General features: G+C 64.1%; 46 protein-coding genes and 1 tRNA gene (2 of these 47 cut by a window edge). 22 read left to right on the forward strand and 25 right to left on the reverse strand.

Translation table 11 applies throughout. The features are described from left to right. The 3 genes from dnaK to WG907_RS10120 form a co-directional block, all read left to right on the forward strand. Positions 1-1,667: the 3' portion of a molecular chaperone DnaK gene (gene dnaK, locus WG907_RS10110; RefSeq protein WP_340232651.1), read on the forward strand. Its footprint begins 232 nt before the window's first position; the window shows 1,667 of its 1,899 coding nt (coding positions 233-1,899); its start codon lies beyond the left edge, outside the window; it ends in the stop codon at positions 1,665-1,667. Positions 1,668-1,732: 65 nt separating this feature from the next. Further along, positions 1,733-2,866, forward strand: coding sequence for a molecular chaperone DnaJ (gene dnaJ / locus WG907_RS10115; protein WP_340232652.1), 1,134 nt, complete (start codon positions 1,733-1,735; stop codon positions 2,864-2,866). Positions 2,867-3,013: 147 nt separating this feature from the next. Continuing rightward, positions 3,014-3,304 (forward strand): hypothetical protein, encoded by a 291-nt coding sequence (locus WG907_RS10120; protein ID WP_340232653.1) that lies wholly within the window; start codon positions 3,014-3,016, stop codon positions 3,302-3,304. 93 nt (positions 3,305-3,397) lie between these two features. Here WG907_RS10120 and WG907_RS10125 read toward each other — a convergent pair whose 3' ends face one another. Beyond that, positions 3,398-5,200, reverse strand: coding sequence for an acyl-CoA dehydrogenase C-terminal domain-containing protein (locus tag WG907_RS10125; RefSeq protein ID WP_340232654.1), 1,803 nt, complete (start codon positions 5,198-5,200; stop codon positions 3,398-3,400). A 43-nt stretch (positions 5,201-5,243) separates the two neighbouring features. Beyond that, the gene (locus tag WG907_RS10130) at positions 5,244-5,651 is read right to left on the reverse strand and encodes a MerR family transcriptional regulator (RefSeq protein WP_340233031.1); all 408 of its coding nucleotides are present in this window, start codon (positions 5,649-5,651) and stop codon (positions 5,244-5,246) included. Positions 5,652-5,758: 107 nt separating this feature from the next. On the opposite strand from WG907_RS10130, the gene WG907_RS10135 reads away from it, so the two are divergent. The 3 genes from WG907_RS10135 (at position 5,759) to WG907_RS10145 (ending at position 9,293) form a co-directional block, all read left to right on the forward strand. After that, complete coding sequence (locus WG907_RS10135) at positions 5,759-7,378, forward strand: NAD(P)/FAD-dependent oxidoreductase (RefSeq protein WP_340232655.1); 1,620 nt, start codon at positions 5,759-5,761, stop codon at positions 7,376-7,378. Positions 7,379-7,446: 68 nt separating this feature from the next. Beyond that, complete coding sequence (locus WG907_RS10140) at positions 7,447-8,529, forward strand: L,D-transpeptidase family protein (protein ID WP_340232656.1); 1,083 nt, start codon at positions 7,447-7,449, stop codon at positions 8,527-8,529. An 80-nt stretch (positions 8,530-8,609) separates the two neighbouring features. Beyond that, the gene (locus WG907_RS10145) at positions 8,610-9,293 is read left to right on the forward strand and encodes a response regulator transcription factor (RefSeq protein WP_340232657.1); all 684 of its coding nucleotides are present in this window, start codon (positions 8,610-8,612) and stop codon (positions 9,291-9,293) included. Positions 9,294-9,373: 80 nt separating this feature from the next. Here WG907_RS10145 and WG907_RS10150 read toward each other — a convergent pair whose 3' ends face one another. Then, positions 9,374-11,905: a TonB-dependent receptor gene (locus tag WG907_RS10150; protein ID WP_340232658.1), complete on the reverse strand. Its 2,532-nt coding sequence runs from the start codon at positions 11,903-11,905 to the stop codon at positions 9,374-9,376. Between the two features lie 294 nt (positions 11,906-12,199). On the opposite strand from WG907_RS10150, the gene WG907_RS10155 reads away from it, so the two are divergent. Continuing rightward, positions 12,200-13,051 (forward strand): diguanylate cyclase domain-containing protein, encoded by an 852-nt coding sequence (locus WG907_RS10155; RefSeq protein ID WP_340232659.1) that lies wholly within the window; start codon positions 12,200-12,202, stop codon positions 13,049-13,051. Between the two features lie 47 nt (positions 13,052-13,098). On the opposite strand, the gene WG907_RS10160 is transcribed toward WG907_RS10155, so the two are convergent. The 8 genes from WG907_RS10160 to WG907_RS10195 form a co-directional block, all read right to left on the reverse strand. Then, complete coding sequence (locus tag WG907_RS10160; protein ID WP_340232660.1) at positions 13,099-13,323, reverse strand: hypothetical protein; 225 nt, start codon at positions 13,321-13,323, stop codon at positions 13,099-13,101. A 416-nt stretch (positions 13,324-13,739) separates the two neighbouring features. Beyond that, positions 13,740-13,813: transfer RNA gene (locus tag WG907_RS10165), tRNA-Gln, on the reverse strand. A 214-nt stretch (positions 13,814-14,027) separates the two neighbouring features. Continuing rightward, positions 14,028-18,314, reverse strand: a complete 4,287-nt coding sequence (rpoC, locus tag WG907_RS10170; protein WP_340232661.1) for a DNA-directed RNA polymerase subunit beta' — start codon at positions 18,312-18,314, stop codon at positions 14,028-14,030. 89 nt (positions 18,315-18,403) lie between these two features. Next, a complete protein-coding gene (gene rpoB, locus WG907_RS10175) occupies positions 18,404-22,570 on the reverse strand; it encodes a DNA-directed RNA polymerase subunit beta (protein WP_340232662.1) in 4,167 nt (1,388 codons plus the stop codon). Positions 22,571-22,876: 306 nt separating this feature from the next. Beyond that, positions 22,877-24,208, reverse strand: coding sequence for a cell wall hydrolase (locus WG907_RS10180; RefSeq protein WP_340232663.1), 1,332 nt, complete (start codon positions 24,206-24,208; stop codon positions 22,877-22,879). A gap of 27 nt (positions 24,209-24,235) precedes the next feature. Beyond that, entirely contained in the window at positions 24,236-25,165 is a 930-nt protein-coding gene (gene cysK, locus WG907_RS10185) for a cysteine synthase A (RefSeq protein ID WP_340232664.1), read from the reverse strand. Further along, complete coding sequence (locus WG907_RS10190) at positions 25,155-26,465, reverse strand: MFS transporter (RefSeq protein ID WP_340232666.1); 1,311 nt, start codon at positions 26,463-26,465, stop codon at positions 25,155-25,157. Before WG907_RS10190 ends, cysK begins: the two co-directional genes overlap by 11 nt. 138 nt (positions 26,466-26,603) lie before the next feature. Continuing rightward, the gene (locus tag WG907_RS10195; RefSeq protein WP_340232667.1) at positions 26,604-27,014 is read right to left on the reverse strand and encodes a hypothetical protein; all 411 of its coding nucleotides are present in this window, start codon (positions 27,012-27,014) and stop codon (positions 26,604-26,606) included. Positions 27,015-27,145: 131 nt separating this feature from the next. Here WG907_RS10195 and WG907_RS10200 point away from each other — a divergent pair, with 131 nt between their 5' ends. Next, complete coding sequence (locus WG907_RS10200) at positions 27,146-27,325, forward strand: hypothetical protein (protein ID WP_340232668.1); 180 nt, start codon at positions 27,146-27,148, stop codon at positions 27,323-27,325. 27 nt (positions 27,326-27,352) lie between these two features. Here the strand turns inward: WG907_RS10200 and WG907_RS10205 are convergent, their stop codons facing one another. The 4 genes from WG907_RS10205 to hflK form a co-directional block, all read right to left on the reverse strand. Further along, entirely contained in the window at positions 27,353-28,984 is a 1,632-nt protein-coding gene (locus WG907_RS10205; RefSeq protein ID WP_340232669.1) for a helicase HerA-like domain-containing protein, read from the reverse strand. 111 nt (positions 28,985-29,095) lie between these two features. Then, positions 29,096-30,607, reverse strand: coding sequence for a Do family serine endopeptidase (locus WG907_RS10210; protein WP_340232670.1), 1,512 nt, complete (start codon positions 30,605-30,607; stop codon positions 29,096-29,098). 123 nt (positions 30,608-30,730) lie between these two features. Next, entirely contained in the window at positions 30,731-31,576 is an 846-nt protein-coding gene (hflC, locus tag WG907_RS10215) for a protease modulator HflC (RefSeq protein WP_340232671.1), read from the reverse strand. After that, positions 31,573-32,718, reverse strand: a complete 1,146-nt coding sequence (gene hflK / locus WG907_RS10220; RefSeq protein ID WP_340232672.1) for an FtsH protease activity modulator HflK — start codon at positions 32,716-32,718, stop codon at positions 31,573-31,575. The genes hflC and hflK overlap by 4 nt, the downstream gene beginning before the upstream one ends. Positions 32,719-32,878: 160 nt before the next feature. Between hflK and WG907_RS10225 the strand changes: the two genes are divergently transcribed. Next, positions 32,879-33,865: an Mrp/NBP35 family ATP-binding protein gene (locus tag WG907_RS10225; protein ID WP_340232673.1), complete on the forward strand. Its 987-nt coding sequence runs from the start codon at positions 32,879-32,881 to the stop codon at positions 33,863-33,865. 34 nt (positions 33,866-33,899) lie between these two features. Here the strand turns inward: WG907_RS10225 and WG907_RS10230 are convergent, their stop codons facing one another. The 6 genes from WG907_RS10230 to WG907_RS10255 all read right to left on the reverse strand — a co-directional run bounded on the left by WG907_RS10230 (position 33,900) and on the right by WG907_RS10255 (position 40,184). After that, positions 33,900-34,253 (reverse strand): YbaN family protein, encoded by a 354-nt coding sequence (locus WG907_RS10230; protein ID WP_340232674.1) that lies wholly within the window; start codon positions 34,251-34,253, stop codon positions 33,900-33,902. A gap of 82 nt (positions 34,254-34,335) precedes the next feature. Next, the gene (locus WG907_RS10235; protein WP_340233033.1) at positions 34,336-35,640 is read right to left on the reverse strand and encodes a sensor histidine kinase; all 1,305 of its coding nucleotides are present in this window, start codon (positions 35,638-35,640) and stop codon (positions 34,336-34,338) included. Between the two features lie 186 nt (positions 35,641-35,826). Next, positions 35,827-36,492, reverse strand: a complete 666-nt coding sequence (locus tag WG907_RS10240) for a response regulator transcription factor (RefSeq protein ID WP_340232675.1) — start codon at positions 36,490-36,492, stop codon at positions 35,827-35,829. A 33-nt stretch (positions 36,493-36,525) separates the two neighbouring features. Further along, a complete protein-coding gene (locus WG907_RS10245; RefSeq protein ID WP_340232676.1) occupies positions 36,526-36,864 on the reverse strand; it encodes a hypothetical protein in 339 nt (112 codons plus the stop codon). A gap of 61 nt (positions 36,865-36,925) precedes the next feature. After that, positions 36,926-37,657 (reverse strand): SIMPL domain-containing protein, encoded by a 732-nt coding sequence (locus WG907_RS10250; RefSeq protein WP_340232677.1) that lies wholly within the window; start codon positions 37,655-37,657, stop codon positions 36,926-36,928. A gap of 154 nt (positions 37,658-37,811) precedes the next feature. Further along, positions 37,812-40,184 (reverse strand): TonB-dependent receptor, encoded by a 2,373-nt coding sequence (locus WG907_RS10255; RefSeq protein ID WP_340232678.1) that lies wholly within the window; start codon positions 40,182-40,184, stop codon positions 37,812-37,814. Between the two features lie 203 nt (positions 40,185-40,387). Between WG907_RS10255 and WG907_RS10260 the strand changes: the two genes are divergently transcribed. The 5 genes from WG907_RS10260 (at position 40,388) to WG907_RS10280 (ending at position 44,985) form a co-directional block, all read left to right on the forward strand. Continuing rightward, complete coding sequence (locus WG907_RS10260; protein ID WP_340232679.1) at positions 40,388-42,181, forward strand: ABC-F family ATP-binding cassette domain-containing protein; 1,794 nt, start codon at positions 40,388-40,390, stop codon at positions 42,179-42,181. A 70-nt stretch (positions 42,182-42,251) separates the two neighbouring features. Next, positions 42,252-43,010, forward strand: coding sequence for a class I SAM-dependent methyltransferase (locus WG907_RS10265; protein ID WP_340232680.1), 759 nt, complete (start codon positions 42,252-42,254; stop codon positions 43,008-43,010). Next, on the forward strand, positions 43,007-43,717 hold the full coding sequence (locus tag WG907_RS10270; RefSeq protein ID WP_340232681.1) for a VIT1/CCC1 transporter family protein: 711 nt from the start codon (positions 43,007-43,009) through the stop codon (positions 43,715-43,717). Before WG907_RS10265 ends, WG907_RS10270 begins: the two co-directional genes overlap by 4 nt. 45 nt (positions 43,718-43,762) lie before the next feature. Next, on the forward strand, positions 43,763-44,308 hold the full coding sequence (locus WG907_RS10275) for a glutathione peroxidase (protein ID WP_340232682.1): 546 nt from the start codon (positions 43,763-43,765) through the stop codon (positions 44,306-44,308). A gap of 5 nt (positions 44,309-44,313) precedes the next feature. Then, entirely contained in the window at positions 44,314-44,985 is a 672-nt protein-coding gene (locus WG907_RS10280; protein WP_340232683.1) for a trimeric intracellular cation channel family protein, read from the forward strand. Here WG907_RS10280 and WG907_RS10285 read toward each other — a convergent pair. Then, complete coding sequence (locus tag WG907_RS10285; RefSeq protein ID WP_340232684.1) at positions 44,972-45,529, reverse strand: GNAT family N-acetyltransferase; 558 nt, start codon at positions 45,527-45,529, stop codon at positions 44,972-44,974. The genes WG907_RS10280 and WG907_RS10285 overlap by 14 nt on opposite strands. Before the next feature lie 5 nt (positions 45,530-45,534). Further along, positions 45,535-47,412: a signal peptide peptidase SppA gene (sppA, locus tag WG907_RS10290; RefSeq protein WP_340232685.1), complete on the reverse strand. Its 1,878-nt coding sequence runs from the start codon at positions 47,410-47,412 to the stop codon at positions 45,535-45,537. A 150-nt stretch (positions 47,413-47,562) separates the two neighbouring features. Here sppA and gpmA point away from each other — a divergent pair, with 150 nt between their 5' ends. The 8 genes from gpmA (at position 47,563) to WG907_RS10330 (ending at position 55,519) form a co-directional block, all read left to right on the forward strand. After that, positions 47,563-48,249, forward strand: coding sequence for a 2,3-diphosphoglycerate-dependent phosphoglycerate mutase (gene gpmA / locus WG907_RS10295; RefSeq protein ID WP_340232686.1), 687 nt, complete (start codon positions 47,563-47,565; stop codon positions 48,247-48,249). Between the two features lie 112 nt (positions 48,250-48,361). Then, the gene (gene purE, locus WG907_RS10300; RefSeq protein ID WP_340232687.1) at positions 48,362-48,853 is read left to right on the forward strand and encodes a 5-(carboxyamino)imidazole ribonucleotide mutase; all 492 of its coding nucleotides are present in this window, start codon (positions 48,362-48,364) and stop codon (positions 48,851-48,853) included. Then, positions 48,850-49,920, forward strand: a complete 1,071-nt coding sequence (locus tag WG907_RS10305) for a 5-(carboxyamino)imidazole ribonucleotide synthase (RefSeq protein WP_340232688.1) — start codon at positions 48,850-48,852, stop codon at positions 49,918-49,920. Before purE ends, WG907_RS10305 begins: the two co-directional genes overlap by 4 nt. After that, a complete protein-coding gene (locus WG907_RS10310) occupies positions 49,917-50,444 on the forward strand; it encodes a dihydrofolate reductase (RefSeq protein WP_340232689.1) in 528 nt (175 codons plus the stop codon). Before WG907_RS10305 ends, WG907_RS10310 begins: the two co-directional genes overlap by 4 nt. Positions 50,445-50,452: 8 nt before the next feature. Continuing rightward, entirely contained in the window at positions 50,453-51,394 is a 942-nt protein-coding gene (locus WG907_RS10315) for a bifunctional riboflavin kinase/FAD synthetase (protein ID WP_340232690.1), read from the forward strand. A gap of 141 nt (positions 51,395-51,535) precedes the next feature. Next, positions 51,536-54,454: an isoleucine--tRNA ligase gene (gene ileS, locus WG907_RS10320; RefSeq protein ID WP_340232691.1), complete on the forward strand. Its 2,919-nt coding sequence runs from the start codon at positions 51,536-51,538 to the stop codon at positions 54,452-54,454. Between the two features lie 142 nt (positions 54,455-54,596). Continuing rightward, complete coding sequence (gene lspA, locus WG907_RS10325) at positions 54,597-55,109, forward strand: signal peptidase II (RefSeq protein WP_340233034.1); 513 nt, start codon at positions 54,597-54,599, stop codon at positions 55,107-55,109. Between the two features lie 2 nt (positions 55,110-55,111). Continuing rightward, positions 55,112-55,519 (forward strand): DUF3035 domain-containing protein, encoded by a 408-nt coding sequence (locus WG907_RS10330; protein WP_340232692.1) that lies wholly within the window; start codon positions 55,112-55,114, stop codon positions 55,517-55,519. Positions 55,520-55,575: 56 nt separating this feature from the next. Here WG907_RS10330 and dxs read toward each other — a convergent pair whose 3' ends face one another. Both dxs and WG907_RS10340 read right to left on the reverse strand, forming a co-directional pair. Next, positions 55,576-57,507, reverse strand: a complete 1,932-nt coding sequence (gene dxs, locus WG907_RS10335) for a 1-deoxy-D-xylulose-5-phosphate synthase (protein WP_340232693.1) — start codon at positions 57,505-57,507, stop codon at positions 55,576-55,578. 58 nt (positions 57,508-57,565) lie between these two features. Beyond that, on the reverse strand, positions 57,566-57,671 hold the final stretch of the coding sequence (locus WG907_RS10340; RefSeq protein ID WP_340232694.1) for a Fur family transcriptional regulator. The gene runs 356 nt beyond the window's last position; only the last 106 of its 462 coding nucleotides appear in the window; the start codon falls outside the window, past its right edge — the gene reads right to left on this strand; the stop codon is at positions 57,566-57,568.

Raw genomic sequence — 57,671 nt, forward strand, 5'->3', positions numbered from 1 at the left:
ACGATCCCATGACCAAGAAGGACATGGAGCTGGTGCCCTATTCGATCTCCAAGGGGCCGAACGGCGACGCATGGGTGAAGGCCGGCGGCCAGGATTACAGTCCGTCGCAGATCAGCGCGTTCATCCTTCAGAAGATGAAGGAAACCGCCGAATCCTATCTTGGCGAAACCGTCACGCAGGCGGTCATCACCGTGCCGGCCTATTTCAACGACGCCCAGCGTCAGGCGACCAAGGACGCAGGACAGATCGCCGGCCTTGAAGTGCTGCGCATCATCAACGAGCCGACCGCTGCCGCGCTCGCCTATGGCCTGGACAAGCAGGACGGCAAGACGATCGCTGTCTATGACCTCGGCGGCGGCACCTTCGACATTTCGATCCTGGAAATCGGCGACGGCGTGTTCGAGGTGAAGTCGACCAATGGCGACACCTTCCTTGGTGGCGAGGATTTCGACGCCAAGCTGGTGCAGTTCCTGGCGGACGACTTCAAGAAGGTCGAAGGCATCGACCTGACCAAGGACAAGCTGGCGCTTCAGCGACTGAAGGAAGCCGCCGAAAAGGCGAAGATCGAGCTGTCCTCGGCGCAGACGACCGAGGTCAACCTGCCCTTCATCACCGCCGACGCCAATGGCCCCAAGCATCTGGTGAAGTCGATCACCCGCGCCGATCTGGAGCGGCTGGTCGCCGACCTCATCAAGCGCACCATGGAACCGTGCAAGAAGGCGATGGCCGATGCCGGCGTTTCGGCGAGCGACATCAGCGAAGTGGTGCTGGTGGGCGGCATGACCCGCATGCCCAAGGTGCGCGAGGCCGTGAAGGAGTTCTTCGGCAAGGAGCCGCATACCGGGGTCAATCCAGACGAAGTCGTCGCCATGGGCGCGGCGATACAGGCGGGCGTGCTGCAGGGCGACGTCAAGGACGTGCTGCTGCTCGACGTGACCCCGCTGTCGCTTGGTATCGAGACGCTGGGTGGGGTGTTCACCCGCATGATTGATCGCAACACCACGATCCCTGCCAAGAAGAGCCAAGTCTATTCGACCGCCGACGATAATCAGCAGGCGGTGACGATCCGTGTGTTCCAGGGCGAGCGTGAAATGGCGGCGGACAACAAGATTCTCGGCCAGTTCGATCTGGTGGGCATCCCGCCCGCGCCGCGCGGCGTACCGCAGATCGAGGTGACGTTCGACATCGACGCCAACGGCCTCGTCAATGTCAGCGCCAAGGACAAGGGCACCGGCAAGGAACAGCAGATCCGCATTCAGGCGTCGGGCGGTCTGTCCGATGCCGACATCGACCAGATGGTCAAGGATGCCGAACGCTTCGCCGAAGAGGACAAGAAGCGGCGCGAGGGCGCCGAGGCGAAGAACAACGCCGAAAGCCTCGTCCACACGACCGAACAGCAGCTTGCCGAACATGGCGACAAGGTTGACGCCTCGTTGAAGGGCGAGATCGAAGCGGCTGTCGCGGCGACTAAGGCCGCGATCGAGAGCGAGGATGCCGAGGCTATGAAGGCCAAGGCGCAGGAACTCGCGACGATCGCGATGAAGCTTGGTCAGGCGATCTACGAGAAGGAGCAGGCCGATGCGGCGGCTCCGGGCGGGGACGCGCCCAAGGCGGATGACGATGTGGTCGACGCTGAATTTTCGGAAGTAGACGACAACAAAGCGTAAGCTGTGCTCGATACCCGTCATTGCGGCCATGGCTGCAATGACGGGCAGCGCGGGCGGGGGTCCGAATGACGACCGATATCGATTTTTACGAATTGCTCGAAGTCGAACGCACTGCCGACGGCGGCGCGATCAAGAGCGCTTATCGCAAGATGGCGATGAAATATCATCCGGACAAAACCGGGGGATGCACCGACAGCGAAGCCAAGTTCAAGGCCGTGTCGGAGGCCTATGACTGTCTCAAGGACCCGCAGAAGCGCGCAGCCTATGATCGATTCGGTCATGCCGCCTTCCGCCAGCAACAGCAGGGCGGCGGCTTCCAGGGCGGCGGCGGAGCCGGATTTTCGGATCTCGGCGATATTTTCGAGACGATCTTCGGCCAGGCCGGCTTTGGCGGCGGTGGCGGCGGACGGCAGGCGCAACGGCGCGGCGCGGACCTGCGCTACGACATGGAAATCAGCCTCGACGAGGCCTTTCATGGCAAGCAGACCGAAATCCAGATCGAAGTATCGGCGGCATGCGAGAGCTGTGAAGGCTCGGGCGCGCAGCCGGGGACCGGGGTCAAGACCTGCGGGACCTGCAAGGGTCATGGCCAGGTGCGGGCGCAGCAGGGCTTTTTCGTGGTGGAGCGGACCTGCCCATCGTGCAACGGCGCGGGGCAGGTCATTGAAAGCCCGTGCCGTGCCTGTCGGGGCGAGGGCCGTGTCGACAAGCCCAAAACGCTATCGGTCAATATTCCGGCCGGCGTCGACGACGGCACGCGCATCCGCCTGTCGGGCGAAGGCGAGGCAGGCGCGCGGGGCGCACCGGCAGGCGACCTCTATATCTTCCTGCACGTCAAGCGGCATGCGTTGTACGAGCGCGACGGCACGACCCTGTTCTGCCGATGCCCGGTGAGTTTCACAACGGCGGCGCTGGGCGGCACGATCGAAGTGCCGGGCCTCGACGGGGCGCGGCACGCGATCAAGATTCCGGTCGGCATCCAGTCGGGCAAGCAGATTCGCCAGCGTGGCGCGGGCATGCCGGTGCTGAACGGCCGGGGGCAGGGCGACCTGGTCGTCCAGATCGATGTGGAGACGCCGACGCGGCTGACGGCCAAACAAAAGGAATTGCTCGAAGCCTTCCGCGAGACCGAGACGGGCGAGGAATGTCCGCAATCGACCGGATTTTTCAGCAAGATCAAGGATCTGTGGGGGGAATGAGGGCGCAGGTTGGCACGGGCGGGACCTGCCCTCGCCGATCGGCCGGCGATAGCGCGCCACCTTCATTATGTTGCGCCCGGACATGAACCGGAACCAAAATCCTTACCCGACCGTTCTGATCGTCACAATCGAAACGAGGAGGGTTTTATGGTTGATGTTCGGAATGACGGTTATGACGACAGGCGCGTGATCGTGGAAAAGCGTGGCGGCGGCCGGACCCTGGCGATCGTGGTCATCGCCATTCTCGCGATCGTTGGCGTCCTGTTTGCCACGGGCTTCTGGAAAGCCGATGTCAAGGGCGGCGATATGCCCGAAGTCAGCGTGAAGGGCGGAGACCTGCCCAAGGTCGACGTCGATTCCAAGGAAGTGGTTGTTGGGACCAAGAAGACCACCGTCGATGTGCCGACCGTGGGCGTCAAGGACAATGGCGAGCAATAACCGCCACTTTTCATCAATCTGAAAAAGGCTCCCGGACCTGTCCGGGAGCCTTTTTCACGTCGGCTGACCGTGGGTAGCCGCCACAACCGCCTGTCAGATCGACAGAAAAGCGTCCGGCTCCAGCGCCATGAGCGTGTCGGCGCCACCCTCGATCTTGCGGCGAAGCGCGCCCGCGTCGGGCATGATCCGTTCGGCGAAAAATCGGGCAGTGACGAGCTTGGCGTTCAGAAAGACCGCATCCCCGTCGCCGGCGTCGAGCAGGCCGCTCGCGGCCTTCATCATGCGCAGCCACATCAGGCCGGTCGCGACGATCCCCAATATGTGCATGTAATGATACGCGCCGGCCCCGGCATTATCAGGGTTCTGCATCGCATTCTGCATCAGCCACAGGGTCGCTCCCTGCAACTGGCCGCTCGCCTTTTCCAGTGCTTGCGCGAAGTCGGCCAGCTTGGGATCACCCTTGGCCTCGGCCACTTCGCTGGCGATGATCTTGAGGAACGCCTGCATCGCCCGGCCGCCATTCATTGGCAGCTTGCGGCCGACAAGATCCATCGCCTGAACGCCGTTGGCGCCCTCATATATCTGGGCGATGCGGGCGTCGCGGACATATTGCTCCATGCCGTTTTCGCGGATGTATCCATGGCCGCCGAATATCTGCTGGCACGCGACGGTGACGTGGAAACCCTTGTCGGTGCCATAGCCCTTGATCACCGGGGTCAGCAGGCCGATCAGGTCGTCCGCCAATTGCCGTTCTTCCCCGGTCGCCGCATTGTGCGACAGGTCTGCCTGGAGCGCGCCCCACAGGATCAGCGCGCGCAACCCCTCCGTCAGCGCCTTGGCCTCCATCAGCATACGGCGCACATCGGGGTGGACGAATAGCGAGTCCGCCTTTTCCGCAACATCCTTGGGACCGGTGAGCGCGCGGCCCTGTCGCCGGTCATGGGCGTAATGAACCGCATTCTGGAACGCGACCTCCGCCTGACCCAGACCTTGTAGTCCGACGCCAAGGCGGGCCGCGTTCATCATGATGAACATCGCGGCGAGGCCTTTATTCTCCTCGCCCACCAGCCAGCCGGTCGCTTCGTCATAATTCATGACGCAGGTCGCATTGCCGTGAATGCCCATCTTATGTTCGATCGAGCCGCAGGAAACCGCGTTGCGCGCGCCCAGCGAGCCATCCTCGTTCACGAGGAACTTGGGCACAACGAACAGCGAAATGCCCTTGCTGCTGTCGGGCGCGCCCGGCGTCTTGGCGAGAACGAGGTGGATGATATTTTCGGCGAGGTCATGCTCGCCCGAGGAAATGAAAATCTTGGTGCCCGAGATCGCATGGCTGCCGTCGGCGTTCGGCACGGCTCTCGTTTTGATCAGGCCAAGGTCTGTGCCCGCGTGCGGTTCGGTCAGGTTCATCGTGCCGGTCCACTTGCCCGACACCATGTTGGGCACATAGGTCGCCTTTTGCGCGTCGCTGCCCTTGGCCAGCAGCGCCGCGACCGCGCCAGCGGTCAGGCCATGGTACATTTCGAACGCCTGGTTGGCGGACAGCACATATTCGTCGAAGGCAGTGGCGAGCACGGAAGGCAGGCCCTGCCCGCCAAATTCCTCCGGTGCGTGCAACGTGGTCCATCCGCCCGCGACATAGGCGTCGAACGCCGCCTTGAAGCCTTCGGGCGTGGTGACGCGGCCATCGTCATGCCGGGTGCAGCCCTGCTGATCGCCGACCATATTGAGCGGGAAGAGGACTTCAGAGGCTATCTTTCCGCCTTCGGTCAGGATCGCCTCGACCAGATCGGGGGTCGCATTGCCGAAACCGGGAAGGTTCGCATAGCGATCCAGCCCCACCACATGATCGAGCACGAATCGCGAGTCGCGGACGGGTGCGGCGTAGCTGGGCATGATCTTCTCCGGTCTTATATTTTTCGGGTCTTGAGCGGCGCGTCTATCTGTCGATCGTCGCCACGAAACTCGCCAGCTCGCTGATCGCGGCGTCGATATCGTCCTTCTGGCGCGTCAGCAGATCGATCCGCGCCCGGCATTTGTCGATGGTGACGCGCCGCTGCGCCTCATGCTCTTCGTCTGCGTCGTAAAGATCGATCATCTCGCGAATATCGGTCAGGCTGAAGCCCACGCGCTTGCCGCGTAATATCCAGGCAAGACGCGCCCGATCGCGCCGCGAATAGATGCGCGACAGGCCCTGTCGCTCGGGCGCGATCAGCCCCTCATCCTCGTAAAAGCGCAAGGCGCGCGCCGTTACCCCGAATTCCTCCGACAGATCGGTGATGCTATAGGTCTGCCGGTCGCTGATGTCGGGCATTTCGATGCCCGCGATGCTGGTGCGTTGATCCATGACGGTCATGTAGTCGGACTTTACGTTAACGTCAAGACGGCGCGGGCCGGGGGGGCCTGATCTCAACGGAGGTTTTATTCGGGCGCGCCTTCCCCTAAAGCGCCTTCATGCTCCGCCTGTCCGGCCTCAAACTTCCCCTCGACCATCCGGCCGAAGCGATCTCCGCCGCCATCTGCGCGCGCCTCGGCATCTCGCCCGATGCCCTTCTCAGTCATGAGATCGTCAAGCGCGGCAATGATGCGCGGCGCAAAAATGCGATCCTGCTGATCTACACGGTCGACGTCGCGCTGACCGAGGAGGCCGAGGTGCTGGCGCGGCTGGCGGGCGACCATGAAGTCCGGGCACGCCCCGATACCGACTACCGGTTCGTGACCCATGCGCCGGATGGCGGCTCTGCCATGCGCCCGGTCGTGGTCGGCGCGGGGCCGTGCGGATTGTTCGCGGGCCTTATTCTCGCACAGATGGGATTTCGCCCGATCATCCTCGATCGCGGCAAGCCGGTGCGCGAGCGGACGAAGGATACCTGGGGCCTGTGGCGGCGGGGCGAGTTGAACCCGGACAGCAATGTCCAGTTTGGCGAGGGCGGGGCAGGGACCTTTTCCGACGGTAAGCTCTATTGCCGGGTCAAGGACCCGCGCTTTCTGGGACGCAAGGTGCTGGAGGAATTCGTTGCCGCCGGCGCACCGGCCGACATATTGACGCAGGCGCATCCGCATATCGGCACCTTCCGCCTCGTTACCATGGTGGAGGCGATGCGGCGGCAGATCGAGGCGCTGGGCGGCGAATATCGTTGGCAAACGCGCGTGGACGAGCTGGAACTGACACGGCAGGACGACGGTTCGCAGCGGTTGTGCGGGCTGCATCTGCATGACGGCGGCTTTATCGAGGCGGACCATGTCGTCCTCGCAGTCGGGCACAGTGCGCGGCCGACCTTCGAGATGCTGCACGCGCGCGGCGTGCATATCGAGGCCAAGCCCTTTTCGATCGGCGTGCGGATCGAGCATCCGCAAAGCTGGGTCGACCGCGCCCGCTTCGGCAATTGCGCGGGCCACCCCGATCTCGGCGCGGCGGCCTATAGCCTTGCCCATCACTGCGCCAACGACCGCACGGTCTATAGTTTCTGCATGTGTCCGGGCGGGCGCGTCGTCGCCGCAACATCGGAGGAGGGGCGCGTCGTCACCAACGGCATGAGCCAATATTCGCGCGCCGAATTCAATGCCAATTCGGGCCTCGTCGTCGGCATCGACCCGGCGCGAGACTATCCTGACGGCCCGCTCGCCGGGATCGACCTCCAGCGGCACTGGGAATCGTTGGCCTATGTCGCGGGCGGTTCATCCTATTGCGCGCCGGCGCAGACAGTGGGCGATTTCCTCGCGGGCCGCCCGTCTACGGCATTGGGGCAGGTTGAGCCCTCCTACAAGCCGGGGGTCACGCCGACCGACCTCGCGCGCTGCCTGCCGTCCTTCGTGATCGAGGCGATTCGCGAGGCGATCCCGGTCTTTGGCCGGCAGATCGCGCGATACGACCATCCCGATGTCGTGATGACCGGGGTCGAGACGCGCACATCCTCCCCGATCCGCATCACGCGCGGCAAGGATTTTCAAAGCCTCAACGTCGCAGGCCTCTATCCGGCAGGCGAAGGCGCCGGCTATGCAGGGGGCATCCTTTCGGCGGCGATCGATGGCATCAAGGTGGCAGAGGCCATGGCGCTCGACATCGTGGGATAGTGCTGGGAAATTTTGCACGGGCGGCGCGAGGCTGCACCCTTTGGCGGCGCGGTTCGTTAAGCCGCTCTATGAAGACGAAAAATTCAGCGCGGCTCGCGGGCCTGATGGCCATCGCCCTACTGGCGGCATGCAAGGTCGATTATCAGCCTGGCGGCGCGGAAAAAGACGAGAAATCCTCGGCTTCAGCCGGCGGCGGGCTCTCCTTTGCAGATGTCCGCGATCAGACCGTGCGGCCACGACCCGATCGCCTGCTCCAGACGCAGGTGGTGCTGGAGCGGCTCGGCTTTTCTTCCGGCACGCTCGACGGCAAGGACGGCGCGAATTTCCGTGCAGCGCTGCGCGCGTTTCAGGACACGCATGATCTGAACGCGAACGGCAAGCTGGACGAGCCGACGGTGCGGGCGCTTGCCCGATGGACGGACGTGCCCGCCACCCGCGTCGTGCGCATTCCGGCCGACTTCGCCAGGGGGCCGTTCGTACCGAATTTCCCCAAGGACGCGCAGCTACAGGCGAAGCTGCCGGTCCTTGGCTATCGCAATCTGGTGGAGGCTCTGGCGGAGCGTTTCCATACCACGCCCGAGACGCTGGTAGCGCTTAACCGGCGCGGGACGGTCGCCAGGGCGGACGCCGTCATTCAGGTGCCGGCGGTTGCGGACATCGCGCCGCCGGCGCCGCAAAAGGATGATCGCGGCTGGAGCCGGACTTTGCAATGGCTGGCGGTATCGCCCGATCAGCCCAAGGCCGACAGAGTCGTGGTCGACAAGTCCGAAGGCGTGCTGCGCGCCTTCGATACGGACGGCAGGCTGATTGCGCAATTTCCGGCGACCATGGGCAGCGAACATGATCCGCTGCCGCTCGGCCAATGGAAGATTCAGGGGGTCAGCCGTAATCCCGATTTTCACTATAATCCCAAACTCTTCTGGGACGTATCGGACAGCAAGCAGCCGGTCCTCCTCAAACCCGGTCCCAATGGCCCGGTCGGCGTCGTGTGGATCGACCTGTCCAAGCCCCATTATGGCATTCACGGCACTGGCGAACCTCAAAGCATCGGCCGCGCCGAAAGCCATGGCTGCGTCCGCCTGACCAACTGGGACGCTGCGCGACTGGCCGGCATGGTGGAAGCCGGAACGAAAGTGCTGTTCCAGGCCTGAGCGCCCGCCTGTTGGAAGTGCATCGCGGTCATGGTACGAAGGCGCGCGCTGTTGATGGCGCAAGTCAGTGCGGGTAGCGCGTGGCCCTGAACATCCTCATCGTCGAGGGAGACGATGCCTTCGCCGCCCAACTTGCCGACCAGATGCGCGGCTTTGGACATAGCGCGAAGGTTGTAAGCGACGGGCGGCTCGCGCTCGATATCCTTGCGACCGCGCCTTTCGATGCCATCGTCCTGAGCCGTGTTCTGCCGACCGTCGACGGCCTCGTCATTCTACGGCGCTTGCGGCAGGGCAATATGCTCCTTCCCGTCATCATGATCGGCGCGCTGGGCAAGTCGCATCACAAAATCGAGGGTCTGACGGCCGGCGCCGACGATTATATGGTCCGGCCCATCGACGCCGCCGAACTCGACGCGCGGTTCCATGCGCTGTTGCGCGGGCGGCAGTGGAACGCAGGCGGATCGGCGGAGACGTTGCGGGTAGGGGATCTGGTGATCAGCCCCATGCGGCATGCCGTCTGGCGCGATGGCAGGGCGCTCGATCTGCAAAAGATCGAATTTCGCCTGCTGACCATATTGGCGCGTCATGCCGGGCAGGCCGTGAGCCGTGCGACGCTGCTGGAGCGGGTGTGGGCCTATGACGCCACAACCCCGACCAACCTCGTCGAAGTGCATATTCGCCGCCTCCGCACCAAGCTCAGGGCATTTGGCGGCGACGATCCGATCAGCACCATTCGCGGCGTCGGCTATATGCTGAGGAATTGACGCGGGGATTAAAAGAGGAAAGCCATGGCGCAGGGTGATCCCGCGCCATGGCCTTCCCTAATCAGCAGGCTTTCGCCCGTTTAGAAGTTTACCGTGCCTTCGATGCCGAAGGTGCGCGGTGCGTTGAAGTTGCCATAGTCACCCAGCACGTTGCCGATATTGCCATTGGCGAGGCTGGTCGTCGGCGTGCCCGGGAGGCTGTTCGACGGATCGCGGCGGAAGATATACTGCTTGTTGAGCAGGTTGCGCGACCACACCGCCACGGTCAGCTTCTGGCCGCCATTGCCCATCGAAATGTCGGCTAGCGACAGGCGGGCGTTGACGATGAACGAGGCATCCGCCTTGTCGGGGAACTGGTCGAAGGCCTGGGTGGCCTGCGAATAGTTGGCGTCGACATGGAATTTCAGCGCCGTGTCGCCACCGCCCACCGGCAGGGCATAATCGATCGATCCGCTTGCCGCGTTGCGCGGCGTAAACGGAATGTAGAATTGCTGCATCACCGGCGTCGATGTGACGCCGCCGACCGTGAACGAGATCGGGACCAGCGGCACCTTGGTATAGGTGTAGGCATAGGACGCGTTCAGCGTCAGCCCTTCCACCGGACGCAGCGTCAGATCGGCCTCGACGCCACGGATCTTGGTCGTGCCTTCGGCATTGACCGTGCGCAGCACGTTGACGCTGGAGCCGCCCGCGAACTGGATATAGCTGATGTCGAGCTGGCTGTCCTTGCGGTCCATGATGTAGGCCGCGAGGTTGAAGCGAGCACGGCGGTCCCAGAAGTCGGCTTTCAGTCCGACTTCATAGGATTTCACATCCTCGGGGTTGAACGCTTCATAATTTGCGGTCCGCGAGCTGGCCCCGCCGGCGCGATAGCCGGTCGCATATTTGGCATAGACATGGAGATCGTCGTTCACGTCGAACGCCAGCGTCGCCATCGGATTGAAGCGGGTCCATTTTTTCCGCAGCGGCGTGTAGCCGTTATTTGCCACCGCGGCGGCATTGGCCGGCAGGTCGTAATTCAGGTTGCGGAAGAAGTGCAGCTCGCCGCGCTTCTTGTCCTGGGTGTAGCGCGCGCCGACGGTCAGGTGGATGGCGTCCGTCGCATTCCAGGTGACCTGGCCATAGGCGGCATAGCTTTTCGACCAAACTTCCGAAGCGCGGTCGATCGAGCGGCAGCCCGGCTGCGAACCGAAACCGCCCGACCCACGGCAGGAGTCGAGGATCGTGTAGACCGGCAGGCCGCCGCTCAGATACACGCCATTGGAGCTTGGCGTCGCGGCATCGTCGCTGACATGCTCGTTGAAATAATAGAGACCCGCCACATAATCGATGGTGTCGATCGAGCCGACCGCCTGCAATTCCTGGCTGAACTGGCGCTGGCGCAGGCCGGCGAGGCTGTAGCGGCTGAACGGGCAGGGCGAGGCGGCGGTGCAGGACGCGGTCAGGTTGACGACCGGCGGACGGTGTGCGCCGCCGCTATTGTCCCACTGATCGACGTCGACGCCGCGCCATGCGGTGATCGAACGCAGTTCGAGGTCGGGGGAGACCTTCCATTTCAGGCTGTTGGTAAAGCCGTGCGTCTTGTCGACGCTTGCCTGCTGCGGCACGCCGATATCGGCGGTCTTCATGCGGCTGTCACCGTTGACGATCACGCCAGGCAGCACGGGGCGGACGGTGCCGGTCAGCGTGGTGTAAGGCGCGCCGGGCAGGGCGCAGTTAGGCGATGCCGCAGCGGGGCCGGCGACGCAGTTGTTGGGATTGTAGTTCAGCAACTGACTGTAAAAGGGCGTATTCTCGTCCTTCGCGATATCAAAGGCGAAATCATTGGTGATGTCGGGCGTCACCTGCCAGCGGGCAGCGACGCGCAGGCCCCGGCGATCATAATAGTTGAAGCCCTTCTGGCCTGCGAGCGGGTTCTTGGTGGTCGCGCCCTGATACTGCTTCACGCCGTCGATCTTGAGGCTGAAACCCTGAAATTCGGGCAGATTGATATGGGCGCTCACGGTGTTCGCACCATAGTTGCCGATGCCGCCGCTGATGCGGCCGCCAAATTCGCCGGTCGGCGCGGCTGATACGATCGACAGCGCGCCGCCTTCGGTGTTGCGGCCGAACAGCGTGCCCTGCGGACCCTTGAGCACTTCGATCCGCTCGACGTCGAACAAGGCGGCGTTCAGGCCGTGCTGGCGGCCCAGATACACGCCGTCGATATAGATGCCGACGCCCTGTTCGCGCGCGGGCTGGTTGGCGTCGAGCGGCACGATGCCGCGAATGCCGATGGTCAGCGCGGACTGGCGCGCTTCGAACGTGGCGATGCGCAGCGACGGCACCGCGCCGTCGGCGAGGTCGTACAGGCTCTGGACATGGCGATCCTTGAGCGCTTCCATATTAACGACCGCGATCGCGATCGGCGTCTGCTGAAGGTTGGTCTCGCGCTTGGTTGCGGTGACGACGATCTCGGTCAGGCCCTGGTCGCCAGCAGCGGCATCGGCGGCGGGCGCGGCGTCAGCGGCGGGCGCTGCGTCGGCGGCGAGCGCCAGCGCGGGCATGGAAACCGAGGCGAGCAGCAGCCCGCCGAGGGAGGCTCGCAGCAGCGGGATGGTCGAACGAATCATGGAGATGGCCCCTTGGAATAGCGATTGGTCTTGCTTTGCGGGGTCGCCACTAGAGCCTCATCACAACAGTTTTGTGACAATGATTGTCACGCGTTAGGCTGCGATATGACATATTAACGTCATTTAACGGCAGCGGCCGTAGAGGTGCGTTTATCCCTGCGGGAACAAAGCGCGCGCTTTTTCACTAACCTATGTGGCCGTATCGGCGTCGATGCTGGCTGCTCGTTACCGCTTCTTAACGCTCGCGCCCTAACGCATTGAAATGTGGGGGCTTGTGAGAGAAGGCGATGCCGCATGCCCGACGAATTGATTGGCCATCTCAGCCGGCGACGATTGACGGCCGAGAATGCGGTGGCCGCCACGGTGGTCTCGCTGGCGATTATGGCGTGCATATCCAACAACTGGTTCGACGCGCTTTGCATGATGATCAGGCACAACGAAGTCTATCAGATGGATGAGTTCATCGGCAGCGCGGGCCTGTTGCTCGTCGGGGCCGCCTGCATGCTCACGCGCCGCGACCGCCAGTTGCGGGCCGAGATGCGCGCAATCCGGCGCAGTGAGGCGCGAAATCACGAAATCGCCCGGCAGGATTTTCTCACAGGAATTCCCAACCGGTTTGCGCTGATGGAGCGACTGGAGGATTTGAAGGGCCGTCCCCTGGCATTTCTGCTGATGGACCTCAACGGATTCAAGGCGGTTAACGACACCTATGGTCACGCGGTCGGCGACCTGGTGTTGAAGGAGGTTGCCAAGCGTCTGGCCAAGGCAGCCGCTATACTGCCGGGCGTTCTGGTCGCCCGCCTTGGGGGGGACGAGTTCGGGTGCCTCATCACGGATCCCTGTGTAAGCGAGCCGGAGGGGCTTTCCAGAGCGCTCCTTGCCTCGCTTCGCGAGCCTATCGCTCATAGGGGAGTGGATCTCGCCATTTCCACGTCCATCGGGATCGCCACGTCCCTTAACGGCGAGCGATCGGTGGACCAGCTTTTGCAGGATGCCGATGCCGCCATGTATCACTGGAAGGCGAATGGTTCAGGTCGGTCGCATTCCATGCAGACCTCCAGGCTCTATGTCCCGGCGGAACTGCGCCACGAAACCGCTCCCTGTTTTCCCGCGCCGGTTTCGCGGGCGACGGGGGCTCAGATCTAGCATGATCAGGACTAGGAATGCCCGGTCGACGATCGCCCGCCATTTGATCAGGGCTTTTTACTGTCCGAATAGCGTTCTGCCTGCTTACCTTTATTCTCTTCAAAATGGCGCTGACCTGCGGCCTGTGCGGCTTGCGCTGTCAACCGTTCGGCCGTCTCGAGCGCAGCGTCGGGGGTGAGCGCGACGGCCACGCCGTCAGGGCCGTCGACCAAAACCTGCCCTTCTTCCGCGGCAACGTGACTGGCCTGATCGTAAAGCTTCTTGTCGGTCATGGCGCACTCCTCCCCGTAAGCAACAGCTCGTTTGCGAACCTGTTCCAGCGCTTGAACATTGGTGCGTCCGGCGCAATAATCGTCGAATGGACATTCTCAACGATCGTCAGGTCACTCGCACGTCGCTCAAAATAGGCAAGTGGATTACCCTGCGGGCCGAGGCGAGGCTCACGACATCGGGATTGCTAGGCGTAGCGGTGCTGGTCTCTGGCATCCTCTTGTCCACAAGCGTGCTCGTGGCAGTGGCGCTGCGCGAACGACCGCGAGTTGGCGACTAGCGGTCGATCGGCAAATTAGAGGAAGACCTGCCGTAGCGTAGCAACAAGCGACCGCTCCTGTCGCCCATCGGCGCAACGACCCAGCTGAAATGTTCATTGGCCAGAACCATTTCAACACTGATTTCGCTATGGAAAGTTTGGATGCCCGACAAGGACTCGAACCTTGATTGACGGAGTCAGAGTCCGCTCTCTTACCATTAGAGGATCGGGCATCAGATGCAGGCTACCCCACATCGGAAGCGCGCAAATAGGCTGGTGATGCGTACCGGTCAAGGGGGATTGGCGCAAAACCGCTACAAGATTGCGCCGAAAAAGCGAAGCCCGCCGGACCGAAAATGGTGCGGCGGGCTTCCTCGACGATCCTGCGGATCGAAGGGCATGGGAGCCACTCCCTAGATAGGGAGCGACGCCCGGCCTTTCAAATCCTTATCCCTCGTCGCTCTTAAGCAGATAATCGCCCGCGTCCGCGTCGGTGCCGTGGGTTTCCCCGCCGACAGCGCCCAGCGGATCGTCGCCGATCGCCGCTTCCGGCCCTTGCGCCAGTTCCGCCTTATGTTCGGCGGCAGCGGTCTTGGGCGCGATCAGGTCGATCTGGCTCGACGCCCGCAGGGCCGCCCGCATCGCCGCATCGCGCGAGGATGCCGCCACGCGCAGGCGGTTCATGCCGGCCCCGGTGCCTGCCGGAATGAGCCGGCCGACGATGACGTTTTCCTTGAGGCCCACGAGCGTGTCCTTCTTCCCCTGAACCGCCGCCTCGGTGAGGACGCGGGTGGTTTCCTGGAAGGACGCCGCCGAGATGAACGAGCGCGTCTGGAGCGAGGCCTTGGTGATGCCGAGCAGCACCGGCTTGCCGGCGGCAGGCGAGAAGCCGGCCGCGAGCTTGCTGTTGATCTCGTCCATTTCCTCGCGGTCGATCTGTTCGCCCACCAGCAAGGTGGTGTCACCGGACTCGATGATCTCGACCTTTTGCAGCATCTGACGAACGATCGTCTCGATATGCTTGTCGTTGATCTTCACGCCCTGCAGTCGATAGACTTCTTGGATTTCGGCGACCAGATATTCGGCGAGGGGCTCGATTCCGAGCACTTCGAGAATATCATGCGGATCGGGCGAACCGCCGATCAGATTGTCGCCGCGCTTGACGTAATCGCCTTCCTGAACGTCGATCGCCTTGCTCTTGGGGATCAGATATTCGACCGGCTCGCCGCCATCCTCGGGATTGATGGCGATCTTGCGCTTTGCCTTATAGTCCTTGAGGAACTGGACGCGGCCAGACACCTTGGCGATGATCGCATTGTCCTTGGGCTTGCGCGCTTCGAACAGCTCCGCCACGCGCGGCAGACCGCCCGTAATGTCGCGGGTCTTGGCGGCTTCACGGCTGACTCGCGCCAGCACGTCGCCGGCCTGCACCGTCTGGCCATCCTCGACCGACAGCATCGCACCGATGGCGAGCATGTAGCGCGCCGCTTCACCCGAACCATCGTCCAGCAGGGTGAGGCGGGGACGCAGATCCTCCTTCGACCGGGTCGAGCCGCGATGCTCGATGACGACCTTCTGCGAAATGCCCGTCGCTTCGTCGGTCTGTTCGGTCAGCGTCTTGCTGTCGATCAGGTCGACATATTTGACGATGCCCGGACGCTCGGTGATCACCGGCATGGTGAACGGATCCCATTCGGCGATCCGGTCGCCCAGCTTCACCTTGGCGTTGTTCTCGAACAGGATCGTGGCGCCATAGGGCAGGCGATGAACGGCGCGCTCGCGCCCTTCATTGTCGATGATCGCCAGTTCGCCGTTGCGGGCGAGGCTGAGGCGACGGCCCCGGCTGTCGGTGATCGTGGGCATGTCGCGCAGCTCCAGGGTGCCGTCGGCGACGGCCTCCAGGTTCGACGTTTCGTTGAGCTGTGCCGCGCCACCGATGTGGAAGGTCCGCATGGTCAGCTGCGTGCCCGGCTCGCCGATCGACTGCGCCGCGATGACGCCGACCGCTTCGCCGATATTCACCGGCGTACCACGGGCAAGGTCACGCCCGTAGCATTTGGCGCAAACGCCCATCTTGCTCTCGCAGATCAGCGGCGAACGGATCTTGACCGCCTGCGTGCCGATCGCCTCGATCGATGCGATCATCGGTTCGTCCAGCAGCGTGCCGATCGGGATCAGGACGCTGTTGTCCTTGCTGTCGACGATGTCCTCCGCGGTCGTGCGGCCGAGGATGCGCTCGCCCAGCGAGGCGATGACGGAACCGCCCTGAACGATCGCCTTCATCTCCAGTGCGCGGTCGGTGCCGCAATCCTCTTCGACGATGGTGCAATCCTGCGATACGTCGACCAGACGGCGGGTCAGGTAACCCGAGTTCGCCGTCTTGAGCGCGGTGTCGGCCAGACCCTTGCGCGCGCCGTGAGTGGAGTTGAAGTATTCAAGGACGGTCAGCCCTTCCTTGAAGTTCGAGATGATCGGCGTCTCGATGATCTCTCCGCTAGGCTTGGCCATCAGGCCGCGCATGCCCGCAAGCTGCTTCATCTGCGCCTGCGAACCACGCGCACCGGAGTGCGCCATCATGTAGATCGAGTTGATGGGCGCGAGGCGGCCGGTCTTGGGGTCCTTGGGCTGGGCGCGGATCTCGTCCATCATGGCGTTCGCCACCACGTCGCCGCAACGGCTCCAGGCGTCGATAACCTTGTTGTACTTTTCCTGCTGGGTGATCAGGCCGTCCTGATATTGCTGTTCGTAGTCGGCCACCAGCGCCTTGGTTTCGGCAACCGTGCCTTCCTTCGAATCCGGGATGACCATGTCGTCCTTGCCGAACGAGATGCCTGCCTGGAACGCATGTTTAAAGCCCAGCGACATGATCGCATCGGCAAACAGCACCGTGTCCTTCTGACCCGTGTGACGATAGACCTGATCGATGACGTCGCCGATTTCCTTCTTGGTCAGAAGGCGGTTGACGACATCGAAGGGCACGCGATGCGACTGGGGCAGACATTCGCCCAGCAGCATGCGACCCGGCGTGGTCTCGTACCGCTTCATATATTGCTTGCCGGCCTCGTCCGTCTGGGGAACGCGGCTGATGATCTTGGAATGCAGCGTCACGGCCTTGGCGAAGAGGGCCTGATGGACCTCCTGCATGTCCGACAGCAGCATGCCTTCGCCCGGCTCGCCTTCGCGCTCCATCGACAGATAATAGATGCCGAGCACCATGTCCTGCGACGGTACGATGATCGGCTTGCCGTTGGCGGGCGACAGGATGTTGTTGGTCGACATCATCAGCACGCGTGCTTCGAGCTGCGCCTCAAGGCTCAGCGGAACGTGCACGGCCATCTGATCGCCATCGAAATCGGCGTTGAACGCCGAGCAGACCAGCGGGTGAAGCTGGATCGCCTTGCCCTCGATCAGCACGGGCTCGAACGCCTGAATGCCGAGGCGGTGAAGCGTGGGCGCGCGGTTCAGCATCACGGGATGCTCGCGGATCACCTCGTCCAGGATATCCCAGACTTCCTTGCGCTCCTTCTCGACCCACTTCTTCGCCTGCTTGAGCGTCATGGACAGACCCTTGGCGTCGAGGCGCGCGTAGATGAACGGCTTGAACAGTTCGAGCGCCATCTTCTTGGGCAGGCCGCATTGATGCAGTTTCAGCTCTGGCCCGGTCACGATAACCGAACGACCCGAATAATCGACGCGCTTGCCGAGCAGGTTCTGGCGGAAGCGACCCTGCTTGCCCTTGAGCATGTCGGACAGCGACTTCAATGGACGCTTGTTCGCGCCGGTGATTACGCGGCCACGACGGCCATTGTCGAACAGGGCGTCGACCGCCTCCTGCAACATGCGCTTTTCGTTGCGGACGATGATGTCCGGCGCGCGCAGTTCCATCAGGCGCTTCAACCGGTTGTTGCGGTTGATGACGCGGCGATAGAGATCGTTGAGATCTGAGGTCGCGAAACGACCGCCGTCCAGCGGCACCAGCGGGCGCAGCTCTGGCGGGATGACCGGCACGACGTCCAGGATCATCCATTCGGGGCGATTGCCCGATTCCAGGAAGCTTTCGACGACCTTGAGCCGCTTGATGATCTTCTTGGGCTTCAATTCCGACTTGGTGACGGCCAGCTCGTCGAGCAGGATCTGCTTCTCGCCTTCCAGGTCGAGGTCCATCAGCATCTGCTTGACTGCTTCGGCGCCGATGCCGGCGGAGAAGGCGTCCTCGCCATATTGATCCTGCGCGTCGAGCAGTTCGTCTTCGTTGAGCAGCTGATATTTGTCGAGCGTGGTGAGGCCCGGCTCGATGACGATATAGGATTCGAAATAGAGCACGCGCTCAAGCTGCTTCAACTGCATGTCGAGAAGCAGGCCGATGCGCGAGGGCAGGGATTTGAGGAACCAGATATGCGCGACCGGCGCGGCCAGTTCGATATGGCCCATCCGCTCGCGGCGAACCTTGCTCACCGTGACTTCGACACCGCACTTCTCGCAGACGATGCCCTTGTATTTCATGCGCTTATACTTGCCGCACAGGCATTCATAATCCTTGATCGGGCCAAAGATACGCGCGCAGAACAGGCCGTCACGCTCGGGCTTGAACGTGCGATAGTTGATGGTTTCGGGCTTCTTGATCTCGCCGAAGGACCAGGACCGGATGCGCTCTGGCGAGGCAAGGCCGATCTGGATCTGGTCGAAGGTCTCGGCCTTCTGGACGGGATTGGCGAAATTGGTCAGTTCGTTCATTTGATAGCTCCTAAGCGCAAGGCTTCAGGTCAAAATTCTTGTGCGGCAAGGGCGGGCGCTGCGTTGCGAGACAGCGCCCGTGAAATCCCTTATTCCGCCGCCGCCGCGAAGCCGCCGTCATCCTCGGGAAGGGCGTCGATCGAGGTGAGTTCGACGTTGAGGCCGAGCGAGCGCATTTCCTTGACGAGCACGTTGAAGCTCTCCGGAATGCCGGCCTCGAACGTGTCGTCACCCTTGACGATCGCCTCATAGACCTTGGTGCGGCCGACGACGTCGTCCGACTTCACCGTCAGCATTTCCTGCAAGGTGTAGGCGGCGCCATAGGCCTGCAAGGCCCAGACCTCCATTTCACCGAAGCGCTGGCCACCGAACTGCGCCTTACCACCCAGCGGCTGCTGCGTGACGAGCGAGTAGGGGCCGATCGAACGGGCATGGATCTTGTCGTCGACGAGGTGATGGAGCTTTAGCATATAGATAATGCCCACCGTCACCTTGCGGTCGAACCGGTCCCCCGTACGGCCGTCATACAGGTCGCTCTGACCCGATGAGTGCAGCCCCGCCAGTTCCAGCATCGCCGATACGTCGGCTTCGCGCGCACCGTCGAACACGGGGGTGCCCATCGGCACGCCGCGTTCGAGATGTTCGGCCAGATCGACGATCTGTTCGGCGGTGCGCCCTTCAATCTGTGCGGCATATTGCTCGCCATAGATGGTCAGCAGCCGATCCTTGACAGCGTCTGGCATGACGCCCGGCTGCGGGTTGGGGTTAGCCTCGCGCCAGTCCTCCAGCGCATGTTTGAGCTGCTGGCCAAGGCCACGCGCCGCCCAGCCCAGATGCGTTTCGAAGATCTGCCCGACGTTCATGCGGCTCGGCACGCCCAGCGGGTTCAGCACGATGTCGACATGGGTGCCGTCTTCCAGGAACGGCATGTCCTCGACCGGAAGAATCCGGCTGATGACGCCCTTGTTGCCGTGACGGCCAGCCATCTTGTCGCCCGGTTGCAGCTTGCGCTTCACCGCGACGAACACCTTGACCATCTTGAGCACGCCGGGCGGCAGTTCGTCGCCGCGCTGCAATTTGTCGACGCGATCCTCGAACTTGTCGACGATCGACTTCACCGCTTCGTCATACTGGCCCTTGACCGCTTCCAGATCGCTCTGGATCTTGTCGTCGGCGACGGCGAACTTCCACCAGTCGTGACGCTCGACCTCGTTCAGCAGCGCCTCGTCGATCTCGCCGCCCTTGCGCACGCCCTTGGGCGCGGCGGTGGAGGTCTGGCCGATCAGCATGTCGCGCAGGCGGTTGAACGTCGCGCGGTTCAGAATGCCACGCTCGTCCTCCCGATCCTTCGCGAGCCGGTCGATCTCCTCGCGCTCGATCGCCATGGCGCGCTCGTCCTTGTCGATGCCGTGGCGATTGAACACCCGGACCTCGACGACCGTGCCGGCGACGCCCGGGGGCAGCCGCAAGGAGGTGTCGCGCACGTCGCTCGCCTTTTCGCCGAAGATCGCACGGAGCAGCTTTTCTTCCGGCGTCATCGGCGATTCACCCTTGGGGGTGATCTTGCCGGCCAGAATGTCACCCGGCTCCACTTCGGCGCCGATATAGACAATGCCCGCCTCGTCGAGGTTGCGCAGCGCTTCCTCGCCGACATTGGGAATGTCGCGCGTGATGTCTTCCGGCCCGAGCTTGGTATCGCGGGCCATGACCTCGAACTCCTCGATATGGATCGAGGTGAAGACGTCGTCCTTCACGATGCGTTCGCTGATGAGGATGGAATCCTCATAATTGTAGCCGTTCCACGGCATGAACGCGACCAGCGTGTTGCGGCCCAGCGCCAGCTCGCCGAACTCGGTCGACGGGCCGTCGGCGATGACGTCGCCGGCCTCGATCAGGTCGCCCACCTTCACCAGCGGACGCTGGTTGATGCAGGTGTCCTGGTTCGACCGCTGGAACTTCTGGAGCGTGTAGATGTCGACGCCCGACTGGCCGGCTTCGATGTCGCCGGTCACGCGGATGACGATACGGGTCGCATCGACCTGATCGATGATGCCTGCACGCTTGGCGGCGATGGCGGCGCCCGAGTCACGGGCGACCGTGCCTTCCATGCCGGTGCCCACGAACGGCGCCTCGGCCTGGACGAGCGGCACCGCCTGGCGCTGCATGTTCGATCCCATCAGCGCGCGGTTGGCGTCGTCGTTTTCCAGGAAGGGAATGAGCGAGGCCGCGACCGACACCAGCTGCTTGGGACTGACGTCCATCAGCGTGATGTGGTCCTTGGGCGCCATCAGGAATTCGCCGGCTTCACGGGCGGAAATCAGGTCCTCGGCCAGCTTGCCTTCGGCCGTCAGTTCCGCGTTCGCCTGCGCGATCGTGTGCTTGGCTTCTTCCATCGCCGACAGATAGACGACGTCGTTCGTCACCTTGCCGTCGATCACCTTGCGATAGGGTGTTTCGATAAAGCCATATTTGTTGACACGGCTGAAGGTGGCCAGCGAGTTGATCAGACCGATGTTCGGGCCTTCGGGCGTCTCGATCGGGCAGATACGGCCATAATGGGTCGGGTGAACGTCGCGGACTTCAAAGCCCGCGCGCTCGCGGGTCAGACCGCCCGGCCCAAGCGCCGACACGCGGCGCTTGTGCGTGACTTCCGAGAGCGGGTTGGTCTGATCCATGAACTGCGACAGCTGCGAGGAGCCGAAGAATTCGCGGACGGCGGCCACGGCGGGCTTGGCGTTAATCAGATCGTTGGGCATCACGGTCGACACGTCGACCGACGACATGCGTTCCTTGACCGCGCGCTCCATACGCAACAGCCCGACCCGATACTGGTTTTCCAGCAGCTCGCCGACCGATCGCACGCGGCGGTTGCCGAGATTGTCGATATCGTCGATCTCGCCCTTGCCGTCCTTGAGGTTCACCAGTTCCTTGACCACGGCGAGGATGTCCTCGACGCGCAGCGTGGTGACCGTGTCCTCGGCATCGAGGTCAAGGCGCATGTTGAGCTTGACGCGGCCGACCGCCGACAGGTCGTAGCGCTCGGGGTCGAAGAACAGGCCGCCGAACAGCGATTCCGCCGTTTCCTTCGTTGGCGGCTCGCCGGGGCGCATGACGCGGTAGATATCGGACAGAGCCTGGTCACGATCCTCGGCCTTGTCGGCCTTGAGCGTATTGCGGATCCAGGGACCGGTGCCGACATGGTCGATGTCGAGCAGCTCGATATGATCGATGCCGGCCTTGTCGAGCTTCTCGAGATTTTCAGGCGAAACTTCGTCGCCCGCCTCGATGTAGATTTCACCTGTCGACTCGTTGATCAGGTCGAACGCACTGTAGCGGCCGTAGATTTCCTCGGTCGGGATCAGCAGCTTTTCAAGCCCGTCCTTTTCCGCCTTGTTGGCGGCGCGCGGCGAAATCTTGGTGCCGGCGGGGAAAATCACTTCGCCCGACTTGGCGTCGACGATGTCGAAGGCGGGCTTCAGGCCGCGCCAGGCTTCGGCAAGATAGGGGATCTGCCAGCCGCCTTCGCCGCGGACATAGACCACCTTGTTGTAGAAGTGGCCAAGAATGTCTTCGGCGGTCAGGCCCAGCGCATAGAGAAGCGCCGTGACCGGCAGCTTGCGCTTGCGATCGATGCGGACATTGACGATGTCTTTGGCGTCGAATTCGAAATCGAGCCACGACCCGCGATACGGGATAACACGCGCGGCGAACAGATATTTGCCCGACGAATGGGTCTTGCCGCGATCATGGTCGAACAGGACGCCCGGGCTGCGGTGCATCTGGCTGACGATGACGCGCTCGGTGCCGTTGATGATGAAGGTGCCGTTGCCCGTCATCAGGGGCATGTCGCCCATATAGACGTCCTGTTCCTTGATATCGAGGACCGAACGGGTTTCGGTGTCCTGATCGACTTCGAACACGATAAGGCGCAGCGTCACCCGCATCGGCGCGGCATAGGTGATGCCGCGCTGACGGCATTCCTCGGTGTCATATTTGGGATCTTCCAGCACATAATGGACAAAGTCCATTTCGGCGGTGCCGGCGAAATCGCGGATCGGGAACACGCTGCGCAACGTTTTTTCCAGGCCCGAAACATAATTGATCGACGGGTCGGACCGCAGAAACTGTTCGTAGCTCTCCCTCTGAACCTCGATCAGGTTCGGCATCTGCACCACTTCGTGGATGTCGCCGAACACCTTGCGAATGCGCTTTTTGGCGCCGGTGTTGCTGATGGTAAGGGGAGCTTTGGTCGCCATGCGTATCCTGCCTTTGTTCGTCGCGTTTTTTTCGCATTGCAGCGAAATTCAGCCCGGCATGGTCACTTCAGGGCCTGATTCGCCCAGCCGCATCCACGCAAAAAAGTGCGGGTCGGGACTGTCCGATCCGCACTGCCAGCGCTTTTTGATCCCGCCGTACCCGCCCAATACTGCCGGAAACCGCCGCTAATCGGCTCCGGTCCCCGGGCGAGCCGGAGACGGTCCGTCAACCGCACGAAGCGATCTTCAGACCGGATTTATGAAAGCGATATAGGATATTGCCCACGCTTTGGGAAGAGCGCGATACTATTTATCTCTGGGGCTCGGCTTCTCGACAGGTGGCGCAACGGGTCCGATTGTCACCGTTTCGAACCGCTCCTTGCGCCTGACCCCCTTGAGTTCAGGCGCTGTGGCCTTCGCCGGGACGGTGGTGGGCAGGCGCTGGCGCATGCATTCGCTATGATTGGCGCGCGGCGACTGGGCGCAATTCCACAAGGCCCGTTGCAGCCCGCTGCCGACATTGTGGATATAGGCGAAGGCCATCGCCTCCAGCTTGGCGTCGGACAGTGGCAGTCCGGCAGGCGCAGCGCCCGCGCGCCAGGCCATGATCCGGCATTCGGGCCGCCCCGCACAAAAGGTCAACGCCATGGCGGGCCATTTGTCCGGCGCGGTCCCCCTGCCAAGTTCCACCAGAAAGGCGCGCGTGCCCGGCACGATCGCGATCAGCCGTACGCCGCCTACGGTCTTGCCCAAGGCGTCAGCGCCGATCATCTGCTGCGGCAGCGCCGCGATGTCGCCCGCTTCGCCAGTCGGCAGCGGCGAGACGGCGGAAGGAACGTCCGGCGCGCCAACATGCGCAGCCGACAGCCGCGCGATCCGGCCGATCAGCGGCTCGCCGCCCGCGCCCGATTTGCGAAAAGCGGGCGGCGTCCCCCACCAGCCGCGCCAGCGGAAAAACAGATGCGTGCCGACCGCCGCCACCTTGTCGAGGCTTTTGCTCCAATAGGGCACGACCCAGTCAGTATGATAATGGGTGGCGTAACCGACCGGACGATAGACCTGCCCGCGAAGGGCCGCACCGGCGATCGCTCGCGCGCGGTCCCACGCGGCGGCGGACGGGGTGCGGGCAAGCGCGCCGTCGCAGCTGAAGGTAAACTGGCACCCGGTCGCGCGTTCCTGCCCCTGGAACACGACACCGCACACCGTGCCGGGAAAAGCGGGGTGGCGTACGCGGTTCAGCACCACCTGCGCCACCGCTTTCTCCCCCACGGCGTCATCGCCCGCTTCATAGATCTGCGCGGCGGCTAGACAGTCGGTTGCCCGCGCAAGGTCGGTTTCCGATCCGGAAAAACGGAAGGGACGCGCAGCCGGGGCAGGGCCTTTCAAAAAGGGGATGGCGGCATTGAGAGCGCGAGCCTGATCCGTTTCGAGCGCATAGACGCGCACCGGCTCGACTGCGGGTGGGGGTGTCGACGGGCGACGGGCGAGTGCCGCCGCGACGGGCGGAAAGGCGATTTCCGCATGCCCCGCCGCGCCGCTCTCCCACGAAGCCACCAAAGCGGGCAAGCCGACGAACAGCGCTAGCCAAAGCAGCCACATCGCGGGATGCGGCTGCGTTTTGGAGGAATCTCCGCTCATTGTCGGCCCGACAACTCGTGGTCCGATCTATTCCGGCAGGAAATCGGGCACAGACAGATAACGTTCACCCGTATCATAGTTGAAGCCCAGAACCCGGCTGCCCGCCGGCAGTTCCTTCAGCTTCTGATGAATCGCCGCGAGCGTGGCGCCCGATGAAATGCCGACCAACATGCCTTCCTCGCTGGCGGCGCGCCGCGCAAAATCCTTGGCGTCCGCCGGATCGACCTGGATCACGCCGTCCAGCAACTGGGTATGGAGATTGGCGGGAATGAAGCCCGCGCCGATGCCCTGGATCGGATGCGGGCCGGGCTGGCCGCCGCTGATGACGTGCGACAGCGTCGGTTCGACCGCATAGACTTTGAGGTTCGGCCAGAGTGGTTTGAGCACCTGCGCTACGCCGGTAATATGTCCGCCCGTGCCGACGCCGGTGATGAGCGCGTCGATCGGCGCATCGGCGAAATCCGCCGCGATTTCCTGTGCGGTCGTGCGGACGTGCACGTCGATATTGGCGGCATTTTCGAACTGCTGCGGCATCCAGCTGCCCGGCGTTTTCGCGACCAGTTCCAGCGCGCGCTCGATCGCACCCTTCATCCCCTTCTCGCGCGGGGTGAGGTCGAACGACGCGCCATAGGCGAGCATCAGCCGCCGCCGTTCGAGCGACATGCTCTCTGGCATGACGAGCACCAGCTTATAGCCCTTGACCGCCGCGACCATGGCGAGGCCGACGCCGGTATTGCCCGATGTCGGTTCGATGATGGTGCCGCCGGGCTTCAAGTCGCCCGAAGCCTCAGCCGCCTCGATCATCGCGAGCGCGATCCGGTCCTTGATCGACCCGCCGGGATTGGCGCGTTCCGACTTGATCCACACTTCGGTGCCGGCCGGCGCGTCCGCAAACAGCCGCTGAATGCGGATGTGCGGCGTGTTGCCGATGGTTTCCAATATCGAGTCAGCTTTCATGAACTCTCTCCTGGCTGAAATTGCTTGCCCCCGTTTCGGGCGGATCGAAGGTGCGCGCAAGACGCAATTCGGGAAAGAGGCGCGCCCAGACGAGGGTGATGACGATCGCGCCGATGCCGCCGCCGATCACCGCCGCGACCGGGCCGACGAGCGCGGCGAGAAAGCCCGACTCGGCCTCGCCCAGTTCGTTCGAGGCGGAAATGGTCAGTTGCGACAGGCTGGACACGCGGCCCCGCATCGCATCGGGCGTATGCAACTGGATCAGCGACTGGCGGACGTACACCGATATCATGTCAGCGCCGCCCAATATGACAAGCGCGCCGATGCCGATCTCGATGGCGATGCTGTGGGGGACGAAAGCGGTCAGACCGAAGGCGATCGTCGCCAGCCCGAACAGGATCACCGCGCCCAGCATCTTGACGCCGACATCCTTTTTCATCGGTCGAAAGGAAAACCATAGCGCCGTCAGCCCCGCGCCGACGCCGGGTGCGGCCGCGAGATGGCCCAGGCCCGTGGAACCGACATGCAGGATATCGCGCGCATAGACCGGCAGCAAAGCGGTCGCTCCCGCCAGCAGCACCGCGAACAGATCAAGCGTGATCGTCGCCAGCACCAGCCGGTTGGAGCGCACATAGGTCAGGCCGTCGATCATCTGGCGCACCGGATGGCGGGTCGTGTCGCGCGGCGGCTGGGGCACCGGCCCGATAAAGATCATGGCGATCAGCGCAGTCGCAAACAGCGCCGAGGCGAGCGCATAGGCACCCCACGGCGTCGCGGCATAGGCATAGCCGCCGAGCGCCGGCCCGATGATCGACCCCGCCTGCCACGCGACGCTCGATATGGCGATGGCGTTGGGCAGTGCCTCGCGCGGCACCAGATTGGGCGCAAGTGCGCTATAGGCCGGGCCGTTAAAGGCACGGGCAATGCCGACGACGGCGGCGATGCCGAAGATCAGCGGCAGGCTGACCCAGCCTTCATAGGTGGCGAGGGCGAGGATGGCGGCAGCGACGATCAGCAGGCAAAGCGTGATGCGCGTGATCTTGCGCCGGTCATAATGGTCCGCGACCCAGCCGGTCACCGGGGTAAGGAAAAACAGCGGCAGGAACTGGGCGAGGCCGATCAGGCCCAACTGCGCTGCCGCGCCGGACGTGTCCATCGTTTCACGTGCGACGTTATAGGCCTGCCACCCGAGCACGATCATCATGCTATATTGCGCCAGAACGGCCGCAAGCCGTCCGACGAGATAGGCCCGGAAATTGCCGTAGGAGAGGGGATGCGAAGCAGGCGGAAGAACGGTCATGAATCCGCCTTAGCGCCAGCCGCCGCAATCAGGCAACCGCGATGGTAGACAATTACGGCAGCCTTACCGGGTCGGCTGGCTTCACCGTCGCTTGACCATCCATGGCTGTCGATGCCCCAACCACCGGCGGCCAAATATTCAGGGTTGCAACTTGATCCCGCTGACCGATCCGTTGCGCACCGAGCAGACGAAGGCGATCGCGCCATGGCCGTCGCCCGGATCGACGCCGCCCTCGACCTCCCAGCCGGTCGCCATGGTGCTGGCGCGTGGCGTCCCGACGATTTTCGCACCGCGCCCGGCTTCGGCCAGCGCTTCGCTGGCACAGGCGCGGCGAGCGCCGGTCGCGCTTCTGATCGAGCCATAACCGGGGGAGGCATAGGGCTGGCGTCGGTCTTCGCGTTCCGCCTGCCGCTCGCGAGCGAGATCGCTCAGGATGGCGGCGTCCGCGGCGCGGCGCAGTTCGCGATTGCTGTAATTGCCCTGCGCGATGGCGGGACTGGTGACGAGCGCCAGCATCAGGGCGCAGGCAGTGGTTAAACGGTGCGACATGATCAATGTCCTCCCTGTCGGCTCATTCTGCCCTGCCTGTCCCTGAAAGTCGAGGCTTGGCTGATTATCGCGCCTTTACAAATGGACCGGGTGGGGCATGGTGCATGCCTCAAAACCCAAGGATGCGCACCATGCCCGAAGATGTGATCGCCGCGCTGGAACGGCTTCAGCAATTTATCGGTCGCCTCGGTATGGATGCTGTCGTCGACGTTCAAAGCGGCTTTACCGTCGCCGACGCCACCTTGCTGATCGGCGAGGTCGAAATGGGACTTAGCCGTCATCGCGACGATGTTCGCGCATTCGACCGATGATCCTGCTCACCGCCCTGCAGGTTCGGCTTATTTGAACAGGCTGCCCAATATGCCGCGCACCAGTTTCCCGGCAATGCCGCCGGATGTCGATTTGCGGCTGGACCCGCCGAACACCGCGCGACCCAGTTCGTTCGCGACCTGACGCCCTACCGAAGACCCTGCCGCGCGCGTCGCCGACTGGATTGCCCGGTCGAGCGCGCCGGGTTTCGTCGCCTCGCGAGCCGCGACAGCATCGGCGCGGGCCTTCTCCTTGAGCGCGGCTTCCTGCGCTTTCGCTTCGACCCTGGCCTGCTGAGCGACCGCCTTGTCGGCTTCGTCCTTGGCCTTGGCGGCCTGCGCTGCGGCAGCGGCGGCATTACCCCTTGCGGCCAGGATTTCTTCGGCGGATTCCCGGTCGACCGCCTCATCATATTTGCCGGCGCAGGGCGAGATCGACTGGATGATCGCGCGCTCCTTCGCATCGAGCGGGCCGAGGCGTGACCGGGGCGGGGCGATCAGCGTGCGCTGGACGATGCCGGGCGATCCATCTTCTGCCAGCAGCGAGACCAGCGCCTCGCCGGTCTTGAGTTCGGTGATGGCCGTTTCCACGTCGAGATCGGGATTGATGCGGAACGTGTCGGCAGCGGCCTTTATCGCCTTCTGATCGCGCGGGGTGAAAGCGCGTAGCGCATGCTGGACGCGATTGCCGAGCTGCCCCGCGATTTCCTGTGGAATGTCGATCGGGTTCTGCGTCACGAAATAGACGCCCACGCCCTTTGACCGGATCAGGCGGACGACCTGCTCGACCTTGTCCTGCAACGCAGGGGGCACATCGTCGAACAGCAGATGGGCTTCGTCGAAGAAGAAAACCAGAACCGGCTTTTCCGGGTCGCCGACTTCGGGCAGCGTCTGGAACAGTTCGGACAGCAGCCACAGCAGGAAAGTCGCGTAGAGCTTGGGGCTCTGCATCAGCTTGTCGGCGGCAAGGATGTTCAGATAGCCGCGACCCTTTTCATCCACCTTCAGGAAATCATGGATGTCGAGCGCGGGCTCGCCAAAGAAATGCGCCGCTCCCTGCGCATCGAGCTGTAGCAACTGACGCTGGATCGCGCCGACGCTGGCCTTGGTCACATTGCCATAGCGGGCGGACAGCGCATCGGCATTTTCCGCGCAATAAGCGAGCATCGCCTGAAGATCGCCGAGGTCGAGCAGCAGCAGCCCTTCCTCATCGGCATATTTGAAGGCGATGGTCAGCACACCTTCCTGCGTCTCGTTCAGGCCCATCAGCCGCGCCAGCAACAGCGGCCCCATCTCGCTCACCGTCGTGCGGATCGGGTGACCCTGCTCGCCATACAGGTCCCAGAAAATCGCGGGATTGTCGGCATAGCTGTAATTGTCGAGGCCGATTTCCCTGGCGCGGGCGACCAGCTTGTCGGCATTTTTCGCGGTTGGCGATCCGGCCATGGCCGCGCCCGCCAGATCGCCTTTCACATCGGCAAGGAACACCGGCACGCCCAGCGCGGAAAAGCTTTCGGCAATGCCTTGGAGAGTGACCGTCTTGCCCGTGCCGGTCGCGCCCGCGATCAGGCCATGGCGATTGGCGCGCCTGAGGTTCAGATATTGCGGGACGCCGCCATCTTTGTCGGGGCTGCCAAGACCGATGAAAATGCCGTCGCTCACTGGCTTGCTCCCCATAAAGTTCGGGCCGCGTCGACCGGCGCCCACCTACCAGTAAAGTAAGGCCGGGCGGTCCGGCAAGCGCGGCCCGTTATGATTATCAACCGCCGGCGTTTATTTGTCGCGCAATCGCACCGGCAGGAAGGTCGTCGGCTGGCCGCGACGCAGGACCTGGAGCAGGATAGCGTTGCGCCCCTGCGCCGCCACTGCCTTGACCGCCGCGTCCAGATCCGCCTGGCTCGCCACCGGCCGGTTGTTCGCGCTGATGATCACGTCGCCGCGACGCAGGCCCTTGGCGCCCGCATCGGTCGAGGAGTCCACTGCCGTGATGACGACGCCGCGCGTATCCGCCGCGATGCCGAGCTGGCGGATGATGGCGGGCGTCAACGGGATGGCCGAGATGCCGACCGATTGCTGCGTCGCCTGCCCGCCCTTCGACGGATCGTCCTGCTGCTGGTTGAAATCATCATCCTGCGCGGGCGCGAAGCTGGTCAGCTCATCCTCGGACGGACGCTCGCCGACGATCGCGGTGACCGTCTGGCGCTGGCCACCCCGGATGAGGATGATCGGCACGCGCGATCCGATCGGCTGGCTGGCGACGATGGACGACAGATTTTCGTCCGGCGTCACTTCCTTGCCGCTGACGCTGACGATGACGTCGCCGGGCTTGATCCCCGCCTTGTCCGCGCCCTTGCCCGGCTCCACGCCCTGCACGAATTCGCCGCGATTCTTGGCGAGCCCGAGCGAATCGGCCAGATCGTCGCCAAGCGGGCTGATCTGGATGCCCAGATAACCGCGCTTGACCTTCTCGCCCTTGCGCAGCGTGTCGATCACCGGCACCGCCTGCTCCGCGGGAATCGCGAAGCCGATGCCGACATTGCCGCCCGAAGGCGACAGAATCTGGCTGTTGATGCCGATCACATTGCCGCGCATGTCGAACATCGGGCCGCCACTATTGCCCTGATTGATCGACGCATCGGTCTGGATGAACTTGTCGTACGTCCCGCCGGTCGCGCGATGCACCGCCGAGATGATGCCGGCCGTCACCGTGCCCGAAAGCGCATAAGGGTTGCCGATCGCGACCACCCAGTCGCCGACGCGCGCGCGGGTGCTGTCGCCGAACTTGACGAAGGGCAGGGGCTTGCTCGACTGGATTTTCAGCACGGCGAGGTCGGTCGCCGGATCGCGGCCGATCAGCTTGGCGGGATACTCCTCCCGATTGGTGAGCGTCACCGTGATGCTGTCGACGCTCGCGCCTTCCGCACCCGCCGACACGACATGATTGTTGGTGACGATATAGCCGTCCGCCGAAATGATGAAGCCTGATCCCAGCGATTGCGCTTGCCGCGTCTGCGGCTTGCCGCCGCCCTGCTGGCCGAACATGTCGCCAAAGGGCGTCCCGGCGAAGGGGTTCTGCACCGTCACGCGCTGCTTGGTCGAAATATTGACGACGGCCGGCTGGAGTTTTTCCACCATGTCCGCGAGGCTGGCCGGCGCGCCCATGGGCGCGGCCGCCTGAATGCCTTCATTCTGCGCGGTCTGGGCACCGACATTGGAACTGGAGGTTACGGCGATGGCGGTGCCGCCGAGCAGCAGGGCGCCGGTAATGGCATAAGCGTAACGCACTCGTGAGGGTCCTCTCATGAATCTTCGGGAGCGGAAAAAGCGGGACTCTGGAATGTTCGGGATGCGCCGCCTTGCCTTAACCCATTTTGAATGACGCTGGTTCCGTAATGAATTCACACGCCGCTATTTACCCTGGAACTGGCGCAGAAATTCATTGTCCTTCGACAGGATCATGTTCGTCTGGCCCGTGCGGTCAGGCGCGAAGGTGTAGCGATAGGACTGCATCGCACGATAGAAATCATAAAATTGCGGGTCCTTGCCATAGCTGTCCGAATAGATGCGCGCGGCGTTCGCATCCGCCTCGGCCCGGATGATCTGCGCCTGCTTCGCGCCCTGCGCCCTGATGGTGAGCGCTTCCTGTTCGCGCGCCGTGCGCATGCGGGTGAAGGCGCTTTCCAGCGGCGTACCGTCGGGCAGGTCGGCCCGCTTGATCCGCACGTCGACGATTTCCGCGCCATATTGCCGAGCGACGCGGTCCAGCCCCGCCTCGATATTCTGCATCACCTGACCGCGCTCGGGGCTGAGCAGCGCCGCGAACGGCCGCTTGCCAAGCTCGTTGCGCAATGCCGAACCCAGGATCGGACGCAGCGCGTCGGACACCCGCTCTTCGCTGCCCGCTGCGATATACATGCGCAGCGGATCGACGATCCGATATCGGGCGAATGCATCGACCTGCAAACGTAGCTGGTCGGTCGAGAGCACCTGCTGGCGCTCCATTTCCACCGACAGCACCCGCTTGTCGATCCACACGACCTGATCGATGAACGGCCAGCGCAGGATGACGCCCGCGCCTGTCTTGCCGAAATCCTCGTTCGGGCGGTAACGGTTGATGATCTTCTTGGGATCGCCAAAGCGCACGACGACGCCTTGCCGGGTTTCGGGGACTACCGCGACGGTGCTGCCGACCAGGATCAGCAGGGCGATGGCGATCAGCGCGAGCGCTATGGGATGACGCACGAGGCCGGTCATTGCTGGACCTCCCCACCGCTGGCGGGTGTCGCCGCGCCGGCTTGCGGTTGCGCGCGGCGCTTCATTTCCTGCAACGGCAGATAGGACGTCACGCCGCCGCTTTCGACGATCGTCTTGTCGACGTTGGACAATACGCCCTCCATGGTCTCGTAATACATCCGGCGCCGGGTGACCTCGGGTGAAAGCTTATATTGCTCATAGACCTTGTCGAACGCGGCCGCCTCGCCCTGCGCCTTGGCCGTCACCTGCTGCGCGGCGGCGCGCGCTTCGTTGAGATAGGTTTGCGCCGTCTGCTGCGCGGCCGACACGGCCTTGAACGCATCGTTGACGGCGGTCGGCGGATCGGCCTGCTTGATCGCGACGCCCTGCACGCGGATGCCAGACTTGTAGCCGTCGAGGATCGCCTGCATCCGCTGTTCGACCTGCTGCTCGATCTCGGTGCGGCCCGCACCCAATGCGTCGTCCAGGCTGACGCTGGCGACCACCGATCGCATCGCGCTTTCGGCCACTTCGCGGATCGATGCGTCGGGATCGGCGAGCTGGAACAGATAGAGTTCGGGGCTACGGATGTTCCACCGCACCGAATAGGCCAGGTCGATGATATTCTGGTCGCCGGTCAGCACCAGATTCTCGCTTTCCGCGCTCGCCGAGCCGACATCGATGGTGCGGATTTCCTCGACATCCACCGTTTTGACGGACTCGAACGGGGCGGGCAGGGTCAGGCTGATGCCCGGCGAAAGCGTGCGGCTGTAGCTGCCGAGCATGGTCACGACGCCGCGTTCCTGCGGCCCCACGCGATGGAAACAGGTCAGCGCCAGCCACAAGATCACCAATATGACGGCGCCGATCGGCCAAAGCGCCCGGCCGTCGGGCCGCTGGGGCAGGCCGCCAAAGCCGCCGCCACCGCCAAAGCTTTCCCGGCTGCGACGCACCAGTTCCTCGATCGCCGACGCACCCTTCTGGCCCGCTGCGCGGCCGGGTTGGGTCCACGGATTGCGCGGACCGCCGTCACGACCGGCCTCGCCGCCCTTGCCGGGGCCGCCGTCGCCCGGCCCGTCACTCTTGCCGCCCCAGGGACCCTGGACCATGGCGTTTGCCCAACCACTTGTGATGCCCGGCATCCACCCGAAAATTCTCTTCATTTGGTCTGTATAGGTAGACCGGCGCATGAAAAACAGTGCCATCGCACGGATAATTGCCCAAATGCATTTCCGCCGCGCGTTCGCCGGCACCGGCGGCAAAATCTGTTGAACGGGGAATAGAGGGTTTTTACTCGGCGTCAAAACACTCTAGAGCGCCGCCATGACCGATATCGACACCTTCGCCGCCCGCCTGACGACACTGACCGATGGCCGCGCCAGCAAGCCGAAGGTGAAAGACGGGATCATGACGCTCGCGCTCGATGTCAGCGGCCTGTCGCCCGATCGCCGCGACGCGGTGGCCGCCGCGATCCGGGAGGGCGCGCTAGGCGTGCCCGGCGTCACCGACGTCCGCATCGCCTTCACGGCCGAGCGAAAGCCGCTGAAGATCATCGCCGTCGCATCGGGCAAGGGCGGGGTGGGCAAATCCACCCTGTCTGCCAATCTCGCCGTCGCGCTCCAGCGCCTCGGTCACAAGGTCGGACTTGTCGATGCCGATATTTACGGCCCCTCGCAGGCGCGGCTGATGGCGAGCGAGGACCAGAAACCGCAGGCGCGCGACAAGCGCCTGTTCCCGGTCGACAGTCCGTTCGGCGTGCCGATGCTGTCGATGGCGCATCTGGTCGATCCGGGTAAGGCGCTGGCGTGGCGCGGGCCGATGGCGGGCAATGCCTTGAGCCAGCTGATCGACGCCGACTGGGGCGAGACCGAAATTCTCATCGTCGACATGCCGCCCGGCACCGGCGACATCCAGCTGTCGATGATCCAGAAGCACAAGCCCGCCGGGGCGCTGATCGTGTCGACTCCGCAGGACCTCGCCCTGATCGACGCCACCCGCGCGGTCAGCCTGTTCAGTCAGGCGCAGGTGCCGCTCGTCGGGCTGGTCGAGAATATGGCTGGCTATGCCTGCCCCCATTGCGGCGAAATCTCCGATCCCTTCGGACAGGGCGGAGCGGAAGCAGCGGCGGCGGAGATGGGCATGGCGTTCCTGGGCCGAATTCCGCTCGCGATCGACATTCGCCGCGCCTCCGACGCGGGCGATCCGCCGGCCGCGGGCGGAGGCGCGCATGCCGCAACCTTCGCCGCGATCGCACGCAAGGTCGCCGACTGGCTCGCGGTCGGTCGCGCGCCGGTGCAGGGGATCGGCTGACAAGGCCCGCCGCCACCGTCCGTCTCCCCGATTTTCATCCCTCCGGCCGGGTCCATATCCAGCTGCCACCGACCAATGCGGCTGCGATCGGCGCGAGAAACCAAGGGAATGGGGAAAAAATCAATGCCATTACGATGCTGAACGCGAAGGCGGCCAGCGCCGCTTTCTTGCCGCGCCGGCTGATCGCGCCACGCTCGCGCCAGCGGCGGATGTGAGGGCCGAACTGGCGGTGATCGAGCAGCTTGGCCTCCAGTCGGGGGCTGGAGCGGGCGAAGCAGAACGCGGCGAGGATCATGAAAGGGACTGTCGGGAGCAGGGGCAACAGGATGCCGGCCGCGCCGAGCGCGAGCGACAGGCATCCGGCGATCAGGTAAAGATGTCGGCGCATGGATTTCCTATTTCGGCGCAAATCCCGTCATCCGCGCGCGGGCGGGGACCCATTTTGACAAAAACCGCAACGCCCCTGAAGTTCACGCTGCCGGCAGCCGCAACCTGACAAGCGCTCCGCCCAGATCTTCGCTTTCTTCCAGCACGACGGTGCCGCCGTAGATTTCGGCCACGTCGCGCACGATGGCGAGGCCAAGGCCGGTGCCAGGCTTGCCCGAGTCCAGCCTTACGCCCCGGTCGAATATCCGGATGCGGTCGGCGGGGGGGATGCCCGTTCCGTCATCCTCTACCAATATGTCCACCATGTCGCCCGCGCGCTCGACCGTCGCGAATACGCTGCCGCCGCCATATTTCGCCGCATTCTCCAGCAGATTGCCGAGCATTTCGTCGAGATCCTGGCGCTCGACGCGGACGGCCGCGCTCTTGTCGCCATCCATGTCGACGCGGACATAGGGGTAGAGGCGGTCGACGGCGCGCTCGACCGCCTGAAGACTGGTCCAGACCTCCGCCCGGCTCTGCGCCGCGCCGCGCCGGCCGACGGCGCGGGCACGGGCGAGGTGATGATCGACCTGCCGGCGCATCGTCGTCGCTTCGCGGATCACGGTTTCGCCAAGGTCGTCGGCCTGCGCGGTCGCCGCGTTCATGATGACGGTCAGCGGGGTCTTGAGCGCATGGGCGAGATTGCCGGCATGGGTCCGCGCCTCTTCCGCCTGCCGCTCATTATGGGCGAGCAGGGCGTTCAGTTCCTCGACCATGGGCAGCACTTCGGCGGGCATCGGCTCGGTCACCCGGCTTTTTTCACCGGCGCGCATCCGCACGATCTCTTGCCGGACGCGGCGCAGGGGGCGAAGGCCGTATATGGTCTGGAGCGTCGCCAGCACCATCAGGCCGATCGCGAGCATGGCGAAACTGTTGAACAAGGTCGTGCGCAGCGTCTTGATCTGGGCATCGAGGCCCGCGCGCGCCTGCCCGACCATGAATAGCCACGGCGTTTTCGACCCGGGCAGGAGTATCGTGCGCTCCATGATGCGCAGATCCTCGCCCGGAAACTGCTTGCTGTTATAGATATGGTCCGTGCGGTCGGCGTGATTGGGGTTGAAGGCGAGCGCCCGATCCCACAGCGAGCGGGAGCGCCAGTCCTCATGCCCCTTGGCGCTGATCTGATAATAAAGGCCGCTATTGGGTTCAAGAAAGCGCTGGTCGGCGAGCGGGCGGTTGAACAATACTTCGCCGTCCGGTCCGATTTCCGCCGAGGAGATCATGGCGGTCAGCACATAATTCATGCCGTCGTCGAAATTGCGGGTGATGGCGTCGGCCAGGACGCGATCGAGCGCGACACCGCCGCCCACCAGAAGCAGCGTGATCCATAGCGCCGCAATGCCGATCATGCGGCGGCTAAGCGATCCGGTGGAATGGACCGTGGGTTGGGACGTAATATTGGTCACAAACTGGCCGTTCGCCCTGAGTAGCCACTGAGCGAAGTCGAAGTGGCGTATCGAAGGGTCCGTGCCTGATGCTTCGATACGGGTCTTCGACTTCGCTCAGACCCTACTCAGCAGGAACGGTGAAAATGCTTAGCGCCCCGGCTCGTCCAGGCTGTAGCCAAGGCCACGGATGGTGGTGATGACGTCGGCGCCCAGCTTTTTGCGGATGCGTGTAACGAATACTTCTATCGTATTGGAATCGCGGTCGAAATCCTGATCGTAAATATGTTCGATCAATTCGGTGCGGCTGACGACCTTGCCCTTGTGGTGGAGCAAATAGGACAGCAATTTATATTCCTGCGCGGTCAGCTTCACCGGCTCGCCCTTGAGCGTCACCTTGCCCGAGCGGGTGTCTAGGCGGACGTCGCCGGCGATCAGTTCGCTCGATGCGTTGCCGGAAGCGCGGCGGATGAGCGCGCGCAGCCGGGCGATCAGCTCCTCGCTCTGGAATGGCTTGGCGAGATAATCGTCCGCGCCCGCATCCAGCCCGGCCACCTTGTCCGACCAGCTGTCGCGCGCGGTCAGCACCAGCACGGGGAAGGCGCGGCCTTCCTTGCGCCAGCGGTCCAGCACCGTGAGGCCGTCGATGGTGGGGAGCCCGAGGTCGAGCACCACCGCATCGTAATTTTCGGTGGAGCCAAGGAAATGGCCATCCTCGCCGTCATTGGCGAGATCGACGGCATAGCCCGCTCCTTCGAGCGTGGTCCTGAGCTGCTGGCCCAGGCTGGGTTCATCCTCGACGATCAGCAGGCGCATAGGGTTCCGTTTCTTTGTTGCATGTCGACGCGATCAGCGCGCCATGCCCATGATATCGCCTGTCCGGCCGTCCGCATCAACCCACACGACCTTGCCATCCTTCACATATTTCAGGCGATAGCGGTTGGACGAGGGGTTGAACTCGCTGCCGACATAGGTCGCATCACCCATCTGACCGTCGACGCGCCGCTTGATCATGGCGAAGGGCATGACCTGACCGTCTAGCATGGCGCGGCGCGCGGCATCCTGCTCGTCGCGCCGGCCGTTGGCGTCGGCGAGGGGCGAGAGCAGGGCGAGCACGGCCACAGCACCCAGGCCGGCGATCAGTTTATTACGCAGCATCATCATCGGCATGGCATAGGTGGGAGGCATTGAACAGGTGGTGAATGATCTCCCCCTCGTCGTCTCCGTGCAGGCGGGGAGAGAATCCGCCTTACTTCTCCAGGGCGTATTGCACGGTCAGGTTGACCGACGAGGCGACCTGGCCGGGTTCGACCGGGGTCGGCGGCGCGGCATCGGCCTTGAAACGGGCGCTGACCATCATCGGGGCGGGCGAGCCGCCGCCGCTGTTGCTTTCGGCGATCGAGAGCAGCCGGGCGGAGCGATAGCCCGCCGCCTGCGCATAGAAATCCGCCTGCGCCTTCGCACTCTTCAGCGCTTCACCGCGCGCCTGCGCGATCATCGGGGCGGGATCGTCGATCGAGAAGCTGGGGCCGTTGATATTGGTGGCACCGGCCGCGACCATCGAATCGAGCAGCGCGCCGACCCGGCGCACGTCGCGCAGTTTCACCGTGACCTGATTAGACGCCTCATAGCCAAGGAAGCGCGGGCCTTCAGGCTGACCGTCGCGATTGCTATAATCATATTGGGCCGACAGGTTGATGCCGCTGGTCTGGATGTCCTTCTTCGCGATGCCGCTCTTTGCCAGCGCGGCGATGAGGCGGTCCATCTTGGCGGCATTGTCCTTCATCGCCTGCGCCGCGGTGGGCGCACGGGTCTGCACGCCGGTGCCGACGGTCGCGATGTCGGGGGTGGCCTCCACGCTTTCGGTGATGTTCAGGGTCACGACCGGCGCGGTCTCGGCGATGGTGACGCTGGTCTGCGCCATTGCGACGGCGGGGATGGCGGCGGCGGCCAGCGTCATCAGGGCGAAGGTGGATTTCATGGGTTGGCTCTCCTCTTGGCGATGCCGCTATTTGTAACGGCTGCGATGAACGGTTGCTGATGGGGGTTGAAAGCCTTCAGTCAGCTTGACGTTCCCAGAAAAAAGGGCCGCCCGACATGCCGGACGACCCTATTCTGTCTGTCGACTATGCGATTCAGAAGCGCAGGTTCACCTCGCCGCCGACGGTGCGGGGTTCGTTGAAGAAGCCGTTGAGGCCCGATTGCGGGCTGAGCGCCTTGTAGAAAAGATGCTGCTCGTTGAACAGGTTACGCGTCCAGAAGGCGACGCTCAATGTCGCGCCCGAGCCATTGAGTTCGATATCGCCAAGCGCGATGCGGCTGTTGACGATGAAGGATTTCTCGCCCTTGGGCTGATAGATGTTGGCGGCGTTGCCCGGCCCGACATAGACCGGGTCGGTGGCGTTGGAATAGAAGCCGCCATCATAATTGCCGTCGATATGCGCCCGGACTGTGAAGCCGTTGAAGGGCAATTCATAATCGATCGCGCCGCTGGCCGAATATTTGGGCGTATAGGTCTGGTAGATCGGCACCGCGACCGGATTGATGATCCCCAATGCGTTCGGATAGGGGTTCGATGTCGCGGGAATGCGGACATATTGGTAGGAATAGGAGGCCGACAGCGTCAGTCCCTCCAGCGGATTGACCGTCAGCTCCGCCTCGACGCCATGCAGCCCGCCCTTGCCGGGCGCGTTGATGGTCGAGGTGGTCGTGCGGGTCTGGCGCACGCCGCCGGTCTCGTAGGGCCGGCTGAAGTCGACCTGGATATTCTTATAATCGCCGGCATAGGCTGCGATGTTGAAGCGGGCGTGGTGATCGAAAAACTCGGTCTTGGCGCCGATTTCGAAGATCGAGACGGACTCAGGATTGAACGGATCGTAATTTTGCGAGCGCGAGTTCGCGCCGCCCGATTTATAGCCGGTGCTCCATTTGCCATAGACATGGATGTCTTTCGTCACGTCGATGGCGAGGTTGACCATCGGATCGACCCGCGACCAGCTCGCGTCGAGCGGGATTTCGCCTGAAATGCCGTTGCGATTGATCGGGGGCAGCCCGTTGACGATCGTCAGGTCGCCATGCTTGCTGTCCTTGGTCCAGCGCAGGCCACCGGTCAGGTGAACAGCGTCGCCGAGCAGGTCGGGGGTCCAGGTCGCCTGTCCGAACGCGCCGACGCTTTTCGTCGTGACGTGGCTGGCGCGGTCGATCCGCTGCGTCGCGGGGTCGAGCAGGGCTACCAAATAGGTCGATCCGGCCGCGTTGGTGAAGCTGTTGGTGTTATAGGCCTGGGCATTGTCGGCGACATGTTCGCGATAATAGAGCGCGCCGGCCACGAACTTCACGCGGCCGATATCGCCGATCGCCTCGAACTCCTGGCTCCACTGGTTCTGTTTGAACTGGGCGAGGCTGTAGCGGGCGAAGCCGACACCCGTGAATACACCGCTCGCGTTGGACATGGATGTGGCGGCCGACCCATTGTCGAACTGGCTCTGGCGCAGCTTGCGATAGGCGCTGATCGACTTCAGCGTCAGTGCGGGCGACAAATCATATTCGAGCGTGAGGCGATGGCCCTGAACATGGCCGACGCTCGGCTGCTGCGGCACGCCGACATTGGCGGTGCGCACGCGGTTCGGCTGGATCGTGCCGACCGCTGCCTGCCTGTTGGTGCCCGGCCCGACGAGGTTGAGGTAGAGCGAAGTCGATTCATCCTTCGAAATGTCGAAGCTGTAATCGGCGCTGAAACTGTCCGATGGTTTCCACAGCGCTTCGGCATGGAAGCCGCGCTTGTCATATTGGTTGAAGCCGTCCGCGCCCGACAGCGGGTTCTTCACGAGCGGATCGCGATGGGCGACCACCGCGTCGAGCTTGATCGCGATGTCGTTGAACGCCGGCAGGTCGATATGGACCTCGCCCTTGTGACTGCCGAAATTGCCCATGCCGGCAGTGCCGTTCACATGAAATTCGCCCGACGGCTTCTTGGTCACGATGTTGACCGCGCCGCCTTCGGTATTGCGGCCGAACAATGTCCCCTGCGGCCCCTTCAACACTTCGATATTCTCGATGTCGAACAGCGCGGTGCCAAGGCCCTGGGCGCGGCCGAGATAGACGCCGTCGACATAGACGCCGACGCCCTGGTCACGCGCGGGCTGGTTGCCGTCGGACAGGACGCCGATGCCGCGAATATTGACGATCAGCGCCGAATTGCGCGAATAGAAGGGCGCGATCTTCAGCGAGGGGATTGCGCCGTCGCCAAGGTCCACCAGCGAAGTGACATGACGATTGGTCAGGTCGTCGCTGCGCATCACCGAGATGGAGATCGGCGTCGACTGAAGATTTTCGGGGCGTTTTTGCGCAGTGACGGTGATTTCGGTGAGGCCGCTGGCATCAGGCGATTCGGCCGGGGCCGCATCTCCGGCCACGGGGGCCGCAGGCGCCGCGAAAGCGGGCGCGCTCAGCGCCATGAAAAACAGGCCGGACACAGAAGCAGCCAGCGCGCTGCGCAGTTTCGTCATTGTGAGTCCCCTTGGAAGATGCGCGCACGCGTTTCGCTGCATCGCTTGGAGGGGCTGTTGCGCCCGATATGTTGCGGCCGTGCGAAAGGGCGATGACAGTTTGACAACAGCGCGTTTCCCGCCGCCGGTCCGTGCTGGGCCGCGCGCAATCCCGCGGCCATCGCCCCTTGCCCCCGGACGGCGCAGGCCGTAGCTGCACGCCCATGGCGGCTCCTATCCTTTCCTACGAAAATCTCGGCCTCTCGCAGGGCACCCACTGGCTGTTCCGGGGCATGGACATTCATGTCGGCGCGAAGGACCGGCTGGCGTTGATCGGGCGCAATGGCGCCGGCAAGACGACGTTGCTCAAGCTGCTGGGCGGCATCATCGAACCCGACGAGGGCACGCGATCGGTGCAGCCGGGCGCGCGCGTCATCCTGCTGGAACAGGACCCCGACGTCAGCGCCTTTGCGACGCTGCATGATTTCGCGCTGGCAGGCGAATTTGCGCCGCCCGTGCACGAAGTGGAGGCGATCGCCGACCAGTTGGGCATAGACCTGTCGCGCGAGGCGAAGACCGCAAGCGGGGGCGAGCGCCGCCGCGCCGCCATCGCCCGCGCGCTGGCGAGCGAGCCGGACCTGCTGTTGCTGGACGAGCCGACCAACCATCTGGACATTGCGGCGATCGACTGGCTGGAAAACTGGCTGGCGCGCTATAATGGCGCGTTCATCGTCATCAGCCATGACCGCGCCTTCCTGACCCGGCTCACGCGCCAGACGCTGTGGCTCGACCGGGGCGCGATGCGGCGTAACGAGATCGGCTTTGGCGGCTTTGAACAGTGGATGGAAGCGGTCTACGCCGAAGAGGCGCGCGCCGCCGACAAGCTGGACGCCCGGCTGAAGCTCGAAGCGCATTGGCTGGAACGCGGCGTCACGGCGCGCCGCAAGCGCAATCAGGGCCGGCTGTCCAAGCTGTGGGAAATGCGCGAGCAGCGCGCGGCGATGGTAGGGCCACAGGGTGTTGCGAAGATCGCGATGGCGGCCGATGACAGCAAGACCAAAAGCGTCATCAAGGCCGAGCATGTGACGAAGATGTTCGGCAGCGGCGACAAGCAGCGCATCATTATCGACGATTTTTCGCTGCGGGTACAGCGCGGCGACAGGATCGGCATCGTCGGCGGCAATGGCGCGGGCAAGACGACGCTGCTCAAGCTTTTGACCGGCGAACTGGAGCCCGACAGCGGGACGATCAGCCAGGCCAAAACGCTCGACATGATCTTCATCGACCAGCAGCGCAGCCTGATGCAGGCGGACAAGAGTGTGCGCGACGTGCTGGCCGAGGGCGGCGACTGGATCGACGTGCGCGGGGTGCGCAAGCATGTCCATGGCTATCTTAAGGACTTCCTGTTCGACCCGTCGCTGGCCGAGGCCAAGGTGGGCACGCTGTCCGGCGGCGAGCGGTCGCGGCTGCTGTTCGCGCGGGAATTCGCGCGCGAATCCAACCTGCTCGTGCTGGACGAGCCGACCAACGACCTCGATCTGGAAACGCTCGACCTGTTGCAGGAAGTGATCGCCGATTATGACGGCACGGTCCTGATCGTCAGCCATGACCGCGATTTTCTCGACCGCACGGTCACGGTGACGCTGGGACTGGACGGCACCGGGGTGGTGGACGTGATCGTCGGCGGCTATGCCGACTGGATCGCCAAGCGCGATCCGCGCAAGGCGGCGAAGACCGCCCGGAAAGCCGTCGCAGCTGCCCCGCCGCCCAAACCGGTTTCCGCAAAACTGACCTATAAGGACCAGCGCGACCTCGACCAGTTGCCGGCGCGGGTCGAGGCGCTGGAGGCCGACATCGCGCGCGACGAGGCGCTGCTGGCCGACCCGGCGCTTTATGCGCGCGACCGCAAACGGTTCGACGCGCTCACGCAAGCGATCGAGACGGCGCGAGCGGCCAGGGACGCGGCAGAGGCGCGCTGGCTGGAACTTGCCGAAAAGGCCGAGGGGCTGGCCGGCTGAAGCAGTTCCCCACGCGCCGCGCATCTGATAGCGCAGGCGCAGGCAGCATGGAGGCCCCGGCAGGACACGCATGACCGATACGGATAAGGACTGGCGCATCTGGGGCGAGACCGACCCCTATTATGGCGTGGTGGCGGCGCCGGAATTTCGCCGGGAGCAGGTCGATCTCGACCATTTCCTGCACACCGGAGAAGCCTATATTCTGGGCCGGCTGGCGCGGCTGGAACGCATGCTGGGCGCGGTGTCGCGTGGTCGCACGCTTGATTTCGGCTGCGGCGTCGGCCGGGTCGCGCTGCCTTTGGGCGCTCAGTTCGCCGAGGTGATCGGGCTCGATATCTCGCCGGCCATGCTGGCCGAGGGGGAGCGGCTGCGGCAGGAGCGGGGCGTCGATAACGTCCATTTCCGCTCGTCCGACGACCGGCTGAGCGGCGCGGAGGGCAGCTTCGATTTCGTCCACAGCTATATCGTGTTCCAGCATATCCCGGTCGATCGCGGCATGCGCCTGATCGGCGGGCTGCTCGACAAGGTGGCGGTCGGCGGGTTGCTCAGCATCCATGTCGCGATCCGACGCGGCGATTCGCCGGCCAAAGCGTTCTTCTATCGCGCCCGGACGCGCGTTCCGGGGCTGCAGCGGCTGGTGCACCGGCTGCGCGGCAAGAAGGCGAGCGAGCCGATGATGCAGATGAACGAATATCCGGCGTCGCTGATCTTTTCGATGCTGCACCTGCGCGGCTTCGGGCAGGCGGTGGTCGACGTCGAGCGCCACGGCCGGTTCCTGACCATGCATATCGCCGCGCGGCGCGAGGCGATGACGGAACGGACGGTGTGAGCCGGCCCCAGGGCGGACAGCCGCACCACGCGGTCCATTATGTCAACCGTATCGGCTGGCTGCGCGCGGTGGTGCTCGGCGCCAATGACGGCATCGTCTCGACCGCCAGCCTGCTCGCGGGGATAGCGGCGTCGGGCGCGGCGCGCGAATCGGTGCTGCTGGCGGGCGTCGCGGCGCTGGTCGCAGGCGCGATGTCGATGGCGGCGGGCGAATATGTTTCCGTCAGCGCGCAATCCGATACCGAGCGGGCCGATCTCGCCAAGGAGCGGCGGGCGCTTGCCATGCAGCCGGACGCCGAACGGCGGGAATTGCGCGATATCTATATCGAGCGCGGCCTGACGCCCGATCTGGCGGGGCAGGTGGCCGAGCAGTTGATGGCGGCGGATGCGCTGGGCGCGCATGCCCGCGACGAGTTGGGCATTTCCGAACTCAGCGCGGCGCGGCCGGTGCAGGCGGCGCTGGCGTCGGCCGCGAGCTTTTCGGCCGGCGCCGCCTTGCCGCTGCTGGCGGTGCTGTTGAGCCCTGTAGGGTCGACGATCCCCGTCCTTGTGCTGGTCTCGCTGCTCGGTCTCGTGATGCTGGGCTGGATCGGCGCGCGACTGGGCGGCGGGCCAGTGGCGCGGTCGGTCGGTCGGGTGCTGTTCTGGGGCATATTGGCGATGCTGGCCACGGCGGGCGCGGGAAAGCTTTTCGGCGCGACGATCTGATGGCATGGTCCGCGCCTGACTGAATTGCCCCTCAAGGAGACCGACATGAGCACTATCCAGACGATCCCGCTCAAGACCATCAAGGGCGAGGATACGAGCCTTGGCGATTATGCGGGCAAGGTCGTTCTCGCCGTCAACGTAGCGTCGAAATGTGGCCTCACGCCGCAATATGAAGGGCTCGAGAAGCTCTATGGCGCGTATAAGGACCAGGGTCTGGTCGTCGCCGGTTTCCCCGCCAATGATTTCGGCGCGCAGGAGCCGGGCTCGAACGAGGAAATCGCGACCTTTTGCACCACCAATTTCGGCGTGGAATTTCCGATGTTCGAAAAGATCACCGTGACCGGTGCGGACAAGCATCCGCTCTACGCGGCCCTGACCGGCGCGGTGCCCACGGCGCAGGGGAGTGAGGGCGGGTTTCGCGAGAAGCTGGTCGGCTATGGCATCACGCCAGCCCCGGAACCAGAAGTGCTGTGGAATTTCGAGAAGTTCCTGATCGCCAGGGATGGTTCGGTCGCTGCGCGCTTTTCGCCCGACACCGCGCCCGACGACGCCGCGCTGGTCGCCGCGATCGAGTCCGAACTGGCCAAATAGGCAGCATGGGTGGCGTGCCCCCGCCGGTGCTGGCGCCGCCCGTCCTCGCGCTGGCGGCATCGATCGGTCCGGTGCTCGAAACATTGAGCATCGTCGGCATTTTCGTGTTTGCGGCATCCGGCGCACTGGCGGCAGCGCGGCTGAAACAGACGATCGTCACCTTCGCCTTTTTCGCGCTGGTGACGGGCGTCGGCGGGGGGACGGTGCGCGACCTGCTGATCGGCGCGCCGGTGTTCTGGGTCCATGATGCGGTGCCCGCCATCACCTGCATGGCCGCCGCGCTGCTGGTGTGGATGACGCCGCGCCGCTGGTGGAGCGAGCATGCGCTCGACTGGCTCGATGCCACCGGGCTGGCGGCGTTCGCCGTGTTCGGCGCGGCCAAGGCGATGGCGATCGGCGTGCCGCCCTTCGTCGCGGCGATGATGGGGGTCGTCACCGGCTGCGTCGGCGGGATCATGCGCGATCTGCTGGCGGGTGAACCGTCGATCCTGCTGCGCCCCGAGCTTTATGTGACGGCGGCGGCGGTTGCGTCCGGCCTGTTCGTGGCGCTGCGCTGGGGCGGGCTGGACGTGCCGGTCGCGGGGGTGATCGCGGCGCTGCTCGGCTTTCTGCTGCGCGCGGTTGCGATCCGGCGCGGGCTTGGTCTCCCCACCTATCGCGATGTCACGCCGGAATAGCTGTCCATGCGGGGCAAGCGGAGAGAGGCAGCGGCTCCTGCGGCGTATCGGGCAGCGCATGCAGGGTTTTCTGGAATAGCTGCACGCTGGCCCATGCGTCCTGCTTGAAACCGATATCCCGATAAACGCCGGTGGTCGCATAGCCCATCGCCAGATGAAGCGCGGTGCTGGCGTCATTGGGCATGGTGACCGCACCGATCGCGTGCACGAAACCCTGCGCGGTCAGGATATCGAGCAACGCTGTATAGAGGCGACGGCCAAGCCCGCACCCTTGTGCATGCGGCGAGAGATAGATGCTGGTTTCGACCGCGAAGCGGTAGGCCGGTCGATCGCGAAAGGCGGTGGCATAGGCGTAGCCAAGGACGCCGTCCCCTCCTTCAGCGACGAGATAGGGATAGGCGTCCCCGCATTTACCGATGCGTCGGCCGATTTCTTCCGCATCGGGCGCGATGAGTTCGAAGCTGATCCGGCTGTCCTCGACAAAGGGGCGATAGAGGCTGGCGATGGCAGCCGCGTCATTGGCGCGAACCCTGCGAATATGCATGGTCGCTATCGCCAGAGCGCCGCAAGCATGGCCAACAGCCCCTGCGCATCCTGCGCCGGCCGCGGCGCGCCATAGCTGCGGCATTCGAGGCAGTCGGCGCGCACCCCCGCCCCCGAAACCAGTGCGCGCACGTCGGCGATCGCCTGCATCGCCCAGCGCCGCTGGATCAGCGCCTGCCGACTGAGCATGTCGCGGGGGGCGGCACCGTCATCCTGATCACGTTCCGCCATCGACTGGATGAATTGCGCGAACCGGTCGGGCGTCTTTTCGATGCGATAGGTTCGTGCGTCTGCGGGGTCGATCTTCGCGCGGCGCGCCGCTTCGGCGATGGCGTCCTCCAAGCCGCCGAATCGGTCGACGAGGCCGATCTGCCGCGCAGTGCCGCCATCCCACACGCGACCCTGCGCGATCGCGTCGATCTGTTGCGGGGTCTTGCGGCGGGATTGCGCGACGAGGCCGGTGAAGCGGCGGTAAATATCTTCGACCCCCAACTGCATGATCTGGTCGAATTGCGGCGTCGTGCCCCCGGCCAGATCGGGCTGGCCCGACAGCGGGGTCGTGCGCACGCCGTCGGTGGTGACGCCCATCTTCGCCAGCGTCCCCTCGAAGCTCGGCAATATGCCGAACACGCCGATGGACCCGGTGATGGTGTCGGGCTGCGCGAAGATCATGTCGGCGGGGGTCGAAACCCAATAGCCGCCGCTCGCCGCGACATTGGCCATGGAGACGATGACGGGCAGTCCCTGACGCTTGGCCTGCATGATCGCGACGCGGATTTTTTCCGACGCCATGACCGACCCGCCGGGCGAATCGACGCGCACGACCAGCGCTTTTAAGTCCTTTTCGGCGAGCGCCTTGTAGAGCTGCGCCGTAATCGTGTCGCCCGCCGCCGTGCCGGGTCCGGCTTCGCCATCGACGATGTCTCCCGCGATGGTGAGGATGCCGATATCGCCATCATTGGCGGGCTGGCGGGCTTTTACATAGCTGGCAAGGTCGATGGTGGCGAAACCGCCCGCGCGCTTCTTGTCCGGTTCGCCAACGATCTGCGCGATACGCGTACCGAAGGCGGTTTCGTCCCCCAGTTTGTCGACAAGGCCGGAAGACAGCGCCGCCTTGGCAAGATTGCCGCCGCTGGCCTGCGCCGCCGCGGCGGGGTCATTGGCATAGGCCACGACCTTTGCGCGGGGCCGGGCCTTGAGAACGTCATCCTGCCAAGTCTGCCACAAGGCGCCGTCTAGCGCCTGGCTGGCCTGCTTCGCTTCGGGCGACTGGTCGCTGCGGATGAAGGGTTCGACAAAGCTTTTATAGGTGCCGACGCGGTAGACATGGGTGTTGACGCCCAGCTTGTCGATCAGCCCCTTATAATAGAGCGCCGATCCCCCCCGCCCGGCGATGGCGACACCGCCCAGCGGGTCGAGCCACGCTTCGCTCGCATGGGCGGCGAGCTGATAGCTGTCGTCATTATAGACGGTCGCGAAAGTGAATACCGGCTTCCTGGCCGCGCGCACGCCGTCCAGCGCCTTGCCGACCCGCTCGATAGCGACCTGACCGCCGCCCATGAACCCGTCGAGGTTGAGCACCACCGCCTTGACCTTGGCGTCGCCCTTGGCTGCGTCGAGCGCGGTGACGAGGTCTGACAGGCGATATTCCTTCGCTTGCGGCCCGGACCCGGACAGCAGCGACACCGGATCGAGCGAGGCGGGTTGTTCGACGATCGTTCCGTCGAGGTCGAGTAGCAGCGCGCCTGCGCTCACCGCCTTTACGGGCTTGGGCGAGAAGGACAGGGCGGCGTAGAGCAGCCCGAAGAACAGCAGCAGGAACAGCAGGACCAGCCCGTCCTTGATCGCGACCAATATGCGCCATGCGCCTTTCACGAATGCCAAACCGTCAGTCCTTCCGAAATATGCGCGCAGGGCTATCGTATCGAGCCGCCCGTCGCAATGTGGGGCGGGGGTTGCAGGGGACAAGCTTGCACCGCCGATTTCCCGCGTTATGGGGCATCCATCGCCAGTTATCGTGCAGGAGACGCGCCGATGCCCACTCTCGTCCTCATCCGCCACGGCCAGTCGTCGTGGAACCTCGAAAACCGCTTCACCGGCTGGTGGGACGTGGACGTGACCGAAAAGGGCGCGGAAGAAGCGCGCGCCGCCGGTCGGCTGATGGGGCAGAAGGGGCTGGATTTCGACCAGTGCTTTACCAGTTTCCAGACCCGCGCGATCAAGACGCTGAACCTCGCGCTCGAGGAAATGGGGCGGCTGTGGCTGCCGGTGGAAAAGGACTGGCGGCTCAACGAGCGCCACTATGGCGGGCTGACCGGCCTCAACAAGGCGGAGACGGCGGCCAAACATGGCGAGGATCAGGTGAAGATCTGGCGCCGCAGCTTCGACATCCCGCCGCCGGTCCTGGAAGCGGGCAGCGAATTCGACCTTGGCAAGGACCGCCGCTATGACGGTATCGCGATCCCGTCGACCGAGAGCCTCAAAGACACGATCGCCCGCGTGCTACCCTATTGGGAAAGCCGCATCGCGCCCGAGCTGAAGGCCGGCAAGCGCGTCATCATCTCCGCCCACGGCAATTCGCTGCGCGCGCTGGTCAAACATCTGTCGAACATCCCCGACGACGAGATCACCGAGCTGGAAATCCCGACCGGCCAGCCCATCGTCTATGAGCTTGCCGACGATCTGAGCGCGACCGATCGCTATTATCTGTCGGAACGGTAAGTTTCTTTCGCAGAAATATCGGCAAGGCTCTTATTGCTGTCCGCGCATCGCCCGGTTAAGGCATTTTGCTTTCCGGGCCTAGCGGGGCTGACATTACAGGGGAAGCGAGCGCATGAGCGGGGGCACGCAGCCGGTCGTCGGCATCATCATGGGGTCGAGGTCCGACTGGGAGACGATGGGCCACGCGGCGCAGACGCTCGAAGCGCTCGGCGTCGCGCATGAATGCAAGGTCGTGTCCGCGCATCGCACGCCCCAGCGGCTCTATGATTATGCGACAGGCGCGGTCGGGCGTGGCCTCAAGGTCATCATTGCCGGTGCCGGCGGCGCGGCGCATCTGCCCGGCATGGCGGCCGCGATGACGCGGCTGCCCGTGCTGGGCGTGCCGGTGGAATCGAAGGCGCTCAAGGGCATGGATTCGCTGCTCTCCATCGTCCAGATGCCTGGCGGCATTCCGGTCGGCACGCTGGCGATCGGCAAGCCCGGCGCGATCAACGCGGCGCTGCTGGCGGCGGCGATTCTCGCCACCACCGACGACGCGCTCGCGGCACGCCTTGACGCATGGCGCGCGAAGCAGTCGGCGGACGTCGCCGAAACGCCCGAATGACCGTCGTAGCGCCGGGTGCCGCGATCGGGATATTGGGCGGTGGCCAGCTTGGCCGGATGATCGCCATCGCCGCCGCGCAGCTTGGCTATCGCACCCATATCTATGCGCCCGAAGCCAGCGGCCCCGCAGCCGATGTGTCGCCGCGCTGGACGCAGGCCGCTTATGAGGATGTGGCGGCGCTCGCGGCCTTTGCCGCGTCGGTCGATGTCGTCACTTACGAGTTTGAGAATGTCGATCCGCAGGCGATCGGCGTGCTGGCGGGCGCCGCGATCGTCCGGCCGGGCGCGCAGGCGCTGCGCGTGGCGCAGGACCGGCTGGCCGAAAAGCGCTTCGTCGCGGACCTTGGCGGCGTGACCGCGCCCTTCGCGCCGGTGGATGATCTCGACCAGCTGGAGGAGGCGCTGGAGCGCATCGGCAGCCGCGCCATCCTCAAGACCCGGCGCATGGGCTATGACGGCAAGGGGCAGGCACGTTTGGCCGAGCCAGGCGATGCGGTCGGCGCCTGGAACGCGATCCAGCGGCAACCGGCGATCCTCGAAGGATTCGTGACCTTCGCCGAAGAATTTTCCGTGATCCTGGTGCGCGGCGCGGACGGCGCAGTGCGCTTCTGGGATTCGGCCGCCAACATCCATGTCGACGGTATCCTCGCCACCTCGACCGCGCCCGCCGGCCCCCTGATCCAGGGGCAGTTGGCGGAGGCGCGCGTGCTCGCGCAAAAGGTCGCCGACGCGCTTGATTATGTCGGCGTGCTCGCGTGCGAGTTCTTCGCCAGCCCCGACGGCCCGGTGTTCAACGAAATGGCCCCACGCGTCCATAATAGCGGCCATTGGACGATCGAGGGCGCGGTCACGAGCCAGTTCGAAAATCATGTTCGCGCGATTTGCGGCCTGCCGCTGGGTGATACGGCGCTGGCGGCGCGGCGGGTGGAGATGCGCAACCTGATCGGCGATCAGGCAGGCGAATGGAGCGCGATCCTGTCCGACCCGGCGAACCATCTGCACCTCTACGGCAAGCATGACGCGCGCGCCGGGCGCAAGATGGGACATGTCACACGGCTGACGCTGTGAGCGAAGGCCCTGAAATCACCCTCGTCCTCGCGCGCGCCGACAATGGCGTGATCGGGCGGGACGGGGGCCTGCCATGGCGGCTGCCGGCTGACCTCAAACATTTCAAGGCGCTGACCCTGGGCCATCCTATGATCATGGGGCGAAAGACCTTCGACAGCCTGCCGGGTTTGCTGCCCGATCGCCGGCATATCGTGCTGACGCGCCATCGCAACTGGTCGGCGGCGGGGGCAGAGGTCGCGCATGACGTGGCCGAAGCCATCGGCCTGGCCGCCGCGCCCGTCCTCATGGTGATCGGCGGGGCGGAAATCTACCGGCTGTTCCTGCCGCTCGCCGACCGGATCGAATTGACCGAGGTGCATGTCGATGCCCGGGGGGACGCGTCGATCGCCTACCCCGACGCCACCCAATGGACCGAGTCCGCGCGGGAGGATCACGCCGCATCCGGCGACCGCCCGGCCTACAGCTTCGTCACCTTCCGGCGCAACGGATCGCCCGATTGCCACCGCCCCGGCTCCCCCCTATAGGCCGCGTCATGCAGCGGCTGGACAGCGGCGCACCGATCCCCGCTCATCTGCGCGGGAGCATCATGGCGCTCGGCAATTTCGATGGCTTTCACGCCGGCCATCAGGCGGTCGTCGGGCGGGCGATCGCGCGCGCCCGCGCCGAAGGGCGACCGGCGATTGTGGCGACCTTCGATCCACATCCGATGCGCTTTTTCCAGCCCGATTCACCACCCTTCCGCCTGACCACGCTCGACCAGCGACAGGCGCTGTTCGCGGCGGCAGGGGCGGACGCGATGCTGGTGTTCGGCTTCACCCACGATCTTGCCGCGCTCGGCCCCAACGACTTCGTGCGTCTGCTGAGCGAGGATATGGGTGTCGCGGGGGTCGTGACCGGGCGGGATTTCACCTTCGGCAAAGCGCGCGTCGGCTCCATCGGCGCGTTGGCGGAATTGGGCGCGGCATCGGGCATGGATGCCGAAGCGGTCGCCCCCGTTGCCGACGCGGGTGGCGAGGTGATCTCATCGAGCCGGATCAGGGACGCCCTGCGCGCTGGCGATTGCGCGACCGCGACCCGCCTGCTGACGCGCCCCTTCGCCATTGCCGGCCCGGTGCAGCATGGTGACAAGCTCGGCCGCACCATCGGTTTCCCCACCGCCAATGTCGATATGGGCGACTATCTGCGCCCGGCCTATGGCATTTACGCCGTGCGCGGACTGTTGCCCGACGGGCGGGTGCTGGACGGCGCGGCGAACCTTGGCATCCGCCCCAGCTTCGATCCCCCCAAGGAACTGCTCGAGCCGCATTTCTTCGATTTTGCCGGAGATCTGTACGGCCAGGTGATCGAGGTGCAGCTGGTCGCCTATTTGCGGCCCGAAGCGAAATATGACGGGTTGGACGCTCTCATGGCGCAGATCGCCCAGGACTGCACCCAAGCGCGGCAAATCCTTGCGGGGACGCCTTACGTCGCGTAGGGCACGCCAGACTTTTCCCCCGTTCGGGCTGAGCGAAGTCGAAGCCCTCTACTGAGCGAAGTCGAAGCGCCTCGACTTCGCTCGGCCGAGCCCTTCGACACGCTCAGGGCGAACGGTTTCGTTGATTGACCGGACGCCCAAATGACCGACGCACCCGACTATAAATCCTCTGTATTCCTGCCCGTCACCGACTTCCCGATGAAGGCGGGCCTGGCGCAGAAGGAACCGGCCATCGCGGCGAAATGGGACGCGATGGACCTGTACGGCAAGCTGCGCGAAAAGCGCGCCGGACGCGAACGCTTCATCCTGCATGACGGCCCGCCCTACGCCAATGGCGACATCCATATGGGCCATGCGATGAACAAGGTCCTTAAGGACATCATCGTGCGCAGCCAGTCCTTGCTCGGCAAGGATGCGCCCTATGTGCCGGGTTGGGATTGCCACGGCCTGCCGATCGAATGGAAGATCGAGGAGGAATATCGCAAGAAGAAGCTGAACAAGGACGAGGTTCCCCCCCAGGAATTCCGCGCCCAATGCCGCGCCTATGCCGACAAATGGGTCGACGTGCAGAAAGAACAGTTCAAGCGGCTGGGTGTGATGGGCGACTGGGCCGATCCGTACCTCACCATGAAGTTCGATGCCGAAGCGACGATCGTCGGCGAATTGCTCAAATTCGCGGAAAGCGGCCAGCTCTATCGTGGGGCCAAGCCGGTGATGTGGTCCCCGGTCGAAAAAACCGCGCTGGCGGAGGCGGAAGTCGAATATGAGGATGTGACCTCGACCCAGATCGACGTGGCGTTCGAGATCATGGAAGCGCCGAACGCGCCGGAACTGGTCGGCACCTATGCGGTAATCTGGACGACGACGCCTTGGACGATTCCGGTGAACCAGGCGATCGCTTATGGGGAAGAGATTGAGTATGTCATGATCGGCGTCCGCGCTGGTCGAGAAGTCTATCGAGATATGAACCTCGTCATCGCGAAACAGCTTTTCGATGCGGTTCGCGACCGGGCAGGTGACTGTCTTGTCGATGAACGATTTTATTGGCGCGGCACTGGCAAAGACCTGGCCGGCGCCATTGCCCGCCACCCGATGCACAAGCTCGGCGGCTTCTTCGCGCGGCCACGCCCGTTCCTGCCCGCCGATCATGTGACCACCGACGCGGGCACCGGCCTCGTCCATATGGCCCCCGACCATGGCGAGGAGGATTTCATCGCGTGCAAGGCGCTGGGCATCGATCCCGTCTTCGCGGTCAACGACGCGGGCTTCTACCGCGACGACTGGGAATGGCTCCCCGGCCAAGGCAGCGTCATCAACACCAAATTCAACGGCGTCGATGGGCCGATCTGCACCGATCTGTGCAATGCCGGCGCGCTGCTGTCCGCCAACGACTTCCGCCACAGTTACCCGCATAGCTGGCGCTCCAAGGCGCGGATCATCTACCGCTGCACCCCGCAATGGTTCATCCCGATGGACGTGCCTCCCTCCGTTCGGGCTGAGCGTAGTCGAAGCCCCCTGCTGAGCGAAGGCGAAGCCTCCAACCCGGCCTCGCAAAGCTCGGCTGAACCTTTCGACTTCGCTCAGGGCGAACGGAGCAGGAGCAACGACCCAACCCTGCGCGACATCGCCCTTGACGCGATCGCCCACACCCGCTGGGTGCCCGAGCGCTCCACCAACCGCATCCGCTCCATGGTGGAGGGCCGCCCGGACTGGGTCATCTCGCGTCAGCGTGCCTGGGGCGTCCCCATCGCCCTCTATGTCCATCGCAAAAGCGGCCAGTATCTCGTTGATCCTGCGGTCAATGCCCGCATCATCGCCGCCTTCAAGGGCGCGGGCGCGGACGCATGGTTCGGCGCGGATCATCAGGCCCTGCTCGGGGCCGACTACGATCTCGCCGACTATGAAGTCGTCAACGACATTCTCGACGTCTGGTTCGACAGCGGCTCCACGCACAGTTTCGTGATCGAGGCCCGCTATGGCGAAGGCGTGCGCGCCGACCTGTATCTCGAAGGGTCCGACCAGCATCGCGGCTGGTTCCAGTCCTCGCTGCTCGAATCGAGTGGCACGCGCGGGCGCGCGCCTTATGACGCGGTGCTGACCCATGGGTTTGCGCTCGACGGCACCGGGCGTAAAATGTCCAAGTCGCTCGGCAACGTCGTCGATCCGCTCAAGATCATGGGTGAAAGCGGCGCAGACATATTGCGCGTCTGGGTCGCCAGCACGGATTATTTCGACGATGTCCGCATCGGCAAGGAAGTGCTGGCGGGCTCGTCCGACGCCTATCGGAAATTACGCAACAGTTTCCGCTATATGCTGGGCGCTCTTTCCGATTATTCGGAAGAGGAGGCGGTGGTCTATGCCGACATGCCGGAACTGGAGCGGTACATGCTCCATCGCCTCGCTGAACTGGACGCGGAACTGCGCGGCGTCGTCGACAAGGCGGCGGGGAGCGAAAACTGGCTGGAATTTTCGCGCTATACCCGCGCTCTGTTCGACTTTGCGAATAGCGACCTGTCGGCCTTCTTCTTCGATATCCGCAAGGACTGCCTCTACTGCGACGCAAAGTCCGATCCCAAGCGCCGCGCCTATCGCACCGTGCTGAATACATTGTTCCATGCGCTGGTCCGCTACGCAGCGCCGATCATTCCGTTCACTGCTGAGGAAGTGTGGCAAAGCCGCTTTCCAAATGACTGCGACAGCGTGCATTTTCTGGAATGGCCGGATGTCGACGCCCGCTGGCTGGACGATGGTCTTGGCGATCGGTGGACCCACCTGCGCGCCAAGCGCGAGGAAGTGAACGAAGCGATCGAACCGCTCCGCCGCGAAAAGATCGTCCGTTCCAGTCTGGAAGCCGACGTCACCATGGGCGAACTGCTGCACAGTGACGGTGTGAACTTCGCGGAAATCGCCATCGTTGCCCGCATCGAAACGGGCGTCGGTGACGGCATCGTCGTCAGGCCCAGCGACTGGCACAAATGCGGTCGCTGCTGGCGGCTGCTACCCGAAGTCGTCGAGGACGGCGCGCTGTGCGACCGTTGCGACGATGTGTTGAGGGGGTGAACCGGGTCGTCCAGTCCGCGCTGTCCTACTGGTCGGCTCCTGCGCTATACCGCGCGCAACCCGCTCTTTTTCCGATGGAATCGCCCATGCCCCGCCCGCGCGCTGTTGTGTCACCTGTGTCATCCCAGAAGGATGCATGAACATGCCCGGCGCGATCAATCACCGCCCGCTGGGGCTCACCGTCGCTGTCGTGACGCTGCTGACGGACCAGCTCGTCAAATATATCGTCACCTGGCCGCTGGCTCTGAAGGGCAGAGCGGATGCGGGCATAGAGATTTTGCCGATATTTCGCCTGCGCTGGCTCGAAAATCGCGGTGTTTCGATGGGCTTTTTCCATGCCGACACGAACCTGATGCGCTGGCTGCTGGTCGGCATGACCGTTCTGATCGCGGCCTTCGTCGGCGTCTGGATGTGGCGCGAAAAGGCGCGTGCCGATGTCGCCGCGCTGGGGCTGGTGCTGGGCGGCGCGATCGGCAATATCGCCGACCGGATGCGGCTTGGCTATGTGGTCGACTATGCCGACCTGCATTTCGGCGAGTGGCGGCCGTTCCTCATCTTCAATCTCGCCGATGCCGCGATCACGATCGGCGTGTTGATCCTGCTTGCACGCGCGCTGCTGCTGCGCGAGAAGAGCGCAAAGACGGAGTCACTATAATAATGCGTAAACTGATCCTTGCCGCCGGCCTTGTTTCCACCCTGTCCGCCTGCGGCTCGTCGGGCCTGTTCAACCGCGACCGGCCGGATGAATTCGCCGTGTCGCGTCAGGCGCCGCTGGTGATCCCGCCCGATTTCGCGATGGTGCCGCCTGCGCCGGGCACGCCATCGGCGACGACCGTCGATTCGAAGGCGGCCGCGCTCGACGCGATGTTCGGTGGCCCCGCGCCGCGCAGCGCGACCGAAAGCGATGCGCTGACCCGCGCCGGCCGCGTCAATGCCGCTCCGGGCATCCGCTCGTCGGCGGGCGATCCGGGCACCGAAGTCGTCGACAAGGGTGCGGCGACCCGCGACATCATCGCCGCGCCCGAAGGCGACGGCCAGGACGCACGGGCGTCCGTTCCGCAATAAGATGAAATGAGAGCGCCGCGCCGACAGGCGCAGCGCTCGACCGCCTTAATCAAGGCTCAGGCCCGTGCCTCGTTCACACCGGCACTGTTATGGCGCAGCGCGGTCAAAACTGTATCGACGATGCCGGCCGCGTCCAGTTTGGCGTCGGCATATTGTTTTTCGGGCTTGTCCTGATCCTGGAAAATGTCGGGCAGGCGTATGGTACGGATTTTGAGGCCCGCGTCGGTCAGGCCAAGATCGCTCGCGAGCGTCAGCACATGCGCGCCGAGGCCGCCGATCGCGCCTTCTTCGACCGTGACCGCGACCTCATGGGTGCTCAGCAGCTTGCGGATCAACGCTTCGTCCAGCGGTTTGGCGAAACGCAGGTCGGCGACGGTGGTCGACAGACCTTTGGCTTCCAGCGTTTCGGCGGCTTTGAGTGCCTCTTCGAGCCTGGTGCCGAGCGAAAGAATGGCGACCTGCCGTCCTTCGCGGACGATACGGCCTTTCCCGATCTCCAACCGTTGGGGAACGACGGGCAGGTCGACGCCGGTGCCGTTGCCACGTGGATAGCGCACCGCGATCGGCCCGCTGTCATGGACAGCACAGGTGTGGACCATATGCACCAGTTCGGCTTCGTCGGCAGCGGCCATCACGACAAAATTGGGCAGGGTGGCAAGATAGGCGATGTCGAAACTGCCGGCATGGGTCGATCCGTCCGCGCCCACGAGTCCCGCACGGTCGAGCGCGAAGCGGACCGGCAGATTCTGGATCGCGACATCATGCACCACCTGATCATAGGCGCGTTGCAGGAAGGTCGAATAGATCGCACAAAAAGGGCGCATACCCTGCGCGGCAAGGCCAGCGGCGAAGGTGACGGCATGTTGTTCGGCGATACCGACGTCGAAAGTGCGATCGGGAAATGCCTGACCGAACTTGTCGAGGCCGGTGCCGGACGGCATCGCCGCCGTGATCGCGCAGACGGTGGGATCGCGTTGCGCTTCGGCGATCAACGCCTGCGCAAACACATTGGTATAGCTAGGGGGGCCGGGCGGGGCCTTGGCCTGAGCGCCGGTGATGACGTCGAATTTCTGGACGCCATGATATTTGTCCGCTGCCGCTTCCGCCGGGGCATAGCCCTTGCCCTTTTGCGTCACGACATGGACGAGGCATGGTCCTTCGGCGGCGTCGCGGACATTTTCGAGGACGGGGATCAACTGGTCGAGATTATGGCCGTCGACCGGGCCGACATAGTAGAAGCCCAGTTCCTCGAACAATGTGCCTCCCATCGCCATGCCGCGCGCGAATTCGTCAGTCTTGCGCGCTGCATTATGGAGCGGGCGGGGCAATTTGCGCGCCAGCCGCTTGGCGAGATCGCGCAGGCCCAGAAATTCACGGCTCGACACGAGGCGCGCGAGATAGGCCGACAATCCACCGACCGGCGGCGCGATCGACATGTCGTTATCGTTGAGGATGACGATGAGACGGTTTCCCGCATCCCGCGCATTGTTCATCGCTTCATAGGCCATGCCAGCCGACATCGCGCCGTCGCCGATCACGGCGATGCCCTTGCCCGGCTTGTCCTGCATCTTGTTGGCGACGGCAAAACCAAGCGCCGCGCTGATCGAGGTAGAGCTGTGCGCCGCGCCGAACGGGTCATATTCGCTTTCGGCGCGCTTGGTGAAGCCCGACAGGCCGCCGCCCATCCGCAGCGTGCGGATACGGTCGCGCCGGCCGGTCAGTATCTTGTGCGGATAGCATTGATGGCCAACGTCCCACACCAGCTTGTCGTTAGGCGTGTCGAATACATAGTGGATCGCTGTGGTCAGTTCGACGACGCCGAGTCCGGAACCCAGATGGCCACCGGTCACACCGACCGCGGAGATCACCTCCTGCCGCAGTTCGTCGGCGAGCTGGCGCAGTTCCGCGAGGGGCAGGGTGCGCAGATCCGCCGGCCATGTAACCCGGTCGAGTAGCGGCGTGGAGGGGTGATCGTTCATCGAAAGCATAGACTCCGCAAGCCGCTAGGCCGTTCCGGGGATCGGCGCAACGCTGGATTGATCCGCGTCAGGCGGCACACTTTGCGCAGGTGCCCAATATTTCGATGACCGGACGTTCGGCGATGAAGCCCTCATGCGCGGCGACCGCCCGCACGTCGCCCGTGACCTTGTCG

This window comes from Sphingobium fluminis (genome assembly GCF_037723805.1).
Taxonomy (GTDB): Bacteria; Pseudomonadota; Alphaproteobacteria; order Sphingomonadales; family Sphingomonadaceae; genus Sphingobium.

What these genes read in the sequence shown, in the direction of transcription:
- WG907_RS10260 (WP_340232679.1), top strand. Translation starts at nt 40,388, where the DNA reads ATGGCGGCTCCTATCCTTTCCTACGAAAATCTCGGCCTCTCGCAGGGC.
- lspA (WP_340233034.1), top strand. Translation starts at nt 54,597, where the DNA reads ATGCCCGGCGCGATCAATCACCGCCCGCTGGGGCTCACCGTCGCTGTC.
- WG907_RS10130 (WP_340233031.1), bottom strand. Translation starts at nt 5,651, where the DNA reads ATGGATCAACGCACCAGCATCGCGGGCATCGAAATGCCCGACATCAGC.
- WG907_RS10280 (WP_340232683.1), top strand. Translation starts at nt 44,314, where the DNA reads ATGGGTGGCGTGCCCCCGCCGGTGCTGGCGCCGCCCGTCCTCGCGCTG.
- WG907_RS10265 (WP_340232680.1), top strand. Translation starts at nt 42,252, where the DNA reads ATGACCGATACGGATAAGGACTGGCGCATCTGGGGCGAGACCGACCCC.
- cysK (WP_340232664.1), bottom strand. Translation starts at nt 25,165, where the DNA reads ATGAAAGCTGACTCGATATTGGAAACCATCGGCAACACGCCGCACATC.
- WG907_RS10255 (WP_340232678.1), bottom strand. Translation starts at nt 40,184, where the DNA reads ATGACGAAACTGCGCAGCGCGCTGGCTGCTTCTGTGTCCGGCCTGTTT.
- purE (WP_340232687.1), top strand. Translation starts at nt 48,362, where the DNA reads ATGAGCGGGGGCACGCAGCCGGTCGTCGGCATCATCATGGGGTCGAGG.
- rpoC (WP_340232661.1), bottom strand. Translation starts at nt 18,314, where the DNA reads ATGAACGAACTGACCAATTTCGCCAATCCCGTCCAGAAGGCCGAGACC.
- gpmA (WP_340232686.1), top strand. Translation starts at nt 47,563, where the DNA reads ATGCCCACTCTCGTCCTCATCCGCCACGGCCAGTCGTCGTGGAACCTC.
- WG907_RS10135 (WP_340232655.1), top strand. Translation starts at nt 5,759, where the DNA reads ATGCTCCGCCTGTCCGGCCTCAAACTTCCCCTCGACCATCCGGCCGAA.
- WG907_RS10125 (WP_340232654.1), bottom strand. Translation starts at nt 5,200, where the DNA reads ATGCCCAGCTACGCCGCACCCGTCCGCGACTCGCGATTCGTGCTCGAT.
- hflK (WP_340232672.1), bottom strand. Translation starts at nt 32,718, where the DNA reads ATGAAGAGAATTTTCGGGTGGATGCCGGGCATCACAAGTGGTTGGGCA.
- WG907_RS10230 (WP_340232674.1), bottom strand. Translation starts at nt 34,253, where the DNA reads ATGCGCCGACATCTTTACCTGATCGCCGGATGCCTGTCGCTCGCGCTC.
- WG907_RS10120 (WP_340232653.1), top strand. Translation starts at nt 3,014, where the DNA reads ATGGTTGATGTTCGGAATGACGGTTATGACGACAGGCGCGTGATCGTG.
- WG907_RS10245 (WP_340232676.1), bottom strand. Translation starts at nt 36,864, where the DNA reads ATGCCTCCCACCTATGCCATGCCGATGATGATGCTGCGTAATAAACTG.
- WG907_RS10190 (WP_340232666.1), bottom strand. Translation starts at nt 26,465, where the DNA reads ATGACCGTTCTTCCGCCTGCTTCGCATCCCCTCTCCTACGGCAATTTC.
- WG907_RS10240 (WP_340232675.1), bottom strand. Translation starts at nt 36,492, where the DNA reads ATGCGCCTGCTGATCGTCGAGGATGAACCCAGCCTGGGCCAGCAGCTC.
- WG907_RS10330 (WP_340232692.1), top strand. Translation starts at nt 55,112, where the DNA reads ATGCGTAAACTGATCCTTGCCGCCGGCCTTGTTTCCACCCTGTCCGCC.
- WG907_RS10195 (WP_340232667.1), bottom strand. Translation starts at nt 27,014, where the DNA reads ATGTCGCACCGTTTAACCACTGCCTGCGCCCTGATGCTGGCGCTCGTC.
- hflC (WP_340232671.1), bottom strand. Translation starts at nt 31,576, where the DNA reads ATGACCGGCCTCGTGCGTCATCCCATAGCGCTCGCGCTGATCGCCATC.
- WG907_RS10225 (WP_340232673.1), top strand. Translation starts at nt 32,879, where the DNA reads ATGACCGATATCGACACCTTCGCCGCCCGCCTGACGACACTGACCGAT.
- dxs (WP_340232693.1), bottom strand. Translation starts at nt 57,507, where the DNA reads ATGCTTTCGATGAACGATCACCCCTCCACGCCGCTACTCGACCGGGTT.
- rpoB (WP_340232662.1), bottom strand. Translation starts at nt 22,570, where the DNA reads ATGGCGACCAAAGCTCCCCTTACCATCAGCAACACCGGCGCCAAAAAG.
- ileS (WP_340232691.1), top strand. Translation starts at nt 51,536, where the DNA reads ATGACCGACGCACCCGACTATAAATCCTCTGTATTCCTGCCCGTCACC.
- WG907_RS10285 (WP_340232684.1), bottom strand. Translation starts at nt 45,529, where the DNA reads ATGCATATTCGCAGGGTTCGCGCCAATGACGCGGCTGCCATCGCCAGC.
- dnaJ (WP_340232652.1), top strand. Translation starts at nt 1,733, where the DNA reads ATGACGACCGATATCGATTTTTACGAATTGCTCGAAGTCGAACGCACT.
- WG907_RS10250 (WP_340232677.1), bottom strand. Translation starts at nt 37,657, where the DNA reads ATGAAATCCACCTTCGCCCTGATGACGCTGGCCGCCGCCGCCATCCCC.
- WG907_RS10140 (WP_340232656.1), top strand. Translation starts at nt 7,447, where the DNA reads ATGAAGACGAAAAATTCAGCGCGGCTCGCGGGCCTGATGGCCATCGCC.
- WG907_RS10235 (WP_340233033.1), bottom strand. Translation starts at nt 35,640, where the DNA reads ATGATCGGCATTGCGGCGCTATGGATCACGCTGCTTCTGGTGGGCGGC.
- WG907_RS10305 (WP_340232688.1), top strand. Translation starts at nt 48,850, where the DNA reads ATGACCGTCGTAGCGCCGGGTGCCGCGATCGGGATATTGGGCGGTGGC.
- WG907_RS10160 (WP_340232660.1), bottom strand. Translation starts at nt 13,323, where the DNA reads ATGACCGACAAGAAGCTTTACGATCAGGCCAGTCACGTTGCCGCGGAA.
- WG907_RS10155 (WP_340232659.1), top strand. Translation starts at nt 12,200, where the DNA reads ATGCCCGACGAATTGATTGGCCATCTCAGCCGGCGACGATTGACGGCC.
- WG907_RS10275 (WP_340232682.1), top strand. Translation starts at nt 43,763, where the DNA reads ATGAGCACTATCCAGACGATCCCGCTCAAGACCATCAAGGGCGAGGAT.
- WG907_RS10180 (WP_340232663.1), bottom strand. Translation starts at nt 24,208, where the DNA reads ATGAGCGGAGATTCCTCCAAAACGCAGCCGCATCCCGCGATGTGGCTG.
- WG907_RS10200 (WP_340232668.1), top strand. Translation starts at nt 27,146, where the DNA reads ATGCCCGAAGATGTGATCGCCGCGCTGGAACGGCTTCAGCAATTTATC.
- WG907_RS10315 (WP_340232690.1), top strand. Translation starts at nt 50,453, where the DNA reads ATGCAGCGGCTGGACAGCGGCGCACCGATCCCCGCTCATCTGCGCGGG.
- WG907_RS10150 (WP_340232658.1), bottom strand. Translation starts at nt 11,905, where the DNA reads ATGATTCGTTCGACCATCCCGCTGCTGCGAGCCTCCCTCGGCGGGCTG.